The following is a 57,671-nucleotide window of genomic DNA, read 5'->3' on the forward strand; positions in this document are numbered from 1 at the left end:
TAATTGTTCTGGATTATCACTTTTAGCTAATACTGCTAAAGGATATAAAGCTGGTGATTTTAAGAATAATTCAGGATTTTCTTCCCAAATTCTGATAACTCGATAACGATGAGAGGTGTTTTCTTGTCGAAATTCATTTATAAAAACATCGGGCAAAGTGCTAGGTTTGAGATAAATGACTACTTGTTCAATATCGGTTTCATATTGTCGGTATAATCTCACCCAATAATCAAGCATTCGCAAGGGAATTGGCGGTTTTGATTGAGGGGAAGTTTGAAATTCTAAATGTAAAATTTTGTCGGCAACGGTAAGAAAAAATAATCCATCCGCCCTTATTGGTTCTAAATTTAACTCGATATTGAGGATTGTTATCTCCTGTTCAACATTTGTATTCAATAACCAATTAACGAAAACTTCAGGGGAGTCTTCTACTAAAAACTTGAGAATACTATCGTAGCTCATATTAAGTTAAAATGAAATAATAATTAATCACGATTAAAAAATCTTATCATAATATAGTTATTTAAAGTTTTTAGAGGTAAAAAATGAGCGAATGGCATCCTTCGGTAAAAACATATTTAGAAAATAAAGATTATGAAAAAGTAGTTGAAATTTATGAAAAAATCATCGAAAATAATCCCGATGAAATTAATAATTATTGGTATTTAGGATTAAGTTATTTACTCATAAATAATCTTGATGAAGCGCAAACAACTTGGTTTTTTGTCTTTTCTCAGGAAGAAGGAGAGGAATTAGAGAAATGTAATCAAGATTTAATAAATGTTTTACACAAAGAAGCGCTACAACAACAAAATTTAAGTAATTATGAACACAGTTTATTGATTAGAGAACAAATATTAGAAATTAATCCAGAAAATATTAATAATTTACTGTATATTGTTAATTTACAAATTTTATTAAAAACCTTTAGTATTGAACTTTTAAATACATATAATTTAAGTGAATTAGTTAAAAATAGTCAACCTAATTCTTTAGATTTTTTGTTATTATCAACTCTCTTAAAAGATATTATAAAATGTGCTTATAATTTAAGTATTGATTTTGCAGAATCAGTTTTAATTTACTCTGATAGTAATAAAGATATAGTTAATATAATTGTTAACATTGGTGACTCTATGGCGAAAGAAGATCAACAAGTTCTTTATGCTATAGAATTACTAGAAATGTGTAATAAATACCCTCATAATAATATTATTATTTTCATTAATTTATATACTTACTATCAATTAGTAAAAGATTTTGATAAGTTAGTTAATATTGCTGAAGAATTAAACGAAAAAGCAAGTAATTATTTAGAAAGATTTAATGCCAAAAATTTACTCTTAAATGCTTATTTAACTTTGGCAGAATGGGATAAAGCGATGATAGTAGCAAAAGAACAAGATAGATTATATCAAGAAATTGAGTTACATAAAGATGAATTAACTAATTCTGCTAGTAGAGATACTTTTTTTTCAGGAATTTTAAATCTACTTTATTTACAAGATGATGTTGTTTATAATCGTCAAATTATTAATAAAGTTTCTAGTTTATTTCAAGAAATTAATAAGCCTTTTTATCCTAAAATAACCCATACAATAGCTAAGGAAAAAAAGATTTTAACTATTGGATATATCGCTCACACTTTACATAAACATTCTGTTGGTTATTTATCCCGTTGGTTAATTTATTATCATAATCGAGATTTATTTAAAATTAATTTATATTCTCCTCAAAATCATACCGATGAAATTACGGAAAAATGGTTTATTCCTAATGTAGATAAAATTTTTATGGCGCAAAGGGGTATGAATCGTTTAATTAACCAAATTTATGAGGATGAGGTGGATATTTTAGTTGATTTAGATAGTTTAACTTTAAATTTAACTGCTTTAGTAATGGCTATGAAACCTGCTCCGATTCAGGTAACATGGTTAGGGATGGATGCTTCTGGGATTCCTAATATTGATTATTTTATCGCAGATCCTTATGTCTTACCTGATAATGCAGGAGAATATTATTCAGAAAAAATTTGGCGTTTACCTAACACCTATTTAGGAATTGATGGTTTTGAAATGGGGATTCCAACTTTACGCAGGGAAGATTTGGAAATTAGTAATGATGCGGTTATCTTTTTAAATGTACAAAATGCCGCTAAATTAAATCCGTCTCTAGTGGAATTACAAATGGAAATAGTTAAACAAGTTCCTAATAGTTTCCTCATTTTTAAGGTAAGACGAGATGAAAATCGATTAAAAGAATATATCTATAATCTGGCTGAAAATTATCACCTCAATGTTTCACAATTAAGATTTATCGGTTATGATTCTACAGTGGAAATTCATCGGTCTAATTTAAGTATAGCGGATGTTTTGTTAGACACTTATCCTTATAATGGTGCAACCACAACTTTAGAAGCATTATGGGCAGAATTACCCGTAGTTACAAGAGTTGGTGAGCAATTTGCGGCACGAAATACTTATGGTTTTATGATAAATGCAGGTATCACGGAAGGGATTGCTTGGAGTGATGAAGAATATATCCAATGGGGGATTAAATTGGGAAAAAATGAAAATTTAAGACGAGAAGTCGTTTGGAAGTTAAAACAGTCAAAGAAAACATCACCCTTATGGAATGGTAAACAATTTACAAGGGAGATGGAAAAGGCTTATCAACAAATGTGGGAGATTTATGTAAGTCAAAAAAATTAACATAGCACAAAAAAGATGAAGGCGATCGCAACTCTTTGATTCATCAATTATGATTTAAGTTAATATCTGATAAAGTATTATATATTTCTGAAGTAAAGTTATTACTAAATCTAGTTTTTATACTAAAATTATCAAATAATTATTTTCAACTAAAGTAAAATAAAAATGAATTATTGGCATCCTTCGGTAAAAGAATATTTAGAAAATAAAGACTATGAAAAAGTGATTAACTTTTATGAAAACTTAGTGGAAAATAATCCTAATGAAATTAGTAATTACTGGTATTTAGGATTAGCTTATTTATTGGCTAAAGATACAGATTCTGCTCAAACTACTTGGTTTTTAATTTTTTCTCAGAGCCATGAGAAAGAGGTAGAAAAATGCACTCAAGATTTAATCAATATTTTAGATGAAGAAGCAATTAAACAACTCGAATTAAGTAGATATGAACAAAGTTTATTAATTAGAGAAAATATCAATCAAATTAGTCCTGATAATATTAATAATTTACTACATATTGTTAACTTAGAAATTTTATTAAAAGAATTTAAAACAGAAAATTTAGATAGTTATAATCTAATTTTTTTAGTTAGAAATAGTCAACCTGATACTCTTAATTTATTATTATTATCGACGATTTTACAAGATATTTTGCTTTATCCTCATACATTGAATATTTTATTTGCAGAAGCTATACTTACTTATACTCATGGAAATGCAGAAATAATCAAGAAAATCAGTAATATTGCCACTGTGATGGGTACAGAAAAACAATATACTCTTTATGGTATTCATTTATTGGAAATTTGTAATAACTTTTCTCATCAACAATCTAGTATTTTTATCAATTTATATACTTTTTATAAAATGATAAAAAATTTTGATAAACAAATCCAAATTTGTGAACAATATTACCACCAAGCAGAAAATTTTGTAGATAAACTTTCTAGTTGCAATATATTATTATCTTCTTATCTTACTTTAGCACAATGGAATAAGTTTCTTCCCTTAGCAAAAAAACAAAATGAGTTATATGAAAAAATTGAAAACCATATTCAAGAATTAAGTAATTCTGATATTAGTAAAGATGGTTTTATTATTGGTATTATGAATTTTTTTTATCTAGAGGATAAACCAAAATATAATCGCATTTTAGCTAATAAAATTGCTAATGTTTTTCAAAAAGTAAATAAACCTTTTTATCCTGAATTTAGTTTTGCGTTACCCAAAAACAAAAAAATTTTAAAAATTGGTTATATTAGTAATACTTTTAATAATCATGCGGTGGGATACCTTTCTCGTTGGTTAATTTATCATCACGATTCTTCTCAATTTGATGTTAATTTATATATGACTCAAAATCATCCTGATGATATAACCGAAAAATGGTTTAAGCCTTATGTGTCACAAATTTTTATGGGAGAAAGAAATGTTAAGGCTTTAGTGGAGAAAATCCATAGTGATGAGATTGATATTTTAGTAGATTTAGATAGTTTAACCCTTAATTTAACTTGTGCAGTGATGGCAGTTAAACCAGCACCCATTCAGTTAACATGGTTAGGGTTAGATGCTTCTGGGATTCCTAATATAGATTATTTTATAGCAGATCCTTATGTTTTGCCCGATGATGCACAAGAATATTATTCAGAAAGAATTTGGCGTTTACCTCATACTTATGTTGCAATGGATAATGTGGAAATCGGTAATTCTACTTTAACAAGAGAAAATTTGGATATACCAAGTCAAGGAGTTGTTTTTCTTAACATACAAAACACTGCGAAACTCAATCCTTATTTAGTTGAGTTACAAATGAAAATATTAAGCCAAGTGAAAAATGGTTATCTAATTTTTAATATTAGAAAAGATGAAACAAGGTTAAAACAATATATTTATTCCTTAGGTAATAAGTTTTACGACATAACTGAAAGAGTAAGATTTTTACCTAGTTTTCCTCCTGAAATTTATCGAGCTAATTTGGCGATCGCTGATATAATGTTGGACACTTATCCTTTCAATGGTGCAGTAACAACTTTAGATGGTTTATGGCAAAATATACCACTTATAACCAGAGTAGGACAACAATTTAACGCTCGTCAAGGCTATACTTTTTTAACTAATTTAGGTATAACTGAAGGTATTGCATGGAGTGATGAAGAATATCTAGAATGGGGTGTTAAACTTGGTACTGATGAAAATTTAAGAAAAGAAGTTAGCTGGAAATTACGACAATCCAAGAAAACATCACCCTTATGGAATGGTAAACAATTTACAAGGGAAATGGAGAAAGCCTATCAAAAAATGTGGGATATTTATATTAATGAGAAAAAAATTAAACCATAGTAAATTATTTCTCTCATTAAAAATTGTTAGTTTAATATACTATTTGAGTCCAGATGGAAGAGATAACGGAAGATTAGATGGAAAACCGTTACGATCATTGCGATTATTAGTATTATTAGAATCTAGTAAAATATTCCGAATAAGCCTAGCAGTAGCTTTTTGTGCTAATCCTCCAGCGATTTTTTGCCCTAATTTTTGAGTTTCATTATTTTGAATAATATTAGTAATAATAGGGATTAATTTTAAAGGATCATAACCTTCAGTTTCCTGTAAAATTTGAAGAACATTAGTTATATGTACCATAGAATTATTGTCAATACTTCCTTTACCGTTACCATTATTTAAAGAAGAATTTAAAGGTTTTAAACCAATAGTTTTTCTGAAAGTGCTTGAAATATTAAACCAAGTTTCTTGCCCAAAATTATCCAAAAAATTAATAATTTCATCCGCTAGTGTTTCTCTAATAAAACTACCTCTATCAGAAAAAAGAAAATCTACTCCTTGATTTACCACCTTATCAAAATTATAATCAGGAGAATCTTTGGCATTATTTAACAAATTTTCTAGGCGATTCCAACGAAAACTACCATCTTTAAATAATAAGTCTTTCAATGAATTACGCAACTCTTGAGATTGATCCGTCAGTAATCTTTTTGCAACATAAGGATAGGCTTTACTTAATACTTTGAAATTGGGATCAATATTGATGGCAATACCTTCTAACGTCACCATGGAGCGAATAATTAAGGCATAATAAGCTGGAACTCTAAAAGGAAATTCATACATCATAGCGGACATTTCGTCAGTAATCTTTTTAAAGTTTAATTCCGCTACACTAGCACCTAAAGCATTATTAAAAACGTTAGATAATGCGGGTATGATGGGCGTTAAGTCGGTTTCTGGGGTTAAAAAGTCTAATTTGACATAATCTTGTGCTAAAGACTCAAAATCTCGATTAACTAAATGTACTACCGCTTCAATTAAACCATAACGTTGATAAGGTAAAATAGTACTCATCATGCCAAAATCAAGATAAGCCAATCTTCCATCAGGCATTGCTAATAAGTTGCCTGGGTGTGGATCTGCGTGAAAGAAACCATGTTCTAATAACTGTCTTAAAGAGCATTGTACTCCCACTTCGACTAAATGAGTTGCATCGATGCCTTGAGCTTGAATTTCTTTGATATTTGTGAGTTTTGTGCCGTTAATCCACTCCATAGTTAAGACTCGTCTTCCAGTATATTCCCAATAAATTTTAGGAACATATATTTCTGGTAAATGTCCATATAAATCATCAAATTTCGTGGCATTTTCTCCTTCTTGAAGATAATTCATTTCTTCAAAAATTCTTTCGGCTAATTCATCGGTAATGGCGACTAAATCAGATCTAATTCGTTTAACATTATTTTTAACCCAAGTTGATAAAGTACGCATAATATAAACATCTAAGGTTATACGTCTAACTAAATCAGGGCGTTGCACTTTAATAGCTACTTCTTCCCCTGTTTTTAACCTTCCTCGATAAACTTGTCCTAAAGATGCCGCAGCAATGGGTTGAGGAGAAATTTCTGCATAGATTTCATCGGGAGTTGCACCTAATTCTTCTTCGATAAATTGATAGGCAATATCGTTAGGAAAAGGAGGTAGTTGATCTTGTAACTGTGTTAACTCTTCTAAATAAGCAGGAGAGACTAAATCAGGACGAGTAGATAAAGCCTGACCAATTTTAATATAAGCTGGTCCTAGTTTGGTTAATACTTTTCGCATTTTAATGGCTCTTTTTGTCTCATTTTTAGTAGAATTACCCCAAAAGGAATCCCACCAATTATTAAAGAGAATATCGATAAAGGGAAAAAGAATATTAAATAATCTTGCTAATACTTGAAAAGGGCGTTTTTGATAGTATTTAGTGATAGTTTCAGGATTATAACGCCAAGTGTCGGGAGACACATCACTTACTGGACCTAAATCTTGTTGATGTTTCTCTGGTATTACTATTGGTTCACCATGAACATTGATAATAGTTGTCTTATCGTTATCGATTTCTTTGGGTGTTATGGTTTGAGTCATAAATTTAATACTATCTCACTATCTAAAGCCTAGTTTTGTTAACTATTGTAACAATATCTTCATAATAAAAGGAAATGGGGAGATAGGACATTGGAAGGAAATGGGGAGATAGGAATTTACCTTTGCCCCTTGCCCCTTGCCCCTTGCCCCTTGCCCCTTGCCCCTTGCCCCTTGCCCCTTGCCCTTTGCCCTTTGCCCTTTGCCCTACCTTAATGGGGTGCAAAACTGATGATTAACTATTAACGGGTGTTTCGCCACCTTCTAAACCTAATTCTGTTAACATGGCGTGGTCATCTTCGGGAGATTGCCCTAAAGTAGTAAGATAATTACCGATTAACATGGCATTTATGCCAGACTTTAAACCTTGACGTTGCCATTCTCCTAAAACTGCCTCTCTACCTCCTGCGTAACGTAAAATTTGGGTAGGTAAAATAAATCTAAAAATGGCGATCGCTTTTACTGCTTCAAGGGGAGTTAATTTTTTTTCGTTACCGAGGGGAGTACCTTCTCTGGGATTTAATAAATTAATGGGTACAGACTCCACTTCTAATTCTCTCAGAGACATAGCTAAATCAACTCTATCTGTCCATGTTTCCCCCATACCCATGATCCCCCCCGTACAGGCTTGAATACCAGCTTGTTTAAGGTTTTTAACGGTATTTACTCGATCTTGCCATGTGTGGGTAGTCACTATTTTTTCATAAAAATTAACAGAAGACTCCAAGTTATGATTATAACGAGTAACTCCTGCTTCTTTTAAAGCCTGAGCTTGTTCGAGGGTGACTTCTCCTAAAGCACAACAAGGTTTAAGATTAGTTTGTGCGATAATTTCCTTAACAGTCGTTAAAACTTCTTCAAATTCGTTACTTTTTGGGCTATTATATTTTATACCTCGTCCTTGGGATACTAAACAAAATCTTTTAGCCCCAGCTGCATCAGCCGCCTTAGCATATTCTAAAATTTCCTCCGTAGATTTTAAGCCATAGATAGGGGAATCTTCTCCCTGATGATGGGCTGATTGTGAGCAAAAACTACAGTTTTCTGAACAATTACCAGACTTAATATTAACGATACTGCATAAATCAACAATATTGCCGCAACAACCTTGGCGAATTTTATCGGCATATTCACACAATGATAATATATTTTCTTCTCCTTCAATTTCTGTTAGTCTTAAGGCTTCTTCTCGATTAATTTTATAGCCATTGAGAATTTTATTACTTAATTGTGTTAACCATTGATTTAAAATAATGAAGTTGATTTTTTCTGGTTTATTAATTGTATTTACCACTAATATTTATCCCTTATTTTTAATAACTCTATGAGGGATAATTATATCTGATTGTTTAACTATCAACAAGAAAAAGAAATATTGCAATCTTTTAATAATTGATGAATAATTAGAGGTTAAAAAATAAATCTCTCTAATAGTTGATGGCGGATTGCTAATTAAGCATAATTATTTTTCATAACTTCTATGGGATTATTTTAATATATCTTAGTTATGGGTGAGAAAACTTAAAACTTGAGAAAAGAATAGATAATTAATCTTTAATCTGTAATCATAAATAGAGATCAATTTAATAAATAATCAAATTGTTTCAACTTATTTAGATTGTGATATAATCAGAAGATTTAGATTTATTAATAATTAATAACTTATATAAAAATGTTAGTTAAATTTACTAAAAGTCAGCAACAAATTTTAGATTTACTTGAGCAGTTAGATGAAGAAATTAGCGCCCAAGATTTACATATTAAGTTAAGAAAGAAATATCTAAAAATAGGTTTAGCTACAGTATATCGTACCGTAAAAAATTTACATTTACAAGGCATTATTCAAGAAAGAATAAATCCTAATGGAGAATCTTTATATCGGTTAATTAAAGATAATCATGAACATCATTTCAACTGTGTTAATTGTGGTATATCAACGATATTAAAGGGAGAATATTGCCCTATTAATCAAAATTTAACTAATTGGTGTTCAACTCAAAATTTTAAGTTATATTATCATACTTTAGAATTTTTTGGACTTTGCGAAAATTGTCAAAATAAAGTTTAAAATATTAGATTTATTGTTAAAGATAAAATGATTAATTATGCTTATTACTTTGGGGTAAAGTGCGACTAACTTTTGCTTTTAATAAGATATGATCATTTAAAGCATTTTTTTGAGCGTAACCAATAAAACGAATATAAACTAAGTCATTGGCAATAATGTCATCTTCATCACTGTAATGTATTTCAGGATTAAAAAAAACTTTTTCCCAAGGTTTGCCGATAGATTCAATATTCCATTGTTTCAACAATTTATCTAAGGGTTTAAGTAATGTAATCAGATGATTAGCAGATAAATCAGGCTTTAACTTTATCATTATTTTAGCTGTGGGATAATTAGCTAATAAAGTTTGTAATAAATCAAAAGATTCTTTCTGCCAATTAGTAATTAATTGTGATGGTAAATTTTCTATTTCTTGAGTTAAATTAGCGGTTTTATTTTCTAATATTTTAATTGTATTTTCTAAATTATTACATTGTATTTGAAATTCTTTTTCTCGTTGAAAATATTTATCTTGAGTTAATTCTAATTGATCTCCCGTGATTTGTAACTCTTCTTCTAAGGCGGTAATTTTTTCTTGATTTAAAGTTAATTCGGCTACTTTTTCTTGTAATTTTGCTTCTAATTCTTTAATTTTTTCAATATTATCTTGATTATCTTGAGGTATATTGTGATCAATTAACTTAGATTCAGGTTTTTTCTTTGCCTTGGCTGAAGAATCACTATCCGTCAAAGTAACTAAAAAGCCACTACTAATTAACCAAAGTAAAATTCCCAAAGAAAAGTAACTTGAATCTATCATAATAATTTTGAAGAAATAATTAGAATCCTTATCTATAATAATTATATTTTCTAGTGGAAGATTTATCTTATGAAGATTTTGTATCTATCTTAAGATTTGAAATCAAAATAATCTTTTATAATTATTCTTACAAATTAATAAATATCAAAAATTGCCATTATGACTACAGATCAATTTTTAATGTTAATCGTATTATTAGTACCCGGATTATTACTTTCGATTCTAGTTATGGCTACTTTTGCCAAAGGAGGCTAATAATAAACCGTTAAAAAAGTTCAATACAGTTATAATGAATCTGTATTGGCTATATTTTCTTCTAAGTCTTTTCTTTTTTCCATCTGACAAAGAAAGTAACCCGTCATCATGGCTGAAGCCAATAAATTAGCTAAATTCTGTCTATCGGTGACTATTTGAATATTGAATTCCTCAGAAGGTAAAATTCCCAACAACCCATGTACATTATGGGTAATAATTTCTCTTACTTCGGGAGTTGCTGATTGTGCGATTCTTTCTAGTGTTTCTGGATGTTGTTTTTGTAAATATTCTATCAATGTATTTTTAATCGCCGTTTCTGATTCTTGTGAAAAAAAATTTGAATCAAACACCATTATTATTTTCCTCTATTGGAATTTATATCGTTACTCTTTTTCTATTTAAAATATGATAATCTTTTTTTTACTGAGGTAGTTGGTTAATTTCAAAATATTGATGAAACTTGTCTGTTATTTCAAGCCAATATGATCTGCCTTCTTCTTGACGACGTTTACGGATAAAACCATCATCTACTAATTCGTTAACGTGTTGATAAGCGCTACTTCCACGCACCATAATTAAATCACTTTGTAAAATTGGACTTTTAAGGGCGATGGCGGCTAAAGTTTTAAGAGTACTTGAATTTAACTGCGCTGGGATAAGATGTTCTAACAGAGATTGATAACAACTCCTTAACTGTAAACTGTAACCATTTGGAGCTTCTAATATTTCTAAAGCACTATCACGATAACCATAATCAGACATCAACTCAATTAACGCAGATTGTACTTCATCAGTAGAATGATTAGTTAATAAAACAAGTTCATTAAGTGAGGTAGGTTGTGCTTTTAAATAAAGAATAGCCTCAATTTTAGTAGTCAGATTAGGAGAAAACGATTCTATTTCCATTCTCGAATATGGTTGTTAAACTATCTCAGATTTATCATCTTATAGCACTAACGCCCATATTTAAAGTAAAACTGAGATCTTGCATCAGATCAAAAATACTTAATAAGCAAAAGTCAAAAAATCAATTTTAGTATAGTTTGAGTCAATTTTAATCCCTTTGCCCTTTGCCCTTTGCCCTTTGCCCTAACTTCACCAGTTAATTTTTAACGAGGTGCAAGATCTGAGTAAAAGAATTTAATATGTTATTCTAAAAAATTGACTTAAATAACATTCTTTTTTTTCTATGGATATTTTCTCTTATCTTATCCCATTCTATGAGCCAAAATTAGATCAATGGTCATTAGAAGCGAGATTGTTACGGTGGTTGACTTTTGTTTGGTTATTAATTGGTTTAATCGCACTATTTTCTGCATCCTATGCCGTAGGTTTAGATGAATCTAAGGATGGCTGGTTTTATTTTAAGCGTCAAGGATTTTGGATTATTATCGGACTAATTTGCTTTAAAATTATTACTCAATTACCTTTTAAAATTATTTTAAAGTATGCCCCTTGGTTTTATCTAGCTATTCTCCTCTTAATTATTGGTACTGTAGCAGGTTTGGGGCAAAATATCAACGGTGCAGAAAGATGGATAGCTTTAGGGCCGATTCAAGTTCAACCATCAGAGCTACTAAAACCTTTTTTAGTATTACAAGGAGCAGTTATTTTTGGTAGTTGGAAAAGGCAACCTTGGGTAATAAAAGGTACATGGTTAGGAATTTTTGCTTTTACTTTAGCCTGTATTTTAAAACAACCAAATCTAAGCACAACTGCATTATGTGGTATGACATTATGGTTAATGGCTTTAGGTGCAGGTTTGCCTTACATACAATTACTGGGCACAGCTTTTTTGGGATTAATTACTGCTGCGGCAAGTGTGGCGCTTAATCCTTATCAACTAAAACGAATTATATCATTTTTAGATCCTTGGGCAGATCAAAGAGGAGATGGTTATCAGTTAGTACAAAGTTTACTAGCTATTGGCTCTGGTGGCGAATTTGGGGCTGGTTTTGGAATGTCTCAACAAAAATTGTTTTATTTACCCTTTCAATATACTGACTTCATTTTTGCGGTTTTCGCCGAAGAATTTGGCTTTGTCGGGGTTGTATTATTAATCTTGTTGGTTATGGCTTATGGTACACTTTCTTTCTTGGTAGTTTTAAAATGTTCTCATCCTATTAAACGTCTAATTGCCGTAGGAGTAATGGTGATTTTAGTGGGGCAATCTTTACTTAATATAGGAGTAAATACAGGCTCTTTACCTACAACAGGATTGCCTTTTCCTTTCTTTAGTTACGGTGGTAGTTCTGTTATGAGTAGTTTAATTTTAGCAGGTTTATTAATTAGAGTTGCCATTGAAACTCATCAACAAGAAATTTTATTAATTAATCAAGAATCTTAATAAAATTAAGTTTATTATTTATAATCAAATTTTAACTAAATATGAGTGAAAATAAAAACCTCTCAACTCCGAATCAAGCTATTGAAAATTATATAAAAAGAGTCACAGAATTAAGTCAATTAGGTCAAAAAATTCCTAGTAATGAAGAGTTATTAAAAATTGCTTCAGAATTAGGTATTAGTGATGAAGAAATCATTTATGCACAACGACAATCCCAAGCTCATTTTATTAGAGCTCAAGGGTATTCTAATCTTTGTCATTGGGATGATGCTATTGCAGAATTAGAGGAGGCTTTAGCTTTTAATCCTTTTAATTTACCAATGTTACATTTATTGATTAATTGTTATTTAGGAAGATGGAAAGAAAAACATAATAAACAAGATGAACAACAAATTAATTTTAGAGTAAAACAATGTTTAGAAATTCAACCAAATGATCAAGAATCTTTAGATTTATTAGCAAAATTAGATATTTTTACTCGTAATTATAAATATCAATTTTGGGGTATTACTGGTTTTATTTTAATTCTGATTGGTTCGACTATAGGTTTTCTTTTCCTCAATAATATTTCTCTTAATTTATTCTCTGAAAATGATAAAAAAATACAAGGTGTTAAAGATGAATTAGTCAAGGAAATTGAACAGTTAACAAATAATCAACAAATTTTATATAATCAACTTTCAGAAAAGGTTAATACTCAAGAAAAATTAGAAGAAGATACTCAATTACAAATACAAATATTAAAAAATGAAATTCAAAAATTAACGGAACAAAATCAGCAGTTAACAGAAAAAATTAATAATCAAAATCCTCCCATTCCTGATAGTAAAATATCACCACAACCTAAAGATAATGATAATAAAAATAAATCAGAAAATAAAATATGAAACAAGGATTAGCTTTACATACCACTAGCGGAGAATTAGGAATAGCCATAGTTGATAATCAATTAAATTATCGTTTTCAATCTTGGGATTTAGGTCGAAATTTAGCTAACAATTTACATGAAAAATTAAGGGATTTTTTACCTCCTTTATCTTGGCAAGATTTAGACTTTATTAGTATAGCAAAAGGCCCGGGAAGTTTTACCAGTACAAGAATAGGCATAGTGACAGCAAAAACTTTAGCACAACAGTTAAATATTCCTGTTTATGGTATTTCTACCTTAGAATCTTTAGCATGGTTTTACGGTAAAAAAGGGTTAAATAATCAATTTTTAGCCCTAGAAATGAAACCAAATATTGAAGAAGTTTTTGGTGCTATTTATCAATTTCAATCTACAGAAAAACAGTTATTAAATATCATACCTGATCAACTATTTAAACAAGAAAATTGGCAAAATTTAGTTACCCAATATCAAAATAAATTTAATGATAATTTTAAGCTAATTAATGCTCCTGATAAACTAGCTTTTACCACTGAAACTTTACTAGAAATTACTTTATTAAAATTTCAAAATAATCAAGAAAATATTAATAATAATTGGCAAAATTTAATGCCTTTTTATAATTAATAAGTTTAGATTTTATGCTTTAAATATCATAAATTATTGACTAACAAATAGTTAACAGATTTATTAATTTTCAATTTTCTTTTGTGTTGATTGCCAAATTTTCCATGCTCCGATACATAGAGTAATATTGCCTATTACTGTTGTTAGGGCTTGAATTGTTACTAACCACTCCCATGATTCAGCGTTATCGAATAAATGCCAAGTACAAGCGCACATGGCACTAATTAAGGCAGGTAGCATTCCATAGGCTAACCAATACCAACTGCGATCGCCTGTAACTTCTCCATAACGCCATATAAACCAAATTGCCGCTATCCATTCGATTACACTAGAAACATGAACAATCCAAGTGGGAATTGATAAAGTGTGCATTGATAGTGATTCCGTAAATAATTAATTATTATGTAAATTACTCTACCAAATCTTTGTAGAATAAGAGATTGATAACTTATTAAGTCATAAAAATGTCCAATCAAATTGAACCAAAATTAATTATACATGGTGGTGCTGGTAGTTCTCTTAAAGGTAAAGGTGGATTAGAAAGTGTACGTCAATCTTTACATGAAATTGTAACAGAAGTATATCAATTACTTATAGAGGGTAAAAGTGCCACAGAAGCCGTGATTAGGGGATGTCAGCTATTAGAAGATAATCCACGTTTCAATGCTGGTACAGGTTCTGTATTACAATCTGATGGACAAATAAGAATGAGTGCATCTTTAATGGATGGCGAAAAACAGAGATTTAGCGGTGTAATTAACGTTTCTCGTGTCAAAAACCCTATTAATTTAGCTCAAAACCTTCAAAATCAAGAAGATCGTATTTTGTCTGATTATGGTAGTGCGGAACTATTACGAGAATTAAATTTACCAATATATGATCCTTTGACAGATTTAAGATTACATGAGTGGATTGAAGAAAGAAAAGAAAATTTCACTCGCAAAATGGCAGGAGTGGTAGCGGAAAATAATGATAACGCAAAAAGAGGCACAATCGGGGTTGTTGCCCTTGACAAACAGGGTAGAATTAGTGTTGGTACTTCTACAGGAGGTAAAGGTTTAGAAAGAATTGGTAGGGTAAGTGATTCGGCTATGCCAGCGGGTAATTATGCTAACTCTCAAGCTGGGGTAAGTTGTACGGGTATCGGTGAAGATATTATAGACGAATGTTTAGCTGCAAAAGTGGTAATTCGTGTAACCGATGGTTTATCTTTAGCTGAAGCGATGGAAAAATCTATTCAAGAGGCTTTAACTAATCAACGAGATTTGGGAGCGATCGCTCTTGATTACAATGGTAGTATAGCATGGGGCAAAACTAGCGAAGTATTATTAGCGGCGTATCATAACGGTAAAAATATCGGGGATTGCCTAGAATGGGATGACGATAAATTAATTGGAAATGGGTAAATTATAGGGGTGAATTGGTTTCACCCGTTAAGTATCTTGTGGAGGAAAAAATGAAAATCAAAAACCAATATATAGTTTTAATGACATTATTAATTTTAACAGCGACGATTTTGCCGAATTTTTGGCAGTTAGGTATGACAGGAATAACTTGTTTTTTTCTCGCTTATTTGAGTAAAGGTAGTCGGAAAGTAAAAAAAAATATTAATGTAAATCCTAACTAGGGAAAGGAGAAAGGAGATAGGGAGACAGGGAGATAGGGAGATAGGGAGATAGGGAGACAGGGAGATAGGGAGATATACTGAAAAATCAAGATTTTAATGTCTTGTAATTTCTATGGGCGAATCCTAACTAACAAATAAATTTAGCTGCAGCGCTTACTAATTCATCAGCGACTCGAATGGAATAGGGTTTAATTAGCCACCAAATTAAAGGAGATAGCCACCCTCGTAGAGTGATGGAATAAGAGATATAACTACCGCATAAAGTTGATTCTATTTGATAAGTGATGCGTTGTTCAATGCCCGGAATAGCTAATAAACGAATACTTAATAATTCTCTAGGTTTAACACTTTCCACAAATACTCGAATAGGAATGGGAGTTAATCGAGTTACCACTTGAAAAATTAACCCCGGTTTAGGTATTAAACCTTTAGGTAAATCAGTTTGAGAAAAAAGAGGATGCCATGACATATCCGCCAAATTAATTAATTTTCGCCAAACAACATCAACGGGTACATTCGTCACAACTCGATAGGTTTTATAAAGGGAAAATTGACATAAAAGTTTACCTCCTTGCGCCAATAATTTAAAAGAAAAATTCAAAATCATAATGTTTGCTCATTACTGTTGCACAATAACTAATATAACAATCTTATTTGCACTGGGAATAAATCTCCTTCTATTATTATTCAGAGACATTAAAATTAACTCTTTGATATAAATTTTCTAAGGTAACTTCTAAGGGTAAATATTCTAATTTTAAAATGGCTTCTTTACCTATATAATCTGTTAAAACCCACTTTCCCTCTTGATTTTTGGCAAATTGTTTGACATAATATCGATACTGATCAATTACGATATATTCTTGTAAATCTGGAATTGATCTATAAGCGTCAAATTTATCTGTTTGATCATAATTTTGTGTGGACTTAGATAACACTTCCACAATTAACAAAGGATTTTTGACTGAAGTTGTGCCTTTGCCCTGATACATAGGTTTTCCTTTCACTATCATCACATCAGGGTAAGTATAACGGTTATATTGTTCGATGAATAACCGCACATCATTGATATAAACCTGATAATCTTCGGCACTAAGTTGGGTAAAGAAAAATGAAGCAATGGTTAAAGCTAAGGTATTGTGATTAGTTGTACCTCCAGTCATGGTGATAATTTCTCCGTCATGATATTCGTGTTTTTCTTCAGCGGTTTCCTCTAAGGCAAGATATTCGTCAACGCTGTAATATTTTTGCTCGGTTTTAGGCTCGATCGTGCTTATCATAATACAATATTTTCTGTCTATGTTATCTAATTATATTAATATATTTTATTTATTTTTCCGTATCTGTAGTCCTAATCTTCAATCATTAATTTAAGACATAATTTTTATCACTTCTTGAATCGGTAAATCTAACGCTTCGGTATTTGTTCAACATTTAATCCTAACCTCATTAAACGAGGAATTGTATCTCTTTTAATCTTCTTTTGTGCCGAGTCAATTAAAATTTTATCATCACTAATTACATCCTCATTTTCTTCTATTTTAGAGTGAAAATTAGGACAAAAATTAAACCTATTAATTTTACTTTGATTAACGACAACACCTTTATTGTTTTTTGATATTATTCTGTCAACGGTAGCTTTTAAATTCGACTTATTTATATCTTCATTGAAAGTTTGTGAAAGCGATCGCCAGAGTTTATAGGCTTCATCTTTAGCGTGACTAGCACTGCATTTATACTCTTTTGCTATATCCTGATATTTTTCACCATTTAAGATACCTTTTAAAATAGCAACCTGTAAACTATCGATGTGCTTACCTGTAGAGTCATATAGCAATTCATCTAAATAGTTCACCAGTTCTTGAGTATCCATAAATATTATTCAAGGTTGATTTCAGTTTTTATCAGTTATCTTAACCTAAAAGAAGTCTTTTGTAATAATTTTTTATAAAAGTTCCTTCTTTATCAGTCTTGATTAGACTTTTCATGTTGTCAATTAATAAATATTATGTAAAGAAATCTAGTCTAAAAACTTTAACTAAAATCAGTAATTAATAAATTAATATACAAATAAGCTACAATGAAAAAAGTTTCGATTTTGTTTGGCATTTCAATTCTAGGGATGATTTCACTTTCTCCAGTAAGTATTGCCCCTGTAATAGCTGGTTGCGGATTTGGAGATATTACCTGTAACCCAAAAGATTGGACTTGTCCTCCGGGAGGATATCCACCTTCACCTCAAGTTCAAAATGAAGTAGTTGCTACAGTAATTATTCAAACTCCTGTAAATGGACGAGTTTTAGATTTTAGAAGTAGTTCTAATAACAGAGAACCCCTGATTCTAGTCAATAAACATTCTAGTGAAAGTCAGCAATGGCAATTATTAAAACGGAGACAAAGTGATTACTATATAATTCAATCAATGGTTAATGAAAGAGTTTTAGATTTTCGTAATGCTCAGAACAATAGAGAACCTCTTATCTTAGTAGATTATCGTGGGGGAGATAGTCAATTGTGGTCGTTAGAAAAATTATCTAATGGTCGATATTTAATAAAATCCAAGGTTAATGGTCGGGTACTCGATTTTAGAAATGCTGAGAATAATAAAGAGCCTTTACTGCTAGTTGATGAACACCGAGGACATAGCCAACAATGGATTCTCGAATCAGTTAGATAGTAGATTACTAATTTTATTATCGGATTATTTATAACAAATTAATAAATTCATCTATAGTTAAATCAGTACTTTTAATAATTGTTCTTAACGTGCCTTTAGCTATATTTTTATGATTAGGTACAACAATTTGCGAAAAAGGATGATCTTTTCTTAAAATAATATGGCTTCCTTCTTGACGTTTTTGATAATAACCAATTTTTGCTAATGCCTTAACGCACATTTTGCCTGAAATATTGGGAATTTTTGTCATACCGCCACTAATAATGCTTCAAAGTTTTCGAGGGGAATCAGGATGTTATCTTCTTCTAAGGCTTTGATATAGCCGTTAATAGCTTCTTTTATGTTGTTTAAAGCTATTTCTTTAGTTTCCCCTTGAGAAACGCAACCTTTTAAACTAGGACATTCTGCAATCCAATAACCATCTTCATCTCGATATAAAAAAACTTGTCTCATACCGTATTTCTAATACTAATTGATCTAGTTCTAATTCTATCAAATAATTAAAGTTCCATGGAACTTCTCACCTCATCTACTTTAAGACATAATTTTTCTCACTTCTTGAATCGGTAAATCTAACGCTTCGGCTATTTGTTCAACATTTAATCCTAACTTCATTAAACGAGGAATTGTATCTCTTTTAATCTTCTTTTGTGCTGAGTCAATTAAAATTTTATCATCACTAATTACATCCTCATTTTCTTCTATTTTAGGATGAGAATTACGACAAATATTAACTCGATCAATTTTATTATTATTTACCATAACACCAACACCATAATTATTTTTAGCAGTATTTTTCGTTATTATTCTATCAACGGTAGCTTTTAAATTCGACTTATTTATATCTTCATTGAAAGTTTGTGAAAGCGATCGCCAGAGTTTATAGGCTTCATCTTTAGCGTGACTGGCACTGCACTTATATTCGTCAGCAATATCTTTATATTTTTCTCCATTTAAGACACCCTTTAAAATAGCAACCTGTAAACTATCGATGTGCTTACCTGTAGAGTCATATAGCAATTCATCTAAATAGTTCACCAGTTCTTGAGTATCCATAACTATTATTCAAGGTTGATTTCAGTCTTTATCAGTTATTTTAAGCTAAAAGAAGTCTTTTGTAATAATTTTTTATAAAACTTCCTTCTTTATCAGTCTTTGAGCTTGTTTTATAACGTTTTTGAAGCAGTATTCTTAAATTTAGATTAAAACGAGAAAAAATTGAATTATGAACAAAAAATATTTAGCAACTTTATTGACTTGTACAACTTTGACTTTAACAACCTTAACAAGCATTACTTCCGATACAAAGGCTCAAACAAATTCCCCAAAAAATACAATATTTGTAGGTATAGTTCGTAATGATGCAGGTTTTTTGTATAGATTTTCAGGAGGAGAAGCAATTAGTGCCGGTCAAGCGAAATGGGATACTTGTCCACAAAATACGATATTAGTAGGAAGAGATTTTCAATCCAATGGATTTTGGTTATGTGCTAGTCCTGATATTGCTAATAAAGGAACTTTTTATTTTGGTAATGTGGTTAAAGACAGAGGTTATCATTGGGAAGTATCAAATGGCAAAGCTAAACCTGTTGGTGATGTAAAATGGGATACCTGTTGGGAAGGTACGCTTAGAGGAAGACGATTTGATTCCAATGGGTTTTGGGTATGTCAACCCTAGATATAGGTGTTGCGAAAAAAATAAATGTAATGTAGGGTGGGCATTACCCACCATCGCAAAATTTTTCATTTTGAATAATATTCAATATCAAGATCTTTACAAATTTTTCTTGCCATCAATTCCTTTATTTCATTGTGTCTCGGAATAGCAGTCAGATTACCAAGTTTTTTATTTCGCCAGATAGAGTGACGAGAACCTTCTCTTAATAATTCACAACCATTTTTAGAAAGATGACGGATTAACTCACTTCTTTTCATATTGCCAATAAAACTTCTTCATAATCATTTGTCATTTCACTTCTAGCTTGGTGACGGCGAATTTTAATAATATCTGTTACTGCTTCTTTTAAACTGATCAGTAATTCTTCTTTGGTTTCTTCTTGGGCATTTGCACCCGGTATCTCCTCCACCCAACCAATCCACCAATCTCCATCTTTTGTGATAATAGCAGTATATTCAGCACTCATAATCAATCTTTTTATGGTTTAGTTATTTCTGATTATAATTATAATTTATTTATTATGATTTATAAGAGTTCGATCAAGCTACTTTACGATCGAAAATGAACTAAAATTTAAAGTATGATTTTAATGAATAAAAATTAATAATATGAATTATAAAAAAATCTTAATTCAAGAAATTGAAGAATCGTCAGATGAGTTTCTAATCGAAGAATTATTAGACTTTTTTATGTTTATTAAAAATCGTAAAAATAATGATATTTAAGAATTGCGTCCCTATAGATTGTGTCAAGGAGAATTTATTACTCCGAGTGATTTTGATGAGCCTTTAGCAGATAATATTATCAAGTTAATTTTTTTGAATAATTAAAATTAAAAAGGTGGGCATTACCCACCCTACAGTTAGACTTTTTTTAGGCTTAATCTTTCGTCTTCGATATCCACAAAAATTGTGTCTCCTTCCTTAAATTCGCCTTTTAAAATTGCTTTGGCGATCGCCGTTTCTAAGTAGCGTTGTATAGCACGTTTCAAAGGTCTTGCACCATATACTGGATCATAGCCAATTTCTGCGAGAAAATCGAGGGCTGGATCGGACATTTTTAAGGTCATTTTCTGCTCATTTAACCTTGATTCTAAGCGTTTAACTTGAATTTTGACAATATTTCTCAATTCTGATTTTTCAAGGCTATGGAAGATGATTATTTCATCAATACGGTTTAAAAATTCAGGGCGAAAACTACCGCGCATGGCTTCCATAACTCGACTACGCATCTCCTCATATTTCGAGTTATCCCCTGCTAAATCAAGGATATACTGCGAACCGATATTACTGGTCATGATGATGATAGTATTGGTAAAATCAACGGTACGCCCTTGGGAATCCGTCAAGCGTCCATCATCCAAGATTTGCAACATCACGTTAAACACGTCAGGGTGTGCTTTTTCGATCTCGTCAAATAATACCACAGAATAAGGTCTTCTGCGTATGGCTTCGGTGAGTTGCCCTCCTTCTTCATAGCCAACGTATCCCGGAGGCGCACCCATTAAACGGGAGACGGTATGTTTTTCCATGTATTCTGACATATCTATGCGGACGATCGCCTCCTCAGTGTCAAAGAGAATACCAGCTAAGGCTTTAGCCAGTTCGGTTTTACCTACCCCTGTCGGCCCTAGAAAGATAAAACTAGCGGTAGGGCGATTAGGATCGGCTAAACCAGCACGAGAACGCTGAATCGCGTCAGAAACGGCGATAACTGCCTCATTTTGCCCGATTACTTGGTCATGAAGTTGATCTTCAAGGTGTAAAAGTTTGACTTTCTCAGATTCTACTAATTTACTAATAGGAATACCACTCCATTTTGAGATGATTTCGGCAATATCCGACTCTTCAACTTCTTCTCTTAAAAGTGATTTTCCGCTGGTTTGTTTTTCTGCTAATAATCTCTCTTTTTCTTTAATTTGTCGTTGAATATCGGTTAATTTTCCGTATTTTAATTCCGCCGCTTTATTATAGTCATAATCTCGCTCGGCTTGTTGCACTTCAACGTTAATTTTTTCTAAAGATTCCCGTAAACTACGAATTTGATCTATAGCTTCTTTTTCTCCTTGCCATTGAGCATTAAAAGAAGATTGTTGCTCTTTTAAATTAGCTAATTCTTGCTCTAATTTTTCTCGTCTTTCAACAGATGCTTGATCTTCCTCTTTTTTTAGAGATAAACGCTCCATTTCTAACTGTAAAATTTTACGATCAACCTCATCTAATTCCTCTGGTTTTGAAGTTATTTCCATCTTTAATTTAGCTGCAGATTCATCCACTAAATCAATGGCTTTATCAGGTAAAAATCGATCAGTAATATAACGATTAGAAAGCATAGCGGCGGCAACCAAAGCAGTATCAGCAATTTTCACCCCGTGATGGACTTCATAACGCTCTTTTAAACCGCGCAAAATTGAGATAGTATCGATAACATTAGGTTCACCCACGAAAACGGACTGAAAACGTCTTTCTAAGGCGGCATCTTTTTCAATATACTTGCGGTATTCATCAAGGGTAGTTGCTCCAATACAACGCAATTCTCCCCGTGCTAACATAGGTTTTAAGAGGTTTCCTGCGTCCATTGCCCCTTGAGTAGCCCCAGCTCCAACAACCGTATGTATTTCATCGATAAAAAGAACAATATTCCCTTGAGATTCTGTGACTTCTTTTAATACAGCTTTGAGTCTTTCTTCAAACTCACCTCGATATTTTGCACCAGCAATTAATGATCCCATATCTAAGGCAATAAGAGTGCGATCGAGTAATGACTCTGGTACGTCACGATTAATAATACGTTGGGCTAACCCTTCCACAATAGCAGTTTTACCCACCCCCGGTTCACCAATTAAGACAGGATTATTTTTTGTGCGACGGGAAAGAATTTGAATAGTACGTCTAACTTCATCATCTCTACCAATAACAGGATCTAATTTTCCTAACCTTGCTAATTCTGTTAAATCTCGTCCATATTTCGTTAAAGATTCGTATTTATTTTCTGGATTTTGATCACTCACTTTTTGACTTCCTCTAATATCTTTAATAATTGATTTTAATTTATTTTCATCTAAGTTAAATTCGTGCAATAATTTTTTGCCAAAACGATCATCTTGTGCATAACCTAAGATAATATGTTCAATGGAAATAAAATCATCTTCAAACTGTTTTTTATAGTTATCAGCTTTATCTAAAAGAGTATCTAAACTTTTCCCTAAATACACAGATTCACTGATATTTTTTATCTTCGGTTGACTATTAATAAACTCATCAACTTTATCTCGTAAACGGGGCAACGCTACATTAGCTTTATTAAAGATATTAACAGCTAATCCTTCTTGTTCTAAAAGAGATTTTAACAGATGTTCACTTTCGATTTGTTGATGTTGATTTTGTTTAGCAATATCAGGAGTTTTGACAATAGCCTCCCATGCTTTTTCTGTAAATTCTTGCGGATTTGTTGGTTGCATTTTCTTCTATATAATTAATATAAATAATAACGAAAAAACTCTAAATTATGAATATATATTTTAGGTATATAGTAATTTTTTATCAATTATTAAATTTTAATTATCATTAACTTAATTCTCTTTATTTTACAATTTTTAGGTTAATAACTTTCTTAAATATATTATTTTTAACAAATGATTTAGATTAATTATATACTTTGTATATCTAACTTATTATAAAGTTTTAGTTATTATTATTTAGGGGGGAATACCCTACTTATTTATTCGTAATTAAATCACCTGTATTTTTTATTTAATAATATTATCAGTCTTAAATATAGCAATCGGACTATAGGAGGTTTTAACTATCAGCTTTAGATAGTCAGCTTTCAGGTTTTACATTTATTATTCCCTAATGATTTAAAGATTGCTATGTCCTTAAATTTCATTAAACAAGAAAGAGAAGACACTAAATATAGTAAAATACGATATTGTAAATTTTTATTAGGAGTATTGAGTATGTCTAGTATCATTGCTTATTTAGGAATTATTGTTACATTTTCCGCTATTGCCTTAACTTTATTTTATGGTTTACGCGCCATTAAATTTCTTTAAATTTCACTATTAAAAATAAATAGTCAATGGTTGATGATTTTTTTCATTAATCATTAGACTTATCTATTTGGCGATAAAAAAGTTTAATCAGTCATTTAATAATATAGTTTTAATTTTTCCTGTTTTCATAAAAATATTGATTAATAATTTCTTATTTCTTCATTATTTATTACGGGCATTTTTTTCTCTATCACCTTCTTAAGGTAAAATTACAATACTTATATTACGTTGTTGAAAATGGAATTATCTTTAGATTTTGCGAGTTATACTTGGTGGTCAATATATACTACTGTTGCTTTTTTTATTCTGGCGATTTTTGGCTTTATTTTTAAATGGGGTTTCCGTTTTCGTTTGATTGGTGCGACGGGATTTATGGGAGTATTAACCGTAGGTTTATTTGCCCTCAGTTTTGGTTTATTTAGTCGTGCCGACATCCCCAATGCCGTTAGATTTAATTTAGTTTATGATACAGGCACAAATCAGGCGGTTATTGCTGTACCCTTAGATATAACACCCTCACAATTAGAAGCTACTTTACAACAAGCCTCCATTAATTTATTCTCCTATGGTAGAACAGCATCCAATGGTGATGATAAACTTACCATTAGGGCAAGAGCTCAATTACATCAAGAAGGCGTTACTTTTCCTCTGTATCTTGGACAAATTAGACGCTCATTAGTTCAAAAAGACGACTTAAACTCTATTATCACTATTTCTGAGGCTAATTTCGCTAAAATTGATTCTTTTACTCAAAAATGAACCTAAATTTATCACTATGTTATCTTAGTTACAATAGTATCAGTCATAATTAAGTTATCTTAATTTATATCAGGAATTAAATCACACTCACCAAAACACAAATATTTATGGCTATATCAACTATTTCGACTAACCTCGGTCAAGATCAAGAAATCTGGAACAGTCTAAAACAGGCGATCGCCAAAAGCTATGGTTTTCAACGTTGGCAAGAAGAAAATACCCTAGAAACAAATATAGATGATCAAGTAAAACAGTATTTGAGATCAACCCTAGAAACCTTAGCCTATTAAAGTTTTTCCTCAGATAAATTCTGAATAAATAATCAAGCACAGCAATTTTTGTCTGTGTTTTTTTGTAATTTGATATTGTCTCGAAGAAAAAAAAGAAAATAAGTTGACAATCATAAAAATATTAGTTATATTATTAAATGTGCGTTGAAAGAGAGAAATTCTACTCCACAACATCACCAACACCTAAGCCCCCATCGTCTAGAGGCCTAGGACACCTCCCTTTCACGGAGGCGACAGGGATTCGAATTCCCTTGGGGGTATGAAAAAAAAAGAAAAACATCAAGAGTCTAACAAGGCTCTTTTTTTCTATGATAAAGTGTATATTAATTCGATAATTTAATATTAGTAAAAATTGCTGAAACTCTTATTTATTATCGATGATATATCTTTAGGAATAAATTTTATATTGGTTTAGTTTTTCAACAAAAATTGATTTAACTTAATTTATTTTCTACTAAAATTACTGGAATAGTACTCATTTCTAAGATAGTTTGCGATTTGGAACTTATTAAAACATTTTGCCAATGATTATGTCCTCGTTTTCCTATTATTAATTCTACAACCTGATAATGTTCGGCAACCTTTATAATTTCTTCTGGTATAACTCCCACTGTAGTAATAAAACGATAGCGAATATCAGCTAGGAATGTTTGGGTTTGTGCCTCTAAATATTGTAGGATTTTAGGATCATCTTGTTCTATAACGTGTAAAATTATTACTTCAGAATTACTACGACGGGCTAATTCTGCAACTTTTAATAAAACCGTATCCGTTAAAGGTGAATTATCGATAGCCGCCAATAACCTTAACTGACTATTTAAAGTGACTTTAGTCGGATCAACTTCGCCTTTTTCTAATAATTTAGGTGCAAAAATAGGTATTGCCCATGCGCCCAAAGGTGCAGTTACGAGGATTGAGAGAACAGCGATCGCCAAAATACTATCACCACCAGTAATACCCTGAGCCAAAGGAATTGCACCAATAGCGGCTTGTACTGTTGCTTTGGCAGAATTACCCGGTAATAAAAAAAGACGTTCTTCCCAAGTCCAATTACTGCCCAAGGTTGACAAATACCACCCTAAAGTTCTTCCAATTAAAGTACCAATTATTAAAATCAACAACCCTTTTACTAAGCTACTGCCTAAGATATTTAACTGAATACTTGCACCTAAAAGTACAAACAGAAAAATTTGAGCAACTTCCCAAAGCCCATCAAAACCAGATCGTAAAATTCGTGCTAAGGGAGCATCTAATTCAATTAAGAAAAAGCCTAATGCCATAACCGCAAGATAACCAGAGAAAATAGGTATTTTTTCTCCTAATACTACTAATAAAAGAGCAAAACCTGCCGTAATAACTGTATCTTGTACAGCATTTTGAGTCCAATTTTGTTTAACTAAGAGGGAAACTAATAAATGAGCGGTTAGCCAACCCATCAAAATTCCTAAACCAATTTGACAAACAACTTGAAAAGGCAGTAAGAATACAGGAGAAACGCTAAAACCAGCAAAAGAGAAAGAAACAGAGCTATTGCCTAAAAATGCCATTAATAAGCTAAAAACTAATAACAATAACACATCAGACAATGCACTTCCCGTTAAAATCGCATCAGGAATACCTTTATTTACCCCCCAACCTAAACTTTTTAAACGTAACATTGCAGGTACGATTACAGCGGGAGACTCTGCACCAATTATGCAACCTAATAATAAACCTGTCGGAAAATCAAACTTTAAAATCAACATGGCGGCAAAAGCAATGATGATCGCTTCAAATGTAGCCGGTAAAAAACCTAACCGTAGAGCAACAGTACCCTGCTGGGCAAGTTTCTCTGTGTCTAAACCTAACCCTGCTTTCATCAGAATAACCATTACAGCGATGATTCTTAAGCTAGGAGCAGAGTTAAACACATCAGAAGCTAAAACATTACTCACTTGTGGACCTAAAATTATTCCTACTACAATTAAACCTACAAGGGCAGGAATTTTAGCACGACTAAAAACTTGACTAACAAAAAAACCTAATAAAATAATCCATAGAATACTCTCTAGCATTTTCCTTTTTTTTATTTAAGTATCGATAACAGTTAATTTAAAACTAATTTAAAGAAAATTACAATTTTAAGTGAATTCTCTTCTAGTCTTCTAATCTCCCAGTGTCATCTTCACCAAAAATTATATGATTCATTCAGGTATTTCTTACCCTAAAATGATGGTCAGAATATGCTAAAATGTAATGATTAATAGAATAATCATGATTTAATAGTTTAAACTCGCCAATTTAACAAAAAAAGCGGTAAATTAACCAAAAATCATTAAATTTAACTGCTGCAATCCTCAAACTAATTATCGCAGTATATAACTAATCATTGCTTAAAAATACTTATGACATCTATCCAAGAACGCATAGTACCTACAAACTTAACTAACGAAATGTCCCGCTCTTACCTAGAATACGCCATGAGCGTTATTGTGGGTAGGGCGTTACCCGATGCAAGAGATGGCTTAAAACCTGTTCATCGTCGTATTCTTTACGCTATGTATGAATTAGGATTAATGCCTGATCGTCCTTTCCGTAAATGTGCTAGGGTTGTAGGGGAAGTTTTAGGTAAATATCATCCTCATGGTGATACTGCTGTCTATGATGCCTTAGTAAGGATGGCACAAGACTTTTCTATGCGTAACCCCCTCATCAATGGCCATGGAAACTTCGGTAGTATAGACAATGATCCTCCAGCAGCCATGCGTTACACTGAATGTCGTTTACAGGCTTTAGCAACCAACGGCTTATTACGAGATATTGAAGCAGAAACTGTTGACTTTATTGATAACTTTGATGGCTCACAGCAAGAACCTGTTGTATTACCAGCTAGAGTGCCTCAGTTATTATTAAATGGTGCTACTGGTATCGCTGTAGGTATGGCGACGAATATTCCTCCTCATAATTTAGGGGAATTAATTGACGGTGCAGTGGCGATGATTCATAATCCTGACATTACGGATTTAGAGTTGATGCAATACATACCTGGTCCTGATTTACCTACGGGGGCTCAAATACTTGGCAGACAAGGCATCAAAGATGCTTATACTACTGGTAGAGGTTCAATTACCATGCGAGGTGTCGCCAATATTGAAACCGTCTCCAATAAAGGCAGACAAGATAAAGAAGCGATTATTATTACTGAGTTACCCTATCAAACTAATAAAGCTGCACTGATTGAAAAAATTGCTGAATTAGTTAATGACAAAAAAATTGATGGTATTTCTGACATCCGAGATGAAAGCGATCGCAACGGAATGCGTATTGTAATTGAATTGAAAAGGGATGCTTACCCTAGGGTTGTTTTAAATAATTTATACAAACAAACGGCAATTCAAAGCAATTTTGGAGCAAATATGTTGGCTTTAGTGAATAATGAGCCACAGTTATTAACAATTCGCAAGTTTTTAGAAGTTTTCCTCGAATTTCGTGTAGAAACTATTATCAGACGCACTCGTTACTTACTCAAAAAAGCCGAAGAAAGAGATCACTTATTACAAGGTTTATTAATCGCTTTAGGTAATCTGGATGCGGTAATTCGCTTAATTAGAGCCGCTTCTGATACTGCTACAGCAAAACAAGAATTAATTAGAGATTTTGAACTATCGGAAACTCAATCAGACGCAATTCTACAAATGCAATTACGTCGTTTAACCGCCCTGGAAGCTGAAAAAATCGAAGCAGAGCATCAAGAGTTAATGACACAAATAATTGACCTTAACGATATTTTAGCTCGAAAAGAACGAATTTTTACCATTATTGAGGAAGAATTAGGGGAAATCAAAACTCTCCATGCTACTCCTAGACGTACCGAAATTGTCCAAAATGATGGGGATTTAGGGGATATTGATTTAATTGCGAATGAAAGAGTAGTAATTTTGTTGACGAATCAAGGTTACTTGAAAAAAATGCTTGTGAATACCTTTGAAGCTCAAAATCGAGCTACTAGAGGTAAATCTGGCGCAAAAATTAAGGATGATGATGTGGTTGAACATTTCTTCACTGGATGTGATCATGATCGAGTGTTATTCTTTAGTGATAAAGGAGTTGTATATGGACTCAGTGCCTATCAAATTCCTTCAAGTTCTCGTACAGCAAGGGGTGTACCGATTGTACAATTATTACCTGTTGCTAGTGATGAGAAAATTACTTCTATCATACCTGTAAGTGAGTTTACGGATCATGAATATTTAGTGATGCTTACCAAGAAAGGGTTTATCAAAAAAACTGCCCTCTCTGCCTTTGGGAATATTCGCAGTAACGGTTTAATCGCTATTTCTTTAGCTGATAATGATGAATTACGGTGGGTAAGATTAGCAACTCAAGAGGATAGTATTCTTATTGGTTCTCGTCGTGGTATGGCTATTCATTTCTATGCTGATAGTCAACAATTACGCCCTCTTAGTCGCACGGCAAAAGGGGTAAAATCCATGAAATTGCGCACAGGTGATCAAATTATTAGTATGGATATAATTCCGTCTCAAGTGGTGGCAAATATTGCCGAAGCGGGAGAAAACGAAGAGGAAGATAATATCTACACCGATGACAATGAAGAAATCCTCGATAATGATACCAGTAAAAATGCTCCTTGGGCTTTAGCTGTAACAACTAGCGGATATGGAAAAAGAGTCCCCGTTTCGCAATTCCGCTTACAAAGACGTGCAGGAATTGGAGTCAAAGCTATTCGTTTCCGTAAACCTAAAGAAGAATTGGTGGCTTTACATATCGTTAACAGTGATGATGAGTTTATGATTATTACAACTCGTGGTATTATTGTTCGTTGTGATGTTAATGCTGTGTCTCTTCAATCTCGTAATGCTAGTGGTGTTAGGGTGCAAAAACTTGATACTGATGATGCGATTGCAGGTATTGCATTAGTACCTCCATTGGCGGAAGGTGAGGAAGAAATCGTGGTTAATAATGAATAAATAATAATGGGCAATTAATAATTAACATTTTTAACACAAACAATATGGATAGTCAAAAATTTATAGAATTATTACCTCAAGTTTATGATCATTTTGAACAAGAATTAAAACCAGTAAAAAATGATAACTTTATTTCGATACCCCAACCATTAAATAGTGTTATTAATCCTAATATTTTACGATTATTAAATACTGTGGTGACTTGTTTGGAAGAAAAAGAAATTTACTGTGAAACAACCAATAATTTAGGAGTTACTTTAATTGCTAGTTTAATGGATAATCCTGAAATAATGGCCTATGGAATTATTGATGATGATAATCTTAATTTAGAACAATTAAACCAAAATTTAGACTTATATAATTGTGCAGATAGAGTATATCTTTATGAAGGAAATATTAATAATTTTACTCAAGATTTACAGACTTTAGAAAGTAGTGATAAAATAGGTATTTTTTATATTAATGGAGAAAAAAGCTATCGTAAAATCTTACAAAATTTGATGTTAATACGACCTTTTTTGGCAGAAGAAGCCTTTATTATTATTTCTCAAACGGAAATAGAAGAAGTTAAAGAAGCTATAGAAGATTTTAAAACCTTTAATGATTCTGATAAAATTCATCAACTTTTAACCGTTAATCAAGAAAGCCAATTATACTCTATTTTAGAACAGGAATTAGTAATTTTATTATGGCGAAATAATATTTTTAAGAAGCAAATACAAAACATAAATCAAAGGGGATTAATTAAACTTAATCAAACCAATCAGGAAGACAAAAAAAACTTACTTCATGTCGGTTGTGGTGGTTATAATCCAGATGCTTTACCCCAGCAATTTCGTAGTCAAGAATGGGTAGAAATTCGCTTAGATATTGATCCTAATGTTCAACCTGATATAATTGGTACAATTACTAATTTAACTGCTGTACCAGATAATAGAGTAGATGCGGTTTATTCTTCTCATAATTTAGAACATATATATAACTATGAAGTACCCATTGCTTTAGCTGAATTTAAACGGGTTTTAAAACCTAATGGTTTTGTAATGATTACTCTGCCAGATATACAAAAAGTTGCTAATCATATCGTCAATGGAAATCTTGAAAATCCTCTTTACATTTCTCCTGCTGGTCCTATTTGTGCTATTGATATATTATATGGTTTAGAAAAATCTTTAGCTATTGGAAATTATTATATGGCTCACAAAACTGCTTTTACCGATAAAACTTTAGGCGAAAAAATGGTTCAAATAGGTTTTGTAAATGTAAAGGTGACAAAAGGGAAAAACTTTGACTTATGGGCTATTGGTTATAAGTAATTACAAAAAAGTAGTAGTTAAAGCTATTAATCATAACTATAACTTACTAAAAGTGAACTTAAATATTTAAGATTTCATAGATAAACTGATTCTTTTTAACTTCTCATTTACCTCTAAAATTCGCACTTTTACCACCTGTCCAACTTTAACAATTTCATTAGTATCACTAACAAATTTATCTGCTAATTGGGAAATATGTACTAATCCGTCTTGATGTACTCCAATATCAATAAAAGCGCCAAAATTTACCACGTTAGTGACAATTCCTTCTAACTCCATTCCTTCTTTTAAATCTCGAATTTCTTTTATATCTTCTTTAAATGTTGCATATTGAAACTTAGCACGAGGATCTCTACCCGGTTTTTCTAATTCTTTGGTTATATCTTGTAAAGTAGGCAACCCAATATTTTCGGTTATATATTGTTTTAAATCAATATTTTTAATATTTTCAGTAATGTTAGTAATATTAGATAAAGGAATTTTTAAATCAGCAGAAATATTTTTAACAATACTATAGCTTTCAGGATGCACTGCTGTATTATCTAAAGGGTTTTCGCCGTCACGAATCCGTAAAAATCCTGCGGCTAATTCAAAGGTTTTAGCCCCTAATTTTTTAACTTTTAATAATTCTTTTCTGTTTTTAAATTTCCCTTTTTCATTCCGATAAATAACAATATTATTGGCTATGGTTTGATTGATTCCAGACACAAACATTAATAATTCTTTAGAAGCAGTATTTAAGTCCACTCCAACATAATTAACGCAACTTTCCACTGTTTCTTCTAAGTTTTTTTTCAGTAATTTTTGATCCACATCATGTTGATATTGTCCCACACCGATGGACTTTGGATCAATTTTTACTAATTCTGCTAAAGGATCTTGTAACCTTCTGCCAATACTAATAGCACCTCTCACAGTTATATCCAAATCAGGAAACTCGGAAATAGCCACATCACTAGCAGAATAAATGGAAGCGCCAGACTCATTTACCATAACTTTAATGGGCTTTTTCTCGATATTAGCTAAAATTTCTGTAATAAATTCGTCAGTTTCTCGTGATGCCGTACCATTACCAATGGCAATTAGCTCGATATTATACTTATTAATGAGCTTTTTAATGTTATCTTTAGCTATAGCTCTTTTTTCTTGACCAGTATGGGGAAAAATTGCTTGATATTCTAAAAATTGACCTGTTTCTGATAAAACTGCTACTTTGCAACCTGTCCGAAATCCGGGATCAATCGCTAAAGTTGGTTTCATACCCGCAGGAGGAGACAATAATAATTCTCGCAAATTGGCTTCAAAGGTTTTGATTGATTCAATATCCGCCCATGCTTTAATATCAGAACGTACATCTCTAATTAAAGCAGGTTTAAGTAAGCGATTAAAACTATCTTTGAGCATTTCTCGATAAAATTCTCTTACCTCATTAATTTTCGTGTTAATCACCTTTGACTCTAAATAATTCATTACCATCACCTCATCAAAATCAATATCTACGGTGAGGATTTTTTCTGCTTCTCCTCGAAATAAGGCAAGGATGTTATGGGGTGCAATTTTAGTTAATTTGCCTTGAAAATTACGGTACATTTCAAACTTAGTACTACCTTCAGGATAGTCATTTTTTATGTGAGAAATAAATGCACCATTTTCTGAGATAAATTCCCTTAAATATGCCCTTAATTGAGCTTTTTCGGCTATTTCTTCCGCTAAAATGTCCTTAGCACCATTTAACGCTTCTTCAATACTATTTACAGCTTCACAAAGATATTTTTCGGCTTCTTTCTCTACCGATAAGGATTTTTGTTGAGGATGATTAAGACTTTTGATAAATTCCGCTAAGGGAGTTAAGCCTTTCTCTTTTGCCATAGTGGCACGAGTTCTTCTTTTGGGCTTATATCGCAAATAGAGATCTTCAAGATCATTTTTTTGCAAACAAGCGGTAATTTGAGCTTTTAAACTATCACTGAGGAGATTTTGAGAAGCGATACTATCTAAGATAACTTGTTTACGAGTTTCTAATTCTTGTAAGTAGATAAAGCGATCATTTATATCTCTTAATTCAATCTCGTTTAATGATCCTGTTTTTTCCTTACGATAACGGGCAATAAAGGGTATTGTAGCACCTTCGGTCAATAATTCTAAAGCACTGTGAACATTTTGGAGTTTAAGGGATAATTCATCAGCAATAACTTGGGGAATATTTAACATAAATCGAGAATCAAGATTATGAGGTATTTAAGTTAATTTTAACTAACTAAGGCTTTATTCTTTTTATCAGTTTACTGTTGATTAATTTTTTAAAATCAAATCCTTGTCAAAAATAAAAACATCTGCTATAATAAGTAATTGTGTCATCTTTGGAGAGGTGGCCGAGCGGTTGAAGGCGCAGCACTGGAAATGCTGTTTGGGGGTAACTTCAACGAGGGTTCGAATCCCTCCCTCTCCGTCAAAATAAAGAAAGTCTCTTGGTATTTACTAGGAGGCTTTTTTTGTCTAAATTTAAGTTAATTGTTTAATGGTTTCTATAATACTAATAGCATTAAAAGGTTTTGTTATATAAGCATTTGCTCCTAATTCTAAGGCTTTTTGACGGTGTAAATCGTTATCCCTAGAAGTGAGGATAATAACGGGTAAATTTTGCCATTTTTCAGAGACTCTAATCAATTGAAGTACTTTATAACCATCGAATTCTGGCATTTCTAAATCACAGATTGCTAAATCCAAATTGAGGTTATTATTTTGTAAGGTATTCCATGCTTCTTTTCCATCACGACATTGGGTAACTTCATATCCTACTTGAGTTAATAAACGGTTTAAACTACGTCTAACGGTAACGGAATCGTCAATAATCATTATGGATAATGTATCTCTGGGGGTAAATACATTACTAACATTTTTAGTGGTATTTTGATTATTTAATAATGGTTTAAGATAATTGGGGGCTAAAATAGGTATAATTTTCCCATTTCCTAATACGGTGCAACCTCCCAAATAAGGAGGAATATCAACAGTATCATCAAAACTTTTAGTAACTAAGGGTTTTTCATCTATCACAGCATCCACCGCAATCATAATTTTTTCTGTGGCAATTTTGATGATTAATCCTACGGAAGGGGAGGAAATATTTACAGAAATATTTTGATTATAAGGTAATATTTGAGATAAATTATACACAGAAATTTTTTTGTTTTCCCATGTTAGTTGATTCTGCTCAATTTTATAGTCAGATAAACGAATAATTCTCAAGATATTTTCTGAAGGAATTGCTAAGATTTGAGTTGATATTTTTACTAATAATAATGAGATTATATTTAAACTCATGGGAATTTTTAGTTTAAATTCTGTGCCTTTTCCTATTTCTGTATTAACTTCAATTGTGCCTCTTAATTTTTCAATTTCATCTTTGACAATATCCATACCCATTCCTCTCCCTGATAAGTCATTAACTTTTGTTGTTGTGGAAAAACCGGGAGAAAAAATCGTTGCTAAAATTTGCTCTTTTGTCAATTCATTAAATTTAGTATTAGCTGAAAATAAACCGAGAGAAATTGCTTTTTTATAAACTTTTTTTATATCTATTCCTCCTCCGTCATCGGTTATAATAACAATTATATTATTTCCATCAAGTTGCGTACTTAATTTAATTTTCCCTACTAATGATTTTCCTGATTTTTTGCGATTTTTTTGGCTTTCAATACCATGATCAAACGCATTTCTGATAATATGATTAAAGGGTGTTCTTAGACTCTCAATAATATTTTGATCTATTAATGTTTCTTTATTTTCTATAACTAATTCTACGGATTTATTATAAGTTTTATTAAGTTTTTCTAGGGGATTAATAAAACTACCTGCTAAATTTATAAAAGGCACTAAACGTACTTGTCTTAATTCTGTATCTAAAATATAAAGGGATTTTCGCATATCTATTAATGTTTCTTGAAATTCTCGATTCACTAAGTCAAAATCTTCCCTTACTTCTTGCACTTGAGTGATTAATTCTGTTAAACTTTGGAGTGAAGTATGAACTTGGGTATATTCATCAAATTCTAAAGAGTCAAACTCGGATATATTGTTATTATTGTTGATAGGTAATTTATTGTTTTCTGTTATAGTTAATTGATCATAAATAGATTCTATTTGTTCTTTTAATGGTGATAGTAATTTAGTCCTTTTATTTAGCTTTAATGTGGCACTTTTGATTTGATTTTCATATAAGTTTAGTCTTTCATAAAAAATTAATAATTCTCCGACAATATCACTTAGTTTTGTTATTTTATCTAAAGGTATTCTTAAATTTCTATTATTTTTAAGTATTGGTAATAATTTCTTTTCTGGTGGTTTTATTTCTTTAACTTCTTCTATCTTTAACAGTTTTTGAAAAGTTTTTGAATATTCTATTTTAGTTTCTGAATTTCCTTCTAAAAATTGTTTTCTTTGATACTCAATTTCTGCGATCGCCAATTGTGAAAATTCTTGAATATTATCTTTATTTATTTCTTTTAAAATATCAATAGCGTCACCTATTTCCACTAACCATTTACAGTTTAAGGCTTGACCTAATAATTGACATTCTTGAATTAAAATATTTAAGTTATTAGTAATATTTTTTGTTGTAGCTAAATCAGGATTATTAATAATTTCTGTGACTCTTTCAATACAAGCGGATAAATCTTCTGTTAAAGCTGTTTTGATAAAACTATCATCAGGTAAACCAATATCAATTAATTCTGGTGGATTATTTAAGTTTAAACTTGTTATAAAATTATCTAAAACTATTAATAAATCTGAAGTAATCTCATTATTTAATGTGCCATTAACTTCTGAAAGAATTAAATTATCTAACTCTTCAATAGCTAAATCTAATAAATCAAAAGTAGTTTGTAAATCAGTAATTTTATTTCCTTGTAAAGCCTCAAAAATATCCTCAATTTTATGGGATAATTGACTAACTTTAGGCATTTCTGCCATACCAGCACCACCTTTAATAGAATGGGCTGCTCTTCCTAATTCTTGATATAATTCTGATAAGTTTTTCTGAGCATTATCTGGATTAAGTAACTCTTTTAATTCTAAAATTCCTTTCCTTAAAATAGCTAAATATTCTGGTGCATCTTCTTCTAAAAAACAGTTGCGGGCTTCTTGGGCAATGGCGGCTAAACTAATAGAATCTAACATAATAGTTAATAATTAATAATTAATAGATTTCTCCACTAATTAGAAAACAAAAAGTTAAATTTTTTTGGAGAATGTCTATAGGTTAATTTTTATGATAAATTTTTTATTATTCATTATTTAATTAAACTTGGAAGCGAGAAGCAGATTGTTGCATTTCTATTGCTACTTTTACCAACTCCTGCAAAGACTCTGAAACAGAGTTAGATTCATCGGCGGTTTCTTTAGTAACAACAGCAACTTCTTGCATTTTTTCGTTTACTTTTTGAGAAATTAACTTTTGATTAACGGTACTTTCTGAGATAGATTGTAATAAGAAATCAATTTCATTACTGATTTGAGCTAGTTTTTGGAGAGTTTCCTTAGTATTTTTAACTAATTTAGTACCTGTAACCACCTGAGTTGTACTTTCCTCCATCATCTTCATCATATCGCTAGTTTCCTCTTGAATACTCATCACGAATTGCTCAATTTCTTGAGTTGAATATGTAACTTGTTCTGCTAATCTTCGGACTTCATCAGCTACCACTCGAAAACCTTGCCCATTTTCCCCCGCGCGGGCGGCTTCTATGGAAGCATTAAAAGCGAGTAAGTTAGTTTTTTCGGAAATATTCGAGATAATACTCACAATTTTAGAAATTTCTTGAGAAGAATCCGCTAGGCGTTTAGCTTTTTTCGAGGTATCGGCTACAGTATTGCGAATTTGATAAATACTATTTACAGTTTCATCCATAACACTTTCTCCTTCTTGAGCGGTTAATCGAGATTTTCGAGCAATTTGAGCAGCATTTTGTGCCGATTCGCTTACTTTCTCAATAGATTGAGTAATTTCTTCAATGGATACCCCTACCACTTGAATGGATTGGTCTTGTTTGTTAGAATTTTGAGCAAGATGATTGACACTTTGCCCGTTAGCTAAAGCTGTTTCATGGACTTGATTCGCTGAGATAATAACTTGTTTAACTAATCCTTGTAAACCTCTCATTGTAGCATTAAAAGCATCGGCAATTGACCCGACTTCACCTGATACTACTTCTGCTTGTATTCCTAAATTTCCTTTACTAGCTTCTTCAATATCTAATAAGAGGTTAATTACATTTTTTTGCAGATTTTCTCGCTGTTGTTTTTGAAATTGTGCTTCTTTTTCTCTCTGTTGTGCAATATCTTCAATTGCTTCGGTGTAGCTTTCAATTCTTTCTGCCATATCATTGAAAGTTTGTGCTAATTGCCCTACTTCATCATTGGATGTAATTTTTGCTCTTACATTTCTATCACCTGAGCCAATTTTTTGTGCTGTTTGTTGTAATTTTTTAATAGGTTTAGTTAATGCCCTACCGAAAATAATTGCTAAAATAATAGCGATAATTAAAGTTAAAGCACCTACTAAAATTTGATAGATTAAACTGTCATTTAAAAGTTGTTGTAACTCTATTTCTGGTGTGCCACGAATTACGAAAGCAATTTCTTCTCCTTGATAATTTGGTAAGGCTTTTACTGCTACTGTATGCCATTGGTTTTCAATGTTCATTCTCGTTACTAAATCTCCACCTGTGCCTAATTGTGCTTGTTTTAATAAGTCTAATTCTGGTAAAGATATATTAGTTTTTGGCTCATTATCTAATGATTGTAAAATAGAGGAAACAGGCTGAAAATTTTCCTCATTAAACATATAAATTGCACTATAACCTCCTCCTACCGCTTCGATAGTTTTCCGTAAAAATAAGGTTTTATTATTAATTACTTCTCCTGCCATTAAAATTGCGATAACTTCTTTCGATGTAGGATCAATTACAGGAGTAAAACTAATATTCATTAATACATTTTGATTGTCTATTCCTGTAGGTAAAGGAGGTTTTTCTGCACTAATTTCTGCCCAAGGAATAATCGCATTTGTTTGTAAACGGCGGGGAAATTTTAAGACTTCTGTTACTAAGTTATTTAAAGTAAAAATTTGTCCTGATCTATCTTTATTTGCATTAACTATTATCTTACTATTTAATCCAATTAAAGTTGCATATTCAATCTGTCTTGCATTAGTTTCATTTTGCAAAATTCTTCTTACATTATCTTTTATATTAACAGGAATAGTTCCCGTTTTTTGATAGGTTTTTGCCGCTTCAATAATTGCACTATTATCTGCTTGTCCTCTAAATCCAGACTCCATTTCATTGATGCGAGAATTATAATTAATTACTGATACTGCTAACTCTGCTACCGCTTGATTTTCTAACTGCGATCGCCCTAAAATAATAGTAATAATTCTACCAGCAATAACTACCCCTAAAATAGAAATTAAACTAGATATTAATAAAGCAACAAATTGTTTATAAGCAATAGGTAAATCAACAATTTTTTGCTTAATACTTAAAGATTTTTTAGCAACTTTATCGTTATTTTTTATATCATTATTATCTTGATTTTTTAAATATTTAATTTGAATAGAAGCAATAGCTTTTTCGGCTGTACCTGCAAAAACTCCTTCGTTATCTTCTGTTATAATAGTTTGATAAACTTTAAGGGCATCATCATAATGATTTTCTTGCTCTAAAGCGGTAGCTAAATTTAATTTAGCCATTAAATCACTGGGATTTTTTTCGACATTATTTTGTAAAGTTTTAATATTGTCGGAGAAATTAGAATTGATGGTTTCTTCCTTTAATTGATTCATAGAAATTACTCCTAAATGTTAAGATTAATAATCAATAGTTTTAACTGATTTTTTCAAAAATTAATTACTTATAAACTGTTTAAAATATAAAAAATGATTAAATATAGTCAAATAAAAGATCTTAATAACGATAATTTTAATCAAGCTATAAATATTTATCAAGATGCTTTTCCTGATAATGAAAAACTAACCATAGAAACATTAAAAGCGAATATTTCTGGTGATAAATTACAATTATTCACTGGTTGTGAAAAATCAAAAGTTATTTTTATGGCTATATTATGCCCTTTAATAAATACAAATTTTACCTTATTAGCCTATGTTGCTACTGATGAAAATTATCGAGGTAAAGGTATTGGTAAAGAGTTTATGGAATATTTAGCCATAGAATTAAAAAAGCAGGAAAAATATTTATTATTAGAAGTTGAAAATCCCATATTAGGAGAGAATAAAAATGTTAAACAAAGACGAGTAAATTTTTATCAAAGATTAGGGGCAAAAACAATGAAAAATATTCGTTATTTACTACCTAAATTATCCGATGAAGAAGCACCCGAAATGATTTTAATGATTTATCCTTCCTATAAAGAAAGTTTTATAGAAGGTGATTTAGTTAAAACCTTAATTATTAGTGTTTATGAGCAGTTTTATCAACAATATGCTCATCCTAATCTTAACTTTTTATTAACAAATATACCAGATAAAATTAACTTAGTTTAATAATTATTTTTACTATTATTATCCTGAATCATGCCATAATTTCATAGAATAAATTTCCCTTTTTAAAAGTAAAGTTTTTATGTAAGATAGTCTTTAATCTTGGTTAAATTAAGAATAGGAATAGAATTTTTTGTATCGGGAATAACTCCTTGATAATAATTAACTGAAATATTTAAGTCAGATAAATTAGTTAAATCATTTATCTCTAAACATTGCCTAATTTCTCCTAACTTTTTAACTACTAAACCAATATAATTTTCTTCTATTTTAGTAACAAGAATAGTTAAAGAATGAAATTTATTTGTTAATAATTGAAAATCATGTAAAAGTTGAGATAAATCTAATAACCATAATAAACTTCCCCTTTGACTAATAATCCCTAATAAAGAGTTTTTTACTCCGGGTATGGGACAAATATCTGTATAATTAATACTCATAACTTCTTTAACTTCATTAAGGGGAATTGCTATTTTTTGTTGTTGAGATAATTCCACAATAAAATAATCCATTTTGATAATTACTAAAATTTAGTTTATATTTTCACACTAAAAACCTTAAATTTTTAAAGATAATTTTTTACAGTATTAATTAAATCAATGGGGCTATAAGGTTTAGTAATATAACCATTTCCCCCTTGACGTAAAGCCCAAAATTTATCAAAATCTTCATCTTTAGTGGTAACAAAAATAATCGGCACAGTTTTATAATTCATTTCTTTACGAATATGACGACAAACATCTAAACCACTCATATCTGGCATAACAATATCCATTAAAATTAAATCTGGTTGCCCATTTTTTCCCAACCACCCCAAAGCCGATTCACCGTTATTCGCTATAAAAATTTCTGCACCGATATTTTGTAATAAACCATTAACAAGCATTTGTTGGGATTTAGAATCATCTACGACTAATATTTTTTTCATATTTAGTTTATACTTCAATTGGTAATTTGAACGTGATCCTGAACACATTGCATTAATTCTCGTGGATTAAAAGGTTTACAAATATAACCGACAGCCCCAACCATTTTAGCCTTAACTCGATCCATAACTCCATCTCTACCCGTTAACATGAGAATGGGAATATCTTTAAGTAAAGCTGATTGACGCATCATATAAGCTAATTTATAGCCATCAATATCTGGCATATTTATATCCATCAAAATTAAATCTGGCTTTTGTCTGACAAACATTGACATTGCCTTAGCTGGATCTGTAATACCTATAACTTCAAAGCCTCCTGTATTTAAAGTCATTTTGACAATACGTTGGATTGTATGGCTATCATCTATACAAGCAATTACAGGCTTTTCTTCTATGATTATCTCTTGGTAAGGTTTAACATTGAAGAAATTGAGCGCAATTAAAGGTTGAAAAAATAATCCTAATTCTAAAATTGATTTTTTTGAATAAGCTGCTATTTCATATAAAGTACAACTGTCATTAATATAAGGTTTTAAGGATTCTAATAGCTCGATTTTTGATAAATCATCCCCTAAATAATTTTTAACAGATTCCCAGTCTTTTTCTTGTAAACGGATGAAGGGCGAACTAATTTCTTCTCGTATTTGCCTAAAAGAATTAAGATCTTTTTTAAGAGGATTAATCAGAGATTTAATATCAGTATTTAAGATTAAAGGATCTAAATCAAGTACTTTCTCAAAGTTGACTTTTGCCCTTGGTAAAGTTAGACAACGAATTATCGCTTCTTGAGTCATAAAAGCCAAAATTGATCTTACTTTTCGAGAATCTAAACGATGATTTTCCCATTGGTTATGGATAAATTGATAATCATCATGTAACTCTTGAGGAATGTAAAAATTATGTTCAGAAAAACATTGAGATAAAAGATAAATTAAACGCTCTCTTTTACCTAGGGTAGTTGTAGCAAAATGAATTTTACCTTTTCCTAAATAAATAACCCATTCTATTGATTCATCTTGGGGATTTTGAATAATTAATTTCCCTGATATTTTCTTATTAAGTAAACTTTGTAAAACTTGATAAGGTATTGCTACTGTTTCTTTTTTTGATTTAGTAACCTCATTTTTTACCATAGTAGTAATCATCATATATTGGTTAATTTACTTTAAAATTTACATGAATAAAATATTAATATTTAGAATACGTTTTTATCATCTTTACTATTTTCTTTTTCTTAACCTTATCTTAATCAATAGATTAACGAATGGAAATAATTTTTCTCTTTAAACATAGCATAATCTTAGTTTATTGTTTAAAAACAATGTATTGTAAAACACATAATTTTAAAAATAAATATTAGAGTTAAAGATTCTGAATAATGTTAGATAAATAAAACTATCAGCTTTGTTTTAGTTAAGTAAATTTACTTAAATATAAGTTAATAACAATATTTTAATTAAAATAGTATTTTTTATTGTTAATTGTTAATTATTCATTGTTAATCTTAAAAAAAATGAAGTCTTTTCACTATCAAAAAAAAATCTATAAACTACTATTAAGAGAATTAATAACCTTTTCTTGTAACTCATCAGGAATTGGTAAATAACCTAAAGTTGTGGCGTTTTCATCCCCTTGAATTAAACTCCATTGCACAAAGTTTTTCATTACTTCTGCTTTAATCGGGTCACTATAATTACTATATAAAAGTAGCCAAGTTAAACCGACAATAGGATAAGCATCGGCGGTTTCAGGATCAGGTATCACTAAAGCAAAATCTTCTGGCACAGTGACACCCACAAAAGCTTTAGCGGCACTTTCTGGAGAAGGTTTAATGAAATTACCCGCTTTATTTTGAATAGTTGCAGTTTTTAATTTTTTGTCTTTGGAGTAAGAATACTCAATGTATCCGATAGCACCATTTGTTTGTTGAATTTGAGTACTAACTCCTTCGTTACCCTGTGCACCAATACCCGTAGGCCATTCTACCTCTTTTGCCGCCCCTGATTTCCAATCCTTACAGGCATTTTGTACATGGTTAGTAAAAATAAATGTAGTTCCACTACCGTCAGAACGATGTACGAAAATTACAGGAATATCTGGTAATTTAACATTAGGATTATCAGCAACAATGAGAGGATCATTCCATTTTGTGATTTTACCCGTAGCAATACCGCAATAACTCTCACGAGAAAGGCGAATATTGTCTAATCCTTCATAATTTGAAAGATTATAAGCTAAAACCAATAAACCTCCTGTCATGGGAATTTGTACTGCTTTTCCCCTATTTTCAGGGAATTGTTTTTTTTCCTCCTCATTTAAAGGTGCATCACTAGCACCAAAATCACCATTTTCTGCTAAAAAGTTTTTAACTCCTTTACCGCTACCCACTGAATCATAAGCTATTTTAATATTTTGCTTGTCTTTTCCTTCCCCATATTTTTGTATCCATAATTGATATAACGGTGCAGGAAATGTTGCACCTGAACCTTTAATCATAACGGTTTGATTAGGATCAATACTAGGTGCATTAACCGTAGAATTAGATTTATTCTCACAACCTGTTAAAAATCCTGTTAATAAAATAACACTACATAAACTACGAATAAATACCTTAGCCATAAAACCCTAAATATGTTCATTAATAAAAATCTCTAAATAAACCATATCTTAGGCAGTTTAAATTTAGGTAAAGGTTTAATTATGTATGAATAATGATTTTATTTTTTGAGAATTTTCAGAAAAATTTATTTATTTACCACAAAGGAATTCCAAAAATTTTAGGTGCTTCTTTTTTGCCTTTACCGTCTTTATCTTTAGATTTCTCCGAAGATTTAGGGGTTTTATTCTCTTTCGTGGTGGATTTTACCGATGACGCACTTTCTGATTTTGCTTTTTTCTCTTTCTCGATGTTTTTTAATTCTTGTTGTGCTTGTTTTGCAATAGGATCATTACCGTTAAGCATCATCGCTTTATTGATATGAATACGTCCGTAAATAAGATTGTTTTGTTTTAAATACATAGACCCCAATAATCCATGAACAGTACTACTATTAGAATCAATTTTCACTGCTTCTCGTAAATCCATAATACCTTGTTCATAATTCTCATCTTCTGCGTGTTGTTTCGCACTACTAATTAATTTATCTAACCGAGAAACACTCGCTTTCTTAGATGTTTCATTTTCCACAGGATTATCAATATTTACGCCAGAAGTTGTAATATTTCCTGTTGATTCTATGATTATAGGTTCACTAGCTACTATTTTTGGCTGACTAGAAACCCCCATTATTTTACTCATTTCTTTACCTTTTTGAGACATTAAATAAACCATATTTAACTCACTCATTAAACCTATTTTAATGTGTAACTTATTTAAGTCTTGGTATTGTTCGGTAGCAAATTTTTCGATCATTTCATGATAAGTTTTGTCAGTATTTTTTTCTTCCTGTAATAGTTTTTTTGCATTTTCACTACCTATTGTAATTTTATAAGCATCAGTAGCTAATCTTCGGCCAATTTCTGACATAATTAACTGACATTCTTTTCTTAATTTCTCCTTATATAAATTTTCATAGGCGGCATTAACTACTTTTGAAAGAATATCACTAGCCCTTTGTTTTTCTTCTTGTGTTTGCGCTCGATTAGTGTCAGGGTGAAGTTGATAGGCAATTTTCAAATACCGTAATCGAATATCTTTCGCACTAGCATCTATTGGTACTCCTAAAATAGCGTAATAATCTTTAACTTCATATTTGAATAAGCCATGTTTTAAATCAGAAATAATCATCAAATCCCTCCTATAACAATTAACAATTAATAAAATAAAAATTTACTGTTTTCTGTTGTGTTTCGTATTAACATTAATAATGAAATATATAATTAAATTCATCTTCTTATTTAAAAGACAAATCAGCACCATGAGGAGTATTAAGTAGAGCTTGACTTAAAGCAGAGTGTAAGTAACCATTAGTTGCTAAAATTCTACCACTATATAAATCAAATTCACTACCATCATAGGCAGATATTTTTCCTCCAGCTTCTTTCAGAATAACAATGCCTCCTAACAAATCCCAAGGCTTTAAACCTCTTTCCCAATAACCATCAAGACGACCTGTTGCAACATGACACAAATCAAGAGAGGCACTACCTCCTCGTCTCACTCCTTGAGTTAAATGAGTCAAATAGCAAAACTCACTATAATTATTATCCTCTGTTTCTCTACGATCATAAGCAAAACCTGTCACTAAAAGACTATTTCCTAATTTATCGGTAGTAGAAACCTGAATGGGAATATTATTGAGAGTAGCGCCTAATCCTTGGGCTGCGCTCCATAATTCCTTTAACATGGGGTTATAAACTACCCCAACTGTAGGTATTCCTGAGACGATTAACCCCACAGAAAGCGCCGCTTGAGGATAACTATGAGCATAATTAGTTGTACCATCAAGAGGATCAATTACCCATAAATATTGATTATCAGGCGTTCCCATAATTCCTGATTCTTCAGCTAGAATAGCATGATCTGGATAATGACGTTTAATAACTTTTAAGATTTCTTCTTCGGCTTTTTGATCTACTTCTGTAATTAAATCTCCTGCTCTACCTTTTTCTCTGATCTTAAGTTGTTTACCCCAATAACTATCTAAGACTACTCCTCCAGCTCTAGCGGCAAGAATAGCAATGTCAAGAAGTTTTGATATTTGTTCTGTTGGTAGGTTACTCATTATATTTTTTTTCGTAGTCTAATAGTTAATTTCTCTTAAAGGTTTTTGGGGATTCCAAATTCCTTTCTCCATAATACGAGCGTAACTTTGTGCCTGTAATAATTGTTGATCATATTTCCCGTCAGTATAGGTTAGATTAACTAATCCATAGCCTTGTTCGAGTAATTTTTGATTAATTAATTGATTGTTGTACCAAATATAACCATTTAAACGATTAAATTTATCTTTAGTTTCTAAATTAGTTTCTAAAATAACAGTAGTGGAATTAAGAGAATTTTTACCCTCTAAAGTTAGTAAATTGACTAAAACTTCTTTGGCTTCTTTTCCCCAAGGTTGTTGTTGACGATTAGGAGTATTTAAACCCATTAATCTAAATTGATAAGTCTGGTTATTAATAATTACTTCGATGGTTTGAGCGCTAATAACTCTTCTTATGTTTGCTTCAACTCTTGTTATTTCAGGATTACTTTGACAACCAACTATTAATAAACATAGGGAAATAAGGAGAATAAAAAATTTATTAGTAAGAGGATAATTCATTTAAAACTTTCATCCAAAATTTTGAATTTTTCCTAAGCTATTTTTAATAAAATAATTTAATTACTAATCTTCTTCTATGGGGAAACCAAAGCGCACTTTTCCTTTCCCGAAATAACGCCCAAATTGTAATTCATAAACTTCGTCTTCGTCTTGAGTTTCTACCACTAAATCTGAACGAGGATAAGATACACATAGTAAAGCATAACCTTTTTTTTGTAGATCTAGAGATAAACCCATAGCTTCAGGCTGATAAATATCGCCTTGAATGACTCTCACGGCACAGGAAGTACAAGCGCCATTACGACAAGAAAAAGGAGGCTCAACTTCTTGTGTTTCTGCTGTTTTTAAAATATATTCATTTTCAGGTACGATAACGGTTTCGGTTGTATTTTTTTGGCGATTATGAATAGTGACTTTATAGGTTTTAATCATTATTAATTAATAATTCTAAGTTTTATTCTCATTATAAAAGGTTTAAGTTCACACACACAGTTATTAATGGAATTGCTAAGGTTTTAGTAAAATTGTTAACATAGAACAATTGTGAATTAACTTATACCCTCTTATGACAGAAAAACCCTCCGTAAAAATTATTAGTGATAATCGTCAAGCTAGATATTTATACGAAATTTTAGAAACCTATGAGGCTGGATTAGAATTAACAGGCACAGAAGTTAAATCCATTCGTATGGGTAGAGTTAATTTAAGAGATGGTTATGCTTTAATTCGTCATGGAGAAGCGTGGTTAAGTAATGTACATATTTCTCCTTTTGAAACCTGTGGACAATATTTTAATCATGAACCTCGTCGCAATCGGAAGTTATTGTTACATAAAAAGGAAATTAATAAGTTAATCGGTTTATTAGAACAAAAAGGCTTTACTTTAATTCCCCTAAAAATGTATCTTAAGGGTGAATGGATCAAAGTGAGTTTAGGAGTCGGCAAGGGTAAAAAACTTCATGATAAACGAGAAACCGTTAAACGTCGGGAAGATCAAAGGGAAATGGCTAGAGCGATAAAAAGGTTTTAATTTACTAACGTTAAGCAGATCAATTATTTTGAAAAAATTTTAAGACTATTTATGTCGTTAGTGAGATGTCTATAGTTTTATGCTTAGAGTATGTGCGTAAGTACTAAAGCTCTTTTACCATCTTTAATAAAGAAGACGATAATAGAGGAAATAAAATTAATAATCCTAAACTATAAGTTACAACACCGACTACAGAAGATATAACTAATATTATTTGATAGTTAAAGTCATCAAGTAATATATTTTTACAAAGTAAGATCATCAATGCCATAATTACTGTACAAATAAGTGAAGGAATAAATTGCCATAAATACTCTTTCCATGAAAATGAAATTAATTTCCTTAATAACCATTGAGACAGAGGAAAAACTAGATAATCACTGATTACATAGGCTAAAGCAACAGCCATAACACCCCAATGCAAAGCAATTACACACAACATGATATTTAAAATGGTATTAATTAAGCTAATTTTTAATTGATAAGAAGGCTTACCCATAGCCACTAAAGCTGTAGCTTGAACAAAACTAATACTTCTTAAAATTCCTGTAAAACCAAGTATTTTAAGAATAGGAATTGCATTTAACCATTTTTCAGTAAATAAAGTAATAATTAATTCTTCGCTTAATATTATGGTGGCACAAAAAGCTGGTAAAGCCATTAAGCAAGTGAATTGAGTTGCACGATAAAAAGCATTAATAAAGCTCTCTTTATCTTCTTGTAAATGAGAAAATATTGAAAATGTTACATTATTTAAACTACCGATTAATAATTGAGTCATGACTTGTAATATACGATGAGCGATCGCATAAGAACCTAAAGCAACTTCTCCTAAAAAATAACCGATTAATAATTGATCTGTGCGTTGATTGAAAAAATCGATTAATTCATAACCTAAAACTTTACTACTAAAAGATAATATTTTACATAAATAGTTAAAAGAGAATTGCCATTGTGGTTGCCAGTCACTAGATTTCCATAACACTATTAATGCTACTATTTCATAGGTTAGTTGTTGTGCCACAAGACTCCATAGCCCATAATTGGTGAAAGCACAGATAATTCCCACTATTCCAGAGAGAATAATTGCCAATAAACTTCTCAATGCTAAAGTTTTAAAAGCAAATTCACGATGTAATAAAGCTATTTGAGTTTGGCTAAAAGCACTAATTATAAAAAGAAAAGAAAAAATTTGTAAAATTAGTTTTAACTGTGGCTGTCGAAAAAAAGTGGCTATTATTCCCGCCGAAATGAAAATAATAAAAGTAAACAGAAAACCAAGAAAAATTTGCGTCCAAAAAACTGTATTAATTTCCTTTACGTTAATTGTTTGTTTTTGAATCAATGTTTGTCGAAAGTTCTCACTTAAGAAAAGTTGCAGAAAATCAATGATAAGATTAGCCATAGCAATTAATCCCCAAGCCTGTGGGGCTAATAAACGAGCTAGAATCAGAAAAATAACCAAAGAGATTCCTTGACTACCCCAATTTTGAATAGCAGACCAAAATACACCTTGAATCGTTTTTTCCCGCAGATTCATAATTAATTTAAACTACGCCACTCAACTAGGAATTATATAAAATTATTTTCTATTTTTAGACTAGCTATAATTATTTAATGAGAATCTCCTTCATCCATTTTCCTCCGCCATTTTCAGCTAAATAATGTACCATCTCCAGAAATAAAGTTTTAGGACCAATACCTTCTCTAATATAAGGAGTGACAAAATCAATTGTCCATTGAGGTAAAGGTTTTAAAGGTTTTAAATTCTCATAGACATCAAAATTAACATTATTTAAAGCGATATAAGCAGGATGAAAGTCAAAAATTTTTACCCCCGGTACATGAATCCTTAAATCACACCAACTCCAGATCGGGTTTTCTTCAAACATTTCCATATCATCTTCTAAAAAGTAAGGAATGCGCCATAGGTTTGCTTCTTTCCACTTTAGACAAAAAGGTGATAAATTTGGCACTCGTGGTAACAATAATGAAGTATCAAGAGAAATATCATACTCTAAGGCGGCTTTTCTTAAAAAACGTGTATGTTGATAAAGGGCATGAGTTCTCATGGTAGTAGCAGAAGGTACTAATTTCTTCATAAATTGTAGTACTTCATCCTCAGTATTCCCTTGAGTGCTTTCTGGTAAGCAATTTGGATGTATGCCAAGTTCAAATAATTCTGAATGTGCTTTTAGTTTATTGAGTATAGGGGAATCATGGGTAATAAACCATGTAGCTTTAACATTTTTTTCAATAAGGCGATCGGCTACATAATCAATCATCCAATCCGCCGCCCAGTCAACATCAATAGTGAGAAAATAATCATTCATAAGTTATCAGGCAAAATTACTTTTATGTTTACGAAAGAAAGGTAACAAACAATAGTTAATTATTAATTGTCAAGAGTCGTTCTTTTTGCCACCATTTAACAAGATAATTTAATCCTTCTTCAAGAGATATAGATGCTTTAAAATTTAAAATTTCTTTTGCTTTTGTGGTATCAGCAAGACGACGTTGAACAGAATTTATCTTTCTTGGAGGAGCATATTCTGGTGTTAAAGTTGATCCCATTACTGTTAATAAAGTTTGAGCTAGATCATTGAGACTGATTTCTATACCACTAGCTATATTAAAAACCTCATCTGTAACAAGAGATTGAGCGGCTAAAATATTTGCTCTAGCAATATCTTCAATATAGACAAAATCCATAGTTTGTTTTCCATCTCCCAAAATTAACGGTGGTTCACCTCTAGCAATGCGTTCCATCCAACGAATGAGAACTTCAGTATAAACACCATATATGTCCATACGAGGACCGTATATATTAAAATAACGTAAAGCGATATAGTCGAGATCATACATTTGATAAAAACTTTTGAGTAATCCTTCATTAAATGTTTTAGCTGTACCGTAAAGAGTTTCGTTATTGTAAGGATGATGTTGTTCTGAGGTAGGAAATTGATCAGCCATTCCATACACAGAAGCTGACGAAGCCGCGATCACTTTTTTTACACCTGTTTTTACCGCAGTTTCCAAGACATTAAATGTTCCATCCACTAAAACTTCTAATGCCAGACGTGGTTCTTGGGCACATTGAGTAATACGAATAGCGGCTTGGTGAAAAACGAAGTCAATTCCTGACATTACTTTCGATAATAATTTTAGATCTCGAATATCTCCATCAACTACAGTAATATTTCCATAAGCCAGAGCATGAGCTATGTTTTCTTTTCGCCCACGGGTAAAGTCATCTAAAATAATTATTTCTGCGACTTCCTCTTTTACTAACAAATCAGCAATATGAGAACCGACTAAACCAGCTCCTCCAGTAATTAAAACTCGTTGATTTTTCATCCCATCTTTGATTCTTTAAGTTTGATTAGTTTACCTTCTTCTCGAATAGATTGGTTAGCCCCTTCTAGTATGGAAATGACTTGTAATCCAGTTTTAGCATTAGTTATCGGCATTTTATTATTTTTGATACAATCAATAAAGTGTTGTATTTCTAAATATAAAGGTTCGGTAAGATCTAATTTTGGTGAAAATACATCTCCCCGTCGATAATCTACTACCATTTTATCTGTGTTGTCTGTCTTATTTGTTAAGATAATCCCTTGATCATAAATTTTGACTTTTGAGCTAGTTTCTAAATCATCATAAACGATCATTTTTTCATCGCCACAAATCAGGGTACGCCGAATTTTCATTGGTGCTAACCAATTAACGTGAATATGAGCGATTAAGTTTGTATCGAATAGCAAAGTTAAATAAGCAATATTTTCATGGGAAGAAGAAGTATGACTCATACCTAATAAAGAAACAGCTACAGGTTGATATGGTAAAACATAATTTATGATTGCTAAATCATGAACTGCTAAATCCCAAATGACATTAACATCTGGTTGAAATAATCCTAGATTAATCCTAACTGAATCATAATAGTGAATATTACCTAGTTTTTTATTGTTGATCAATTCTCGAATTTTACATACAGCACCACTGTAAATAAAAGTATGATCTACCATCAAAACAAGATTTCGGCGATCAGCTTCTTCTATCAATTGAAAAGCCTGATGTGAGGAGGAAGCAAGGGGTTTTGAGACTAAGACGTGTTTACCCGCTTGTAATGCTGCTAAAGCTAGGGAGAAGTGAGTTGAAGCTGGTGTGGCGATGACAATGGCATCAATTTTGGAATTTTGCAGTAAGTCTTCAAACTTAGTTGTTACTGAAATATAAGGGTAATGAGCTAAAACTTGATTTAAACATTCAATGCGACAATCACTGACAGCGAGAACTTCTGTATCAGATAATGCGATAAAATTTCTGACTAAATTCGGTCCCCAATAACCATAGCCAATAACACCTACATTAATTAAACTCATTTACGCTCTCGTATATCACCAATAATCTTTGCTGGAACACCTGCTACGATCGCATAATCGGGAACATCTTGAGTAACAACTGCTCCTGCCCCTACTAAAGCATTTTCCCCAATGGTAATTTTTGGTAAAATCGTAGCGTTACTACCAATGGAGGCACGACGTTTAACTAAAGTAGGGAGGGTTTCCCAATCGTGATCTGTTTTTAAACTACCATCAGAATTTGTAGCACTAGGGTATAAATCATTTGTAAACATTACCCCATGACCAATCATCACTTCATCCTCAAGGATAACACCTTCACAAATAAAAGAATGGGAAGATATTTTTGCCCTTTCTCCGATAGTAACGTTTTTCTGAACTTCCACAAAAGTACCAATTTTAGTATTACTACCAATCTTACAGCCATAAAGATTAACTAATTGAGGATGGAAAATTGTAACGTTTTCACCAAGTTGTACATTTTCGGCTATGGGCATTTTAGTTTTTTTGAACTAATGATCAATCAAATAATTATACAATTAATTAAGTAATATTTATAATTAAATTGTCAAAATAGTCATTAAATAATGTCTTCTCAAATTAGTTTTAGCAAACCCTATTTATTTAGGGAAGAAGAAGAAGCCGCCACCAAAACAATTTCTAGTGGTTGGATTGTGGGAGGCCCTAGATTAAAAGAATTAGAAGAATTATTTGCTCAAGTTGTTGGGACTCGTTACGCTGTTGGTGTTTCATCTTGGACTGCTGGTGCTTTTTTAGTACTTCAGGCTTGGGGAATTGGAGAAGGAGATGAGGTAATTGTTCCTTCTTACTCTTTTATTGCTACTGCAAATGTGGTGCGTCATGTAGGTGCTACTCCCGTTTTTTGCGATATTGATCTTCAAACCCATAATTTAGATGTTAATCATGTTGCCCGTTTAATTACTCCTCGAACTCGTGCTATTATTCCAGTAGATCAATTAGGTATGCCTTGTGATATTGATGCCATTAACGATTTAGCTACTTGTCATAATTTACACGTTCTTCAAGATGCCGCTTGTGCTATTGGTAGTCAATATAAATATCGCCCTGTAGGGAAAGATACTGAAGTTGCTATATTTAGCCTCCATGCTCGTAAATTAGTAACTTGTGGGGAGGGAGGAATGATTCTTACCAATGATCGAAAGTTAGCTGACAAACTTCGTTTATTACGTCATCAAGGCATGGATTTAAACGATTTTCAACGTCATCATGCCGATAAACCAGTAGTAGAATCTTATCCTGTAATTGGTTACAATACTAGACTTACTGATATTCAAGCGGCCATCGCTGTGGTACAGATGGGAAGATTATCGGAAATGTTACGTTTGCGCCGTCAGGTTGCTGAACTTTATCAAAAGCGACTGAATGATTGTTTTCAATTAGTGTTACCCCAAGAACCAAAAAATTGTCTCGGTAATTGGCAATCTTATATGGTATCCTTATCTTCTCATGCAAAAATTACACCGTTAGAAGTGATGACGGCCTTACATTCTCAAGGAATTCCTACTCGACGAGGGGTTATGGCGGCTCATTTAGAACCTTGTTACCAAAAAACAAACATTGCCATAATTCCCCCCCTACCAAATACAGAATATGCGATCGCCCATAACTTTCAGCTACCCATTCATCCCACTTTATCGCAGTTAGAAATTAATTATATTTGTGATGCTTTATTATTATTGCTCTAAGAAATAGAAATGAAATCATTAATCAAAAAACTAATATTTCCTTTAATTAACAAAGTTATCGATATATTTGAAAAAGAATATCCTTCCATTAGAAGTTATAATTTTTGTTTAGTCAAAGGAGAAAGATGTTCATTTTCTCGAAATGCAGAAGTTAAAAATTTCGCAAATAATCCAGAATCTCTGAGATTAGGTTATGGAGTACATCTAGGAGGTCTTTTAGAGGTTGATCCAACAGGTAAATTAGTTATTGATGATTATACTCTAATTATGAAAGCAATAATTTTTTGCGCTGTAAAAATATACATTGGCAAAGGATGTATTATTGCTGATAATGTTTTGATTATGGATAGTGATAGTCATCCTATTTCCCCAAAACAACGTTTTCAAGATTCTATTACAAGTTCAAAAGGTATCCATGTATTTCCAGATCTAAAAAATGTTGGGAATGCTCCAGTAACTATTTGTGATGGTGTTTGGATTGGGGCTCATTCATTAATTCTCAAAGGAGTTACCATTGGAAAAGGATCAATAGTTGGTGCAGGTTCTGTCGTAACAAAAGATGTTCCTGAGATGACAATTGTCGCAGGAAATCCAGCTAAAGTGATTCGTAAGATTACAGAAAGTAGTTTAGATTAAACGATTTTTTTGAATAAAAAACCCATATATTGACAAGATTCTGGAGCATTGAGAATATCAGGGTTTTCACCGTTATAAAATTCTTGAATTAATTTTAATCCACAATTAGTGGCACATCTAATAAATTCATCTTTATTCAGACACCAACCTAAATATTCAGTATCATAGCCATATTTATAAGCACGTTGAATCATAGCATAGGAAGAAACTTGATAAACTATCGGTAGTCGAGTAATGAATAAATGCTCTTGTGTTACTTCCGCTAATGCTTTTAGGGTTGATTGCCAATCTTCTGAAAAATGTAGAGAACCACTAGCGAGAATGAAATCATACTTTTGATTTAAACAACTTTCATCACTATAAAAATGGGCTTCTGGAAATAAAGTTTGACCATATTTCGCTAAAATTGGTAAATCTTTACAGTGATAATTTATTTGTAAATCAGGACATAATTTTTTACTGAATAGATAATAATGACCTATGCCTCCTCCCCAATCTAACATGGAAATAGATGATTTATTTCTACTAGAAAAACTTAACACATAACCATAAGTCATGATCATATTGTGAAAAATTAAATTATCTCGTTTACGAGAATACCATTCAGGAGAAATTGCTAAAGGTAAAGTTCCCTCAATATTTTCCACAAACCCAGCCCATGTTTTTTGATAAGCTTCTAAAACTGATTCTACATTCCATCCTTTGATATTCGAGTCTTTTTTTTGTGCTTCCCAACCTTCTGGAATATATTGCCATTCTGGTTTTTCTAAAATGCTAACTATTCGTTTTGCAGTACGCCAAAGAAAAGGAGGAGTCAAATCTTCCAAAATACTTTTCATCTTGTTTAACTTAATTGTGGATAAATATCAGTAACTGTTTTGATAATATACTCAATTTCTAGCTCTGTGAGTTCAGGATATAAAGGTAAACTGACGATTTCTTGGGCTAATTTTTCTGTAATTGGTAAATAAGAACTTTGATGACGACATTCCACATAAGATTCTTGTAAATGTACGGGAATTGGATAATGAATAATGGTGTCTATTCCTTTTTCTTTTAATAATTCTTGAAATCGTGAGGGGTTTTTAACTCTGATCACATATAAATGATAGTTATGATAACAATTTAATGCTTCTGTGGGACAAATTATACCTAAAGGTGAAAAAACTTCTGTATAACGTTTGGCGATCGCTCTTCTTTTTTCATTCCAACTATTAAGTAAAGGTAACTTAACATTGAGAATAGCGGCTTGAAGTTCATCTAAACGACTATTAAAACCCTTTATACTGTGATAATAACGCTTTTCTTGACCATAATTACGCAACTTTGCTACGGTTTCGGCTAATTTCGAGTCATTGGTTAAAATTAAACCACCATCACCAAAAGCACCTAGATTTTTACTGGGATAAAAACTAAAAGCTCCCACATTACCCATTGTACCTGCCATTTTATCTTGATATTTTGCTCCTACTGCTTGAGCGCAATCTTCTATGACAAATAAATTATGTTTCTGTGCAATGTCAAGAATTGGTTTCATATCAGCACATTGACCATATAAATGAACAGGAATAATAGCCTTAGTTTTGTCAGTAATTCTGCTTTCAATTAAACTAGGATCAATAGTGTAAGTATATTCATTAATATCAACAAAAATAGGACAGCCTCCTGCAAAAGTCACCGCCGATAAAGTGGGTACACAGGTATTAGATACCGTAATGACTTCATCTCCTGTATTTATTCCACAAGCAATTAAAGATAAATGTAATGCTTCAGTACCAGAAACCACTGCGGTCGCAAAATTAGCTCCACAATAATTAGCAAAATTAGTTTCAAATTCTTGAACTTTTTTACCTAAAATAAACCAACCACTATCATAAACATTTTGAGTAGCAGTATCAATAGATTTTTTAAGATTTTGATATTGTCTTTTTAAATTACCAAAAGGAATTTGCATTTTTTAGCTCATAAATATTTTTACATCTAGCTTAAATACAAAGATAAATTTTCTTTGTAATAAGCCAACATTTTTGCAAAACCTTCACGAAGAGATATTTCTGGTTGCCAACCCGTCATTTGCCAAAATTTGTGATAATCACCGTAATAATCTCCTATATCAATGCGTTTTTTTTCTGGAGGAAAAGGTATTACTTAATATTCACCACTACCATTCAACTCGATCAATAATTTGACTAAATTTAACAAATTAATTGGTTCTGAACCACCTAAATTATAGACTTGTCCGAAACATTCTTGTTTAGCACCTGCCCTTAATAAAGCCTCTACCACATCATCTACATAATTCATATCTCGAATTTGTTGCCCATCACCAAAAATTCTAATTTTCTCACCTTGAATAATTCCTCTGACAAACACCCCAATAAAACCTTGTTGATCGTGTTTTAGAAGTTGTCTAGGTCCATAAGTATTAGTGAGACGTAAAGAAACAGTATTCAGATCATAGATATTATGGTAAAGAGTATGATACCATTCACCCGCCATATTATTAATGCCATTAACATCGGTGGGATATAACGGATGACGTTCATCTACAGGTAAATATTGAGGTTTTCCGTAAAGTTGGCGAGTACTAGCAAAAATTACCCTAATAGTTGGATTAAATTTGCGACAGGCTTCTAAGATAAATACCTGAGCTTTTGTATTAATATCAAGATCCGTTAGGGGATCGTTCATACTATCAATATGGCTTACTTGACCTGCTAAATTAAATAGATAATCTTGATTTTTGATTAAGTATTCCAGACTATAAGGCTCTCTTACATCAGAAAAGTTGATTTTTACTTGATCTTTGATGGGTTCGATATTAAACAAATTCCCCCCGTAATCAGGAATCATAGAATCTACTAAAGTAACATCAGCACCTAATTTTACTAAACGAATAGCAAGATTACTACCAATAAAGCCTAAACCACCAGTAATAACTATTTTTTTACTTTGATAAAATTGGTTGATTTCCATAAGAATAAGAACTTGACTTAGAATATTAATACTTATTAGATAAACTAGAAAAAACTTGTCATCAGGAACATAAGGATCAATTCTAAATAATTTTAAGTTAATTATTGTGGCTTTTGTCCCTTGTATAAGCACCCTATTTCAAAGCTCAAATTATTCTCTTATTGAGTATAAATAATACCTTCCTTTATATATCTCTTTTAAAAATAACATGAATCGGTAGAGCCAATTGTCTGAAGATTTTAGAGGGAAAAAAAGATTGTCAATTCCTTTGTCAAAGTTGTTATCTATTTTTTTAATGTCTTGATAGGCTTTTTTTATTTCTTTAAAATAGGGCTTATAAATAAAGTTTTTGATATTTTTGCTAATTCTAAGAGGACAATATGGAGTTAAGTAAGCCCATTTATCACCATAAATTCTGAAACCTGAATAATGATAAAAAATTAGTGCTTCTGTTTCGACAAAAATTTGATCTTCTTGTTGTTCTAGGGAATATTGCGAAACATTCCAAGGAGCTAATCCAGCCCCTAAACTTTGCACTACATGAACTCCATCAAAACGTTGTTGCCAATCATCAAGACACTTTTGATCTCCATAATTATCTTCTTCTGACTCATAACGTAACTCAAGACACTTTTCAAACCACCAATTAAGAGCGGTTAACCCTGAATCATTACGACGAAACATCATAAACTGTACATTAAAGCGACCATATTTC

At 31.4% G+C, this 57,671-nt stretch carries 56 protein-coding genes and 2 tRNA genes (2 of these 58 cut by a window edge); 21 read left to right on the top strand and 37 right to left on the bottom strand.

What is annotated here, in order from left to right; translation table 11 throughout:
- Positions 1-462, bottom strand: the 5' portion of a protein-coding gene (locus ACEW8E_RS03265) for an Rpn family recombination-promoting nuclease/putative transposase (protein ID WP_373478899.1). Its footprint begins 408 nt before the window's first position; 462 of the gene's 870 nt are visible here — the first part of the coding sequence; it begins with the start codon at positions 460-462; its stop codon lies off the left edge, out of view.
- 83 nt (positions 463-545) lie between these two features.
- On the opposite strand from ACEW8E_RS03265, the gene ACEW8E_RS03270 reads away from it, so the two are divergent.
- Both ACEW8E_RS03270 and ACEW8E_RS03275 read left to right on the top strand, forming a co-directional pair.
- On the top strand, positions 546-2,711 hold the full coding sequence (locus tag ACEW8E_RS03270) for an O-linked N-acetylglucosamine transferase, SPINDLY family protein (protein WP_373478900.1): 2,166 nt from the start codon (positions 546-548) through the stop codon (positions 2,709-2,711).
- A 165-nt stretch (positions 2,712-2,876) separates the two neighbouring features.
- Positions 2,877-5,051, top strand: coding sequence for an O-linked N-acetylglucosamine transferase, SPINDLY family protein (locus ACEW8E_RS03275; protein ID WP_373478901.1), 2,175 nt, complete (start codon positions 2,877-2,879; stop codon positions 5,049-5,051).
- A 39-nt stretch (positions 5,052-5,090) separates the two neighbouring features.
- Here the strand turns inward: ACEW8E_RS03275 and ACEW8E_RS03280 are convergent, their stop codons facing one another.
- Together ACEW8E_RS03280 and bioB are read right to left on the bottom strand one after the other, a co-directional pair.
- Positions 5,091-7,121, bottom strand: coding sequence for an ABC1 kinase family protein (locus ACEW8E_RS03280; protein ID WP_373478902.1), 2,031 nt, complete (start codon positions 7,119-7,121; stop codon positions 5,091-5,093).
- Between the two features lie 232 nt (positions 7,122-7,353).
- Positions 7,354-8,412, bottom strand: a complete 1,059-nt coding sequence (gene bioB, locus ACEW8E_RS03285; protein ID WP_373478903.1) for a biotin synthase BioB — start codon at positions 8,410-8,412, stop codon at positions 7,354-7,356.
- 378 nt (positions 8,413-8,790) lie between these two features.
- Between bioB and ACEW8E_RS03290 the strand changes: the two genes are divergently transcribed.
- Positions 8,791-9,186: a Fur family transcriptional regulator gene (locus ACEW8E_RS03290; protein ID WP_373478904.1), complete on the top strand. Its 396-nt coding sequence runs from the start codon at positions 8,791-8,793 to the stop codon at positions 9,184-9,186.
- Positions 9,187-9,217: 31 nt separating this feature from the next.
- Here the strand turns inward: ACEW8E_RS03290 and ACEW8E_RS03295 are convergent, their stop codons facing one another.
- The 3 genes from ACEW8E_RS03295 to scpB form a co-directional block, all read right to left on the bottom strand.
- Positions 9,218-9,985, bottom strand: a complete 768-nt coding sequence (locus ACEW8E_RS03295; protein WP_373478905.1) for a hypothetical protein — start codon at positions 9,983-9,985, stop codon at positions 9,218-9,220.
- 284 nt (positions 9,986-10,269) lie between these two features.
- Complete coding sequence (locus tag ACEW8E_RS03300) at positions 10,270-10,593, bottom strand: DUF760 domain-containing protein (protein WP_373478906.1); 324 nt, start codon at positions 10,591-10,593, stop codon at positions 10,270-10,272.
- 67 nt (positions 10,594-10,660) lie between these two features.
- The gene (gene scpB, locus ACEW8E_RS03305) at positions 10,661-11,146 is read right to left on the bottom strand and encodes an SMC-Scp complex subunit ScpB (RefSeq protein ID WP_373478907.1); all 486 of its coding nucleotides are present in this window, start codon (positions 11,144-11,146) and stop codon (positions 10,661-10,663) included.
- Positions 11,147-11,429: 283 nt separating this feature from the next.
- Between scpB and ACEW8E_RS03310 the strand changes: the two genes are divergently transcribed.
- The 3 genes from ACEW8E_RS03310 to tsaB are packed head-to-tail and all read left to right on the top strand — an operon-like array spanning position 11,430 to position 14,100.
- Positions 11,430-12,587: an FtsW/RodA/SpoVE family cell cycle protein gene (locus ACEW8E_RS03310; protein ID WP_373478908.1), complete on the top strand. Its 1,158-nt coding sequence runs from the start codon at positions 11,430-11,432 to the stop codon at positions 12,585-12,587.
- Between the two features lie 41 nt (positions 12,588-12,628).
- Positions 12,629-13,474: a hypothetical protein gene (locus ACEW8E_RS03315; RefSeq protein WP_373478909.1), complete on the top strand. Its 846-nt coding sequence runs from the start codon at positions 12,629-12,631 to the stop codon at positions 13,472-13,474.
- Positions 13,471-14,100 carry a tRNA (adenosine(37)-N6)-threonylcarbamoyltransferase complex dimerization subunit type 1 TsaB gene (tsaB, locus tag ACEW8E_RS03320; RefSeq protein WP_373478910.1) on the top strand — a complete coding sequence of 210 codons (630 nt, stop codon included), beginning with the start codon at positions 13,471-13,473 and terminating at the stop codon, positions 14,098-14,100. Before ACEW8E_RS03315 ends, tsaB begins: the two co-directional genes overlap by 4 nt.
- A 63-nt stretch (positions 14,101-14,163) precedes the next feature.
- Here tsaB and ACEW8E_RS03325 read toward each other — a convergent pair whose 3' ends face one another.
- On the bottom strand, positions 14,164-14,472 hold the full coding sequence (locus ACEW8E_RS03325) for a DUF2499 domain-containing protein (RefSeq protein WP_373478911.1): 309 nt from the start codon (positions 14,470-14,472) through the stop codon (positions 14,164-14,166).
- A 92-nt stretch (positions 14,473-14,564) separates the two neighbouring features.
- Between ACEW8E_RS03325 and ACEW8E_RS03330 the strand changes: the two genes are divergently transcribed.
- A complete protein-coding gene (locus ACEW8E_RS03330) occupies positions 14,565-15,506 on the top strand; it encodes an isoaspartyl peptidase/L-asparaginase (protein WP_373478912.1) in 942 nt (313 codons plus the stop codon).
- Between the two features lie 50 nt (positions 15,507-15,556).
- The gene (locus tag ACEW8E_RS03335; RefSeq protein WP_373478913.1) at positions 15,557-15,727 is read left to right on the top strand and encodes a hypothetical protein; all 171 of its coding nucleotides are present in this window, start codon (positions 15,557-15,559) and stop codon (positions 15,725-15,727) included.
- A 127-nt stretch (positions 15,728-15,854) separates the two neighbouring features.
- Here ACEW8E_RS03335 and ACEW8E_RS03340 read toward each other — a convergent pair whose 3' ends face one another.
- The 3 genes from ACEW8E_RS03340 to ACEW8E_RS03350 form a co-directional block, all read right to left on the bottom strand.
- Complete coding sequence (locus tag ACEW8E_RS03340; protein WP_373478914.1) at positions 15,855-16,334, bottom strand: SRPBCC family protein; 480 nt, start codon at positions 16,332-16,334, stop codon at positions 15,855-15,857.
- A gap of 76 nt (positions 16,335-16,410) precedes the next feature.
- Positions 16,411-17,007, bottom strand: a complete 597-nt coding sequence (locus ACEW8E_RS03345) for a Uma2 family endonuclease (protein WP_373478915.1) — start codon at positions 17,005-17,007, stop codon at positions 16,411-16,413.
- A gap of 128 nt (positions 17,008-17,135) precedes the next feature.
- Positions 17,136-17,600, bottom strand: a complete 465-nt coding sequence (locus ACEW8E_RS03350; RefSeq protein WP_373478916.1) for a hypothetical protein — start codon at positions 17,598-17,600, stop codon at positions 17,136-17,138.
- A 207-nt stretch (positions 17,601-17,807) separates the two neighbouring features.
- Between ACEW8E_RS03350 and ACEW8E_RS03355 the strand changes: the two genes are divergently transcribed.
- A complete protein-coding gene (locus ACEW8E_RS03355; RefSeq protein ID WP_373478917.1) occupies positions 17,808-18,404 on the top strand; it encodes an RICIN domain-containing protein in 597 nt (198 codons plus the stop codon).
- Between the two features lie 28 nt (positions 18,405-18,432).
- Here ACEW8E_RS03355 and ACEW8E_RS03360 read toward each other — a convergent pair whose 3' ends face one another.
- The 3 genes from ACEW8E_RS03360 to ACEW8E_RS03370 form a co-directional block, all read right to left on the bottom strand.
- Positions 18,433-18,654: a type II toxin-antitoxin system HicA family toxin gene (locus ACEW8E_RS03360; protein WP_373478918.1), complete on the bottom strand. Its 222-nt coding sequence runs from the start codon at positions 18,652-18,654 to the stop codon at positions 18,433-18,435.
- Positions 18,651-18,857, bottom strand: coding sequence for a type II toxin-antitoxin system HicB family antitoxin (locus tag ACEW8E_RS03365; protein WP_373478919.1), 207 nt, complete (start codon positions 18,855-18,857; stop codon positions 18,651-18,653). The genes ACEW8E_RS03360 and ACEW8E_RS03365 overlap by 4 nt, the downstream gene beginning before the upstream one ends.
- An 81-nt stretch (positions 18,858-18,938) precedes the next feature.
- The gene (locus ACEW8E_RS03370; RefSeq protein WP_373478920.1) at positions 18,939-19,460 is read right to left on the bottom strand and encodes a hypothetical protein; all 522 of its coding nucleotides are present in this window, start codon (positions 19,458-19,460) and stop codon (positions 18,939-18,941) included.
- Positions 19,461-19,629: 169 nt separating this feature from the next.
- On the opposite strand from ACEW8E_RS03370, the gene ACEW8E_RS03375 reads away from it, so the two are divergent.
- Complete coding sequence (locus ACEW8E_RS03375) at positions 19,630-20,082, top strand: hypothetical protein (RefSeq protein ID WP_373478921.1); 453 nt, start codon at positions 19,630-19,632, stop codon at positions 20,080-20,082.
- Positions 20,083-20,147: 65 nt separating this feature from the next.
- On the opposite strand, the gene ACEW8E_RS03380 is transcribed toward ACEW8E_RS03375, so the two are convergent.
- The 3 genes from ACEW8E_RS03380 to clpB all read right to left on the bottom strand — a co-directional run bounded on the left by ACEW8E_RS03380 (position 20,148) and on the right by clpB (position 23,542).
- Complete coding sequence (locus ACEW8E_RS03380) at positions 20,148-20,339, bottom strand: type II toxin-antitoxin system HicA family toxin (protein ID WP_373478922.1); 192 nt, start codon at positions 20,337-20,339, stop codon at positions 20,148-20,150.
- Positions 20,336-20,548, bottom strand: a complete 213-nt coding sequence (locus tag ACEW8E_RS03385; RefSeq protein WP_373478923.1) for a type II toxin-antitoxin system HicB family antitoxin — start codon at positions 20,546-20,548, stop codon at positions 20,336-20,338. Before ACEW8E_RS03385 ends, ACEW8E_RS03380 begins: the two co-directional genes overlap by 4 nt.
- A 396-nt stretch (positions 20,549-20,944) precedes the next feature.
- Positions 20,945-23,542 (bottom strand): ATP-dependent chaperone ClpB, encoded by a 2,598-nt coding sequence (gene clpB, locus ACEW8E_RS03390; protein WP_373478924.1) that lies wholly within the window; start codon positions 23,540-23,542, stop codon positions 20,945-20,947.
- Between the two features lie 498 nt (positions 23,543-24,040).
- On the opposite strand from clpB, the gene ACEW8E_RS03395 reads away from it, so the two are divergent.
- The 4 genes from ACEW8E_RS03395 to ACEW8E_RS03410 all read left to right on the top strand — a co-directional run bounded on the left by ACEW8E_RS03395 (position 24,041) and on the right by ACEW8E_RS03410 (position 25,445).
- On the top strand, positions 24,041-24,136 hold the full coding sequence (locus tag ACEW8E_RS03395; RefSeq protein ID WP_373478925.1) for a cytochrome b6-f complex subunit PetL: 96 nt from the start codon (positions 24,041-24,043) through the stop codon (positions 24,134-24,136).
- A 237-nt stretch (positions 24,137-24,373) separates the two neighbouring features.
- The gene (locus ACEW8E_RS03400; RefSeq protein WP_373478926.1) at positions 24,374-24,895 is read left to right on the top strand and encodes a Ycf51 family protein; all 522 of its coding nucleotides are present in this window, start codon (positions 24,374-24,376) and stop codon (positions 24,893-24,895) included.
- Between the two features lie 107 nt (positions 24,896-25,002).
- Positions 25,003-25,185, top strand: a complete 183-nt coding sequence (locus tag ACEW8E_RS03405; protein ID WP_373478927.1) for a hypothetical protein — start codon at positions 25,003-25,005, stop codon at positions 25,183-25,185.
- A 187-nt stretch (positions 25,186-25,372) separates the two neighbouring features.
- Positions 25,373-25,445, top strand: a tRNA-Glu gene (locus tag ACEW8E_RS03410).
- A 174-nt stretch (positions 25,446-25,619) separates the two neighbouring features.
- Here the strand turns inward: ACEW8E_RS03410 and ACEW8E_RS03415 are convergent.
- Positions 25,620-27,239, bottom strand: a complete 1,620-nt coding sequence (locus tag ACEW8E_RS03415) for a cation:proton antiporter (RefSeq protein WP_373478928.1) — start codon at positions 27,237-27,239, stop codon at positions 25,620-25,622.
- 330 nt (positions 27,240-27,569) lie between these two features.
- Between ACEW8E_RS03415 and gyrA the strand changes: the two genes are divergently transcribed.
- Together gyrA and ACEW8E_RS03425 are read left to right on the top strand one after the other, a co-directional pair.
- Entirely contained in the window at positions 27,570-30,152 is a 2,583-nt protein-coding gene (gyrA, locus tag ACEW8E_RS03420; protein ID WP_373478929.1) for a DNA gyrase subunit A, read from the top strand.
- 44 nt (positions 30,153-30,196) lie between these two features.
- Entirely contained in the window at positions 30,197-31,468 is a 1,272-nt protein-coding gene (locus tag ACEW8E_RS03425) for a methyltransferase domain-containing protein (protein ID WP_373478930.1), read from the top strand.
- A gap of 66 nt (positions 31,469-31,534) precedes the next feature.
- Here ACEW8E_RS03425 and ACEW8E_RS03430 read toward each other — a convergent pair whose 3' ends face one another.
- On the bottom strand, positions 31,535-33,679 hold the full coding sequence (locus ACEW8E_RS03430; RefSeq protein WP_373478931.1) for a Tex family protein: 2,145 nt from the start codon (positions 33,677-33,679) through the stop codon (positions 31,535-31,537).
- Positions 33,680-33,830: 151 nt separating this feature from the next.
- On the opposite strand from ACEW8E_RS03430, the gene ACEW8E_RS03435 reads away from it, so the two are divergent.
- A tRNA-Ser gene (locus ACEW8E_RS03435) sits at positions 33,831-33,917 on the top strand.
- Between the two features lie 53 nt (positions 33,918-33,970).
- On the opposite strand, the gene ACEW8E_RS03440 is transcribed toward ACEW8E_RS03435, so the two are convergent.
- Positions 33,971-36,649, bottom strand: a complete 2,679-nt coding sequence (locus ACEW8E_RS03440) for a response regulator (protein WP_373478932.1) — start codon at positions 36,647-36,649, stop codon at positions 33,971-33,973.
- 121 nt (positions 36,650-36,770) lie between these two features.
- Complete coding sequence (locus ACEW8E_RS03445; RefSeq protein WP_373478933.1) at positions 36,771-39,314, bottom strand: methyl-accepting chemotaxis protein; 2,544 nt, start codon at positions 39,312-39,314, stop codon at positions 36,771-36,773.
- 93 nt (positions 39,315-39,407) lie between these two features.
- On the opposite strand from ACEW8E_RS03445, the gene ACEW8E_RS03450 reads away from it, so the two are divergent.
- Positions 39,408-40,034 (top strand): GNAT family N-acetyltransferase, encoded by a 627-nt coding sequence (locus ACEW8E_RS03450; protein WP_373478934.1) that lies wholly within the window; start codon positions 39,408-39,410, stop codon positions 40,032-40,034.
- Positions 40,035-40,111: 77 nt separating this feature from the next.
- On the opposite strand, the gene ACEW8E_RS03455 is transcribed toward ACEW8E_RS03450, so the two are convergent.
- The 8 genes from ACEW8E_RS03455 to ACEW8E_RS03490 all read right to left on the bottom strand — a co-directional run bounded on the left by ACEW8E_RS03455 (position 40,112) and on the right by ACEW8E_RS03490 (position 46,655).
- A complete protein-coding gene (locus ACEW8E_RS03455; protein ID WP_373478935.1) occupies positions 40,112-40,543 on the bottom strand; it encodes a chemotaxis protein CheW in 432 nt (143 codons plus the stop codon).
- Between the two features lie 53 nt (positions 40,544-40,596).
- On the bottom strand, positions 40,597-40,959 hold the full coding sequence (locus ACEW8E_RS03460) for a PleD family two-component system response regulator (protein ID WP_373478936.1): 363 nt from the start codon (positions 40,957-40,959) through the stop codon (positions 40,597-40,599).
- A 14-nt stretch (positions 40,960-40,973) separates the two neighbouring features.
- Positions 40,974-42,107 (bottom strand): response regulator, encoded by a 1,134-nt coding sequence (locus ACEW8E_RS03465; protein WP_373478937.1) that lies wholly within the window; start codon positions 42,105-42,107, stop codon positions 40,974-40,976.
- Positions 42,108-42,501: 394 nt separating this feature from the next.
- Positions 42,502-43,578, bottom strand: coding sequence for a phosphate ABC transporter substrate-binding protein PstS (pstS, locus tag ACEW8E_RS03470; RefSeq protein WP_373478938.1), 1,077 nt, complete (start codon positions 43,576-43,578; stop codon positions 42,502-42,504).
- A 133-nt stretch (positions 43,579-43,711) separates the two neighbouring features.
- A complete protein-coding gene (locus tag ACEW8E_RS03475; protein ID WP_373478939.1) occupies positions 43,712-44,746 on the bottom strand; it encodes a DnaJ domain-containing protein in 1,035 nt (344 codons plus the stop codon).
- A 106-nt stretch (positions 44,747-44,852) separates the two neighbouring features.
- The gene (locus ACEW8E_RS03480; protein WP_373478940.1) at positions 44,853-45,683 is read right to left on the bottom strand and encodes an inositol monophosphatase family protein; all 831 of its coding nucleotides are present in this window, start codon (positions 45,681-45,683) and stop codon (positions 44,853-44,855) included.
- A gap of 18 nt (positions 45,684-45,701) precedes the next feature.
- Positions 45,702-46,223, bottom strand: a complete 522-nt coding sequence (locus ACEW8E_RS03485; protein WP_373478941.1) for a thermonuclease family protein — start codon at positions 46,221-46,223, stop codon at positions 45,702-45,704.
- Positions 46,224-46,286: 63 nt separating this feature from the next.
- Positions 46,287-46,655: a 2Fe-2S iron-sulfur cluster-binding protein gene (locus ACEW8E_RS03490; RefSeq protein ID WP_373478942.1), complete on the bottom strand. Its 369-nt coding sequence runs from the start codon at positions 46,653-46,655 to the stop codon at positions 46,287-46,289.
- Between the two features lie 133 nt (positions 46,656-46,788).
- Between ACEW8E_RS03490 and smpB the strand changes: the two genes are divergently transcribed.
- Positions 46,789-47,253, top strand: a complete 465-nt coding sequence (gene smpB / locus ACEW8E_RS03495) for an SsrA-binding protein SmpB (RefSeq protein WP_373478943.1) — start codon at positions 46,789-46,791, stop codon at positions 47,251-47,253.
- A 103-nt stretch (positions 47,254-47,356) separates the two neighbouring features.
- Here smpB and ACEW8E_RS03500 read toward each other — a convergent pair whose 3' ends face one another.
- From ACEW8E_RS03500 to ACEW8E_RS03520, 5 genes are all read right to left on the bottom strand, one after another.
- Positions 47,357-48,793: a lipopolysaccharide biosynthesis protein gene (locus ACEW8E_RS03500; protein WP_373478944.1), complete on the bottom strand. Its 1,437-nt coding sequence runs from the start codon at positions 48,791-48,793 to the stop codon at positions 47,357-47,359.
- A gap of 70 nt (positions 48,794-48,863) precedes the next feature.
- Positions 48,864-49,586 carry a hypothetical protein gene (locus ACEW8E_RS03505; RefSeq protein WP_373478945.1) on the bottom strand — a complete coding sequence of 241 codons (723 nt, stop codon included), beginning with the start codon at positions 49,584-49,586 and terminating at the stop codon, positions 48,864-48,866.
- Positions 49,587-49,641: 55 nt separating this feature from the next.
- Entirely contained in the window at positions 49,642-50,610 is a 969-nt protein-coding gene (locus tag ACEW8E_RS03510; protein ID WP_373478946.1) for an NAD-dependent epimerase/dehydratase family protein, read from the bottom strand.
- Positions 50,607-51,638, bottom strand: coding sequence for a Gfo/Idh/MocA family protein (locus tag ACEW8E_RS03515; RefSeq protein WP_373478947.1), 1,032 nt, complete (start codon positions 51,636-51,638; stop codon positions 50,607-50,609). Before ACEW8E_RS03515 ends, ACEW8E_RS03510 begins: the two co-directional genes overlap by 4 nt.
- Positions 51,635-52,114, bottom strand: a complete 480-nt coding sequence (locus tag ACEW8E_RS03520; RefSeq protein ID WP_373478948.1) for an acyltransferase — start codon at positions 52,112-52,114, stop codon at positions 51,635-51,637. Before ACEW8E_RS03520 ends, ACEW8E_RS03515 begins: the two co-directional genes overlap by 4 nt.
- 90 nt (positions 52,115-52,204) lie before the next feature.
- On the opposite strand from ACEW8E_RS03520, the gene ACEW8E_RS03525 reads away from it, so the two are divergent.
- A complete protein-coding gene (locus ACEW8E_RS03525; protein ID WP_373478949.1) occupies positions 52,205-53,344 on the top strand; it encodes a DegT/DnrJ/EryC1/StrS family aminotransferase in 1,140 nt (379 codons plus the stop codon).
- Positions 53,345-53,353: 9 nt separating this feature from the next.
- Positions 53,354-53,980, top strand: coding sequence for a DapH/DapD/GlmU-related protein (locus ACEW8E_RS03530; RefSeq protein ID WP_373478950.1), 627 nt, complete (start codon positions 53,354-53,356; stop codon positions 53,978-53,980).
- Here ACEW8E_RS03530 and ACEW8E_RS03535 read toward each other — a convergent pair.
- The 4 genes from ACEW8E_RS03535 to ACEW8E_RS03550 form a co-directional block, all read right to left on the bottom strand.
- Positions 53,977-54,819 (bottom strand): hypothetical protein, encoded by an 843-nt coding sequence (locus tag ACEW8E_RS03535; protein WP_373478951.1) that lies wholly within the window; start codon positions 54,817-54,819, stop codon positions 53,977-53,979. The genes ACEW8E_RS03530 and ACEW8E_RS03535 overlap by 4 nt on opposite strands.
- A 5-nt stretch (positions 54,820-54,824) precedes the next feature.
- Positions 54,825-55,934, bottom strand: coding sequence for a DegT/DnrJ/EryC1/StrS family aminotransferase (locus ACEW8E_RS03540; protein ID WP_373478952.1), 1,110 nt, complete (start codon positions 55,932-55,934; stop codon positions 54,825-54,827).
- Positions 55,935-56,128: 194 nt separating this feature from the next.
- Positions 56,129-56,956: an NAD-dependent epimerase/dehydratase family protein gene (locus tag ACEW8E_RS03545; RefSeq protein ID WP_373478953.1), complete on the bottom strand. Its 828-nt coding sequence runs from the start codon at positions 56,954-56,956 to the stop codon at positions 56,129-56,131.
- A gap of 150 nt (positions 56,957-57,106) precedes the next feature.
- Positions 57,107-57,671: the 3' portion of a glycosyltransferase gene (locus ACEW8E_RS03550; RefSeq protein WP_373478954.1), read on the bottom strand. Its footprint extends 422 nt past the window's final position; 565 of the gene's 987 nt are visible here — the last part of the coding sequence; the start codon falls outside the window, past its right edge — the gene reads right to left on this strand; it ends in the stop codon at positions 57,107-57,109.

Origin of the sequence: Geminocystis sp. (assembly GCF_041753295.1) — a bacterium.
GTDB lineage: Bacteria > Cyanobacteriota > Cyanobacteriia > Cyanobacteriales > Cyanobacteriaceae > Geminocystis.

Excerpts from the sequence above, each read along its gene's own strand:
- ACEW8E_RS03345 (WP_373478915.1), bottom strand. The coding sequence starts at position 17,007 with ATGATAAGCACGATCGAGCCTAAAACCGAGCAAAAATATTACAGCGTT.
- clpB (WP_373478924.1), bottom strand. The coding sequence starts at position 23,542 with ATGCAACCAACAAATCCGCAAGAATTTACAGAAAAAGCATGGGAGGCT.
- ACEW8E_RS03295 (WP_373478905.1), bottom strand. The coding sequence starts at position 9,985 with ATGATAGATTCAAGTTACTTTTCTTTGGGAATTTTACTTTGGTTAATT.
- ACEW8E_RS03525 (WP_373478949.1), top strand. The coding sequence starts at position 52,205 with ATGTCTTCTCAAATTAGTTTTAGCAAACCCTATTTATTTAGGGAAGAA.
- tsaB (WP_373478910.1), top strand. The coding sequence starts at position 13,471 with ATGAAACAAGGATTAGCTTTACATACCACTAGCGGAGAATTAGGAATA.
- ACEW8E_RS03335 (WP_373478913.1), top strand. The coding sequence starts at position 15,557 with ATGAAAATCAAAAACCAATATATAGTTTTAATGACATTATTAATTTTA.
- ACEW8E_RS03405 (WP_373478927.1), top strand. The coding sequence starts at position 25,003 with ATGGCTATATCAACTATTTCGACTAACCTCGGTCAAGATCAAGAAATC.
- ACEW8E_RS03425 (WP_373478930.1), top strand. The coding sequence starts at position 30,197 with ATGGATAGTCAAAAATTTATAGAATTATTACCTCAAGTTTATGATCAT.
- ACEW8E_RS03365 (WP_373478919.1), bottom strand. The coding sequence starts at position 18,857 with ATGAGACAAGTTTTTTTATATCGAGATGAAGATGGTTATTGGATTGCA.
- ACEW8E_RS03370 (WP_373478920.1), bottom strand. The coding sequence starts at position 19,460 with ATGGATACTCAAGAACTGGTGAACTATTTAGATGAATTGCTATATGAC.
- ACEW8E_RS03430 (WP_373478931.1), bottom strand. The coding sequence starts at position 33,679 with ATGTTAAATATTCCCCAAGTTATTGCTGATGAATTATCCCTTAAACTC.
- ACEW8E_RS03310 (WP_373478908.1), top strand. The coding sequence starts at position 11,430 with ATGGATATTTTCTCTTATCTTATCCCATTCTATGAGCCAAAATTAGAT.
- ACEW8E_RS03440 (WP_373478932.1), bottom strand. The coding sequence starts at position 36,649 with ATGTTAGATTCTATTAGTTTAGCCGCCATTGCCCAAGAAGCCCGCAAC.
- ACEW8E_RS03520 (WP_373478948.1), bottom strand. The coding sequence starts at position 52,114 with ATGCCCATAGCCGAAAATGTACAACTTGGTGAAAACGTTACAATTTTC.
- ACEW8E_RS03325 (WP_373478911.1), bottom strand. The coding sequence starts at position 14,472 with ATGCACACTTTATCAATTCCCACTTGGATTGTTCATGTTTCTAGTGTA.
- ACEW8E_RS03475 (WP_373478939.1), bottom strand. The coding sequence starts at position 44,746 with ATGATTATTTCTGATTTAAAACATGGCTTATTCAAATATGAAGTTAAA.
- ACEW8E_RS03375 (WP_373478921.1), top strand. The coding sequence starts at position 19,630 with ATGAACAAAAAATATTTAGCAACTTTATTGACTTGTACAACTTTGACT.
- ACEW8E_RS03540 (WP_373478952.1), bottom strand. The coding sequence starts at position 55,934 with ATGCAAATTCCTTTTGGTAATTTAAAAAGACAATATCAAAATCTTAAA.
- ACEW8E_RS03360 (WP_373478918.1), bottom strand. The coding sequence starts at position 18,654 with ATGACAAAAATTCCCAATATTTCAGGCAAAATGTGCGTTAAGGCATTA.
- gyrA (WP_373478929.1), top strand. The coding sequence starts at position 27,570 with ATGACATCTATCCAAGAACGCATAGTACCTACAAACTTAACTAACGAA.
- ACEW8E_RS03490 (WP_373478942.1), bottom strand. The coding sequence starts at position 46,655 with ATGATTAAAACCTATAAAGTCACTATTCATAATCGCCAAAAAAATACA.
- ACEW8E_RS03480 (WP_373478940.1), bottom strand. The coding sequence starts at position 45,683 with ATGAGTAACCTACCAACAGAACAAATATCAAAACTTCTTGACATTGCT.
- ACEW8E_RS03500 (WP_373478944.1), bottom strand. The coding sequence starts at position 48,793 with ATGAATCTGCGGGAAAAAACGATTCAAGGTGTATTTTGGTCTGCTATT.
- ACEW8E_RS03275 (WP_373478901.1), top strand. The coding sequence starts at position 2,877 with ATGAATTATTGGCATCCTTCGGTAAAAGAATATTTAGAAAATAAAGAC.
- ACEW8E_RS03505 (WP_373478945.1), bottom strand. The coding sequence starts at position 49,586 with ATGAATGATTATTTTCTCACTATTGATGTTGACTGGGCGGCGGATTGG.
- ACEW8E_RS03290 (WP_373478904.1), top strand. The coding sequence starts at position 8,791 with ATGTTAGTTAAATTTACTAAAAGTCAGCAACAAATTTTAGATTTACTT.
- pstS (WP_373478938.1), bottom strand. The coding sequence starts at position 43,578 with ATGGCTAAGGTATTTATTCGTAGTTTATGTAGTGTTATTTTATTAACA.
- ACEW8E_RS03380 (WP_373478922.1), bottom strand. The coding sequence starts at position 20,339 with ATGAAAAGAAGTGAGTTAATCCGTCATCTTTCTAAAAATGGTTGTGAA.
- ACEW8E_RS03445 (WP_373478933.1), bottom strand. The coding sequence starts at position 39,314 with ATGAATCAATTAAAGGAAGAAACCATCAATTCTAATTTCTCCGACAAT.
- ACEW8E_RS03300 (WP_373478906.1), bottom strand. The coding sequence starts at position 10,593 with ATGGTGTTTGATTCAAATTTTTTTTCACAAGAATCAGAAACGGCGATT.
- ACEW8E_RS03280 (WP_373478902.1), bottom strand. The coding sequence starts at position 7,121 with ATGACTCAAACCATAACACCCAAAGAAATCGATAACGATAAGACAACT.
- ACEW8E_RS03530 (WP_373478950.1), top strand. The coding sequence starts at position 53,354 with ATGAAATCATTAATCAAAAAACTAATATTTCCTTTAATTAACAAAGTT.
- ACEW8E_RS03330 (WP_373478912.1), top strand. The coding sequence starts at position 14,565 with ATGTCCAATCAAATTGAACCAAAATTAATTATACATGGTGGTGCTGGT.
- ACEW8E_RS03450 (WP_373478934.1), top strand. The coding sequence starts at position 39,408 with ATGATTAAATATAGTCAAATAAAAGATCTTAATAACGATAATTTTAAT.
- ACEW8E_RS03385 (WP_373478923.1), bottom strand. The coding sequence starts at position 20,548 with ATGAGTGCTGAATATACTGCTATTATCACAAAAGATGGAGATTGGTGG.
- ACEW8E_RS03515 (WP_373478947.1), bottom strand. The coding sequence starts at position 51,638 with ATGAGTTTAATTAATGTAGGTGTTATTGGCTATGGTTATTGGGGACCG.
- ACEW8E_RS03340 (WP_373478914.1), bottom strand. The coding sequence starts at position 16,334 with ATGATTTTGAATTTTTCTTTTAAATTATTGGCGCAAGGAGGTAAACTT.
- ACEW8E_RS03350 (WP_373478916.1), bottom strand. The coding sequence starts at position 17,600 with ATGGATACTCAAGAACTGGTGAACTATTTAGATGAATTGCTATATGAC.
- ACEW8E_RS03460 (WP_373478936.1), bottom strand. The coding sequence starts at position 40,959 with ATGAAAAAAATATTAGTCGTAGATGATTCTAAATCCCAACAAATGCTT.
- ACEW8E_RS03485 (WP_373478941.1), bottom strand. The coding sequence starts at position 46,223 with ATGAATTATCCTCTTACTAATAAATTTTTTATTCTCCTTATTTCCCTA.
- ACEW8E_RS03455 (WP_373478935.1), bottom strand. The coding sequence starts at position 40,543 with ATGGATTATTTTATTGTGGAATTATCTCAACAACAAAAAATAGCAATT.
- scpB (WP_373478907.1), bottom strand. The coding sequence starts at position 11,146 with ATGGAAATAGAATCGTTTTCTCCTAATCTGACTACTAAAATTGAGGCT.
- ACEW8E_RS03545 (WP_373478953.1), bottom strand. The coding sequence starts at position 56,956 with ATGGAAATCAACCAATTTTATCAAAGTAAAAAAATAGTTATTACTGGT.
- ACEW8E_RS03465 (WP_373478937.1), bottom strand. The coding sequence starts at position 42,107 with ATGATGATTACTACTATGGTAAAAAATGAGGTTACTAAATCAAAAAAA.
- ACEW8E_RS03510 (WP_373478946.1), bottom strand. The coding sequence starts at position 50,610 with ATGAAAAATCAACGAGTTTTAATTACTGGAGGAGCTGGTTTAGTCGGT.
- ACEW8E_RS03355 (WP_373478917.1), top strand. The coding sequence starts at position 17,808 with ATGAAAAAAGTTTCGATTTTGTTTGGCATTTCAATTCTAGGGATGATT.
- ACEW8E_RS03395 (WP_373478925.1), top strand. The coding sequence starts at position 24,041 with ATGTCTAGTATCATTGCTTATTTAGGAATTATTGTTACATTTTCCGCT.
- ACEW8E_RS03400 (WP_373478926.1), top strand. The coding sequence starts at position 24,374 with ATGGAATTATCTTTAGATTTTGCGAGTTATACTTGGTGGTCAATATAT.
- smpB (WP_373478943.1), top strand. The coding sequence starts at position 46,789 with ATGACAGAAAAACCCTCCGTAAAAATTATTAGTGATAATCGTCAAGCT.
- ACEW8E_RS03415 (WP_373478928.1), bottom strand. The coding sequence starts at position 27,239 with ATGCTAGAGAGTATTCTATGGATTATTTTATTAGGTTTTTTTGTTAGT.
- ACEW8E_RS03270 (WP_373478900.1), top strand. The coding sequence starts at position 546 with ATGAGCGAATGGCATCCTTCGGTAAAAACATATTTAGAAAATAAAGAT.
- ACEW8E_RS03535 (WP_373478951.1), bottom strand. The coding sequence starts at position 54,819 with ATGAAAAGTATTTTGGAAGATTTGACTCCTCCTTTTCTTTGGCGTACT.
- ACEW8E_RS03315 (WP_373478909.1), top strand. The coding sequence starts at position 12,629 with ATGAGTGAAAATAAAAACCTCTCAACTCCGAATCAAGCTATTGAAAAT.